Raw genomic sequence first — 57,671 nt, 5'->3', positions numbered from 1 at the left:
GAGGAGCTGCTGCGCCAGCACGCCGTGCTCGCCCCGCCGCCGCTGCGCGAGCTGGCGCCCCGCTGCTCGCCCGCGTTCGCGGCCGTGGTCGCCCGCCTGCTGGCCAAGGACCCCGACGACCGGTTCCAGTCGGGCCAGGAGACCGCGCGCGCGCTGCTCGCGATCGACGAGTCCATTGCGACAGGTCCTTTTGGACATATCTCCAAGGACAGGCCGGACGCCCCGCTGGTCGGCCGCGAGCCCGAGCTGCGCCGGCTCGAGGAGGCCCACGCGCGCGCCCGCGAGGGCCTCGGCGGCGGCGTGTTGGTCACCGGCGAGGCGGGCAGCGGCAAGTCGCGGCTGCTGGCCGCGTTCGCGGCCGCGCGCGCCGGCGACGGCGTGCCTGTCCTCGCGGTCAGGTGCCAGGCCGAGGCGCGGCCGCTCGCCGGCCTGCGCGCGGCCGTCGACCCGCACCTGCGGCGGCTGCGGCCGGACGCGACGGCGCTGGCGGGCGGCGACGGCGGCGAGCTGGTGTCGGCCACCGTCGACGCGCTGGCGGTGATCGCCGAGGCCCACCCGGGCGCGGTGCTGTGGGTCGACGACGCCGAGGTCATCGACGAGGCCACCCTGGCCGCGCTGCGCCTTTTGGTCGGGCGGATCGCCGAGCTCCCGCTCCTGCTCGTCGCCGTCGGCCGGTTCGAGCGCTGGGCCGGCGAGCTCGACCGCGACGGCGCGTGCGAGTTCCTCGCCCTCGAGGCGCTGTCCGAGCCCGCGGTCGCCGGGCTGATGGCGTCGATGCTCGGCCAGCGGCGCGTCGAAGACGACCTCGTGCGCCTGGTCGCCACGCGTAGCGGCGGCCTCCCGCTCGGCGTCATCGAGTACGTCCGCGCCATGCTCGACGGCGGGGTGCTGCGGCCCTACTGGGACGTCTGGCAGGTCGAGGTCGCCGGCCTCGCCAACCTCCACCTGCCCGGCGACGTCCAGCAGCTCCTGCTGACCCGCGTCGCCGGCCTCGGCGAGCGCACGCGCGACGCCCTGCGCGCCGCCGCGGTCCTCGGCCCCGACGTGAAGCCGGCGCTGCTGGCCCGGGTGCTGGCCTGCGAGCCGCTCGCGGTGGCCCACGCGCTCGCCGAGGCCGCCGCCGCCCGCCTGCTCGAGCGCGGCCCGCACGGCGACTTCAGCTTCGTCCACAACCGCGTGCGCGAGGCCCTGCTGGCCGGCCTCGACGCCGCCGGCCTGGCCTCGTACCACCAGCGCGTCGCCGAGGCGCTCGACAGCGCCGACGTCGACGGCGACGGCCTGCACCGCCTGGCGCATCACTACCTCGCGGGCGACCACTCCAAGCCCAGGCGCGCGATCGAGGTCTGCCTGCGCGCCGGTCGCCTGGCCCAGGCCGAGTCGGCCGACGAGGACGCCTACCGCTACTTCCGCCGCGCCGACGAGCTGCGCGCCCGCGTCGGCCTGCCGCCCGACCCCCGCCTCGACGAGGGCCTCAGCGAGGTGTGCAGCCGCACCGGCCGCCACGACGAGGCCGACGTGCATGTCTCTCGGGCCATGTCCCAAGAGCAAGACCCGGAGCGGCGCGCCCAGCTGCTGCGCAGGCGCGCGCGCGTCGAGCTGTTCCGGCTCGAGCACCGGCGCGCGCTCGCCAGCCTGGCCGCCGCGTTCGCCGAGGTCGGCGCGGCCATGCCGTCGCGCAGCCCGCTGGCGCTGGCGCTCAGCGCCGTGATGGGGCTGCTCGCCCTGCTGATCGCCGCCACCGGGGTCGGCCGGGCCTCGCCGCGCCGGCGCGCCCGCGCCCGGCTGCTCGCCCAGCTCTACGACGACGCCGTGCGCATCGCCTACTTCGACATCCGCCCGGCCACCCTGCTGCAGGCCGTGGTCCGCCAGCGCTACTACGGCGAGCGGCTCGGCCCGTCGTCCGAGCTGGCGCGGGCCAAGACCGCGCTCGGCATCGTCTACGCCGCCGTCGGCCGCGCGCCGGCGGCCCGCCGCTGCGCCGCCGACGCGGTGGCGATGGCCGCCGCCGTCGGCGACCGCCGCACCCTCGCCCGCGTCAGCTTCTACGCCGCCGCGATCCACGAGTCGTGCGGCGACGTCCTCGCCGCCGAGCAGATGCTCGCGCGCACCCTCGCCGACCACCACCGCTGGCTCGAGAACTGGGGCCTGGCGTTCGCCCACCAGCTGCTCGCGCTCAACCTGTGGGCGCGCGGTCACGACGCGCGCGCGCTCGCGGTCCTGCGCCGCCTGTCCGCCGAGCTCGAGCTCGAGGGCGACCGCACCACCCGCCAGGCGACGGTCTTCACCCACGGTCTGCACGCCGTCGTCCTGGCCGGCGCCGGCCGCCGCGACGAGGCCCTGCGCCACCTCCATCAGGCCCGCAGCGGCGCCGCCGGCTTCCCCGAGGACCGCGGTCAGCTCGCCAACCTGCTCGGCCTCGAGGCCGTCACCCTCATCCTGCTGCAGGAGCCGTTCGCCGCCGTCGACGACGCCATCGCCCGCTTCGACGCCCTGCCGCTGCGCCCGCGCCAGGTCCCCTACCACGTCCGCTTCGCCTACGCCTTCGTCGTCCACGCCCGCCTCTACCAGGCCCTCGCCGCCCCGCCGGCCCAGCGCGGGCCGCACCTGGTCCGCCTGCGCGCCGCCGTCGACACCCTCGCCCTGCTGCCGAACCACCCGGTCCTGCGCGGCTTCCTCTTGCTTGGCCGATCGGGCATGTCCTGGATGACAGGTCTCTTCGACCATGCCCTTACGGACCTGTCCGAAGCGGAGCAGATCGCGTTCGCCAGCGAGAACCGCTGGCTGCGCTGCGAGGCGCTGCACCAGCGGGCGCACGCGCTGTGCGGGGCCGGGCGGGTCGACGCCGGCCGCCGCGAGGCGCGGGCCGCCGCGGCGCTGGCCGAGGAGCTCGGCTGGCGCCCGCGGGCCGAGGCGATCCGCAAGGCCTTCGACCTCGGCGCCGGCGACGAGCAGCGCGGCGCCGGCGACGGTCACCTCGGCGACGTCCAGGCCGCGCGCCTGCGCCGGCACCTCGACGCCCTGCTCGAGCTCAGCCTCGCCTCCGCCACCGCGCGCGCCTTCGAGGAGCAGGCGCGGATCGCCATCGACGAGCTCGCGCGGCTCTTGGCCGCCGAGCGCTGCGCCCTGTTCTTGTGCGACGACGCCGGCAAGCTCGAGTTCAAGGTCGGCCGCGACGCCCGCGGCGGCGAGCTCGCGGCCGACTTCGGCGTCGTCCGCGACGTCGTCGAGCAGGTCCAGAGCACGCGCGAGCCGGTCGTCGTGTCCGGCGAGGACCGCGGCAGCCGCGGCCGTCACAGCGCCATGGCGGCCCCGCTGATCCTCAAGGACCGCATGATCGGCATCGTCTACCTCGACAACCGCCTGGTCCGCGGCGCCTTCACCGGCGGCGACGTCGAGATCCTCTGCGCCATCGCCGGTCACATCGCCATCGCCCTCGAGACCGCCCGCGCCGCCCAGCTCGAGGCCCAGGTCGTCGCCGCCGCGCAGGAGAAGTCGGCCCTGCTCGAGCACGCCACCAGCGCCGTCGGCATCGGCATCGCCGTGCTGCAGCCCGACGGCGAGCTCGCCCGCCACAGCCCGATCCTCGCCGACATGACCGGCCGCTGGCCCTCCGTCGCCGACTGGTGGGCCGGCGCCGCCCGCCAGCTGCTCCTGCCCGAGCCGCGCCCGTGCCCGCTCTGCGGCGAGATGCAGTCGATCGGCCGCAGCGTCGCCGACCTCGTCCAGGGCGGCGAGCGCCAGGTGTTCGAGATCACCTTCACCGGCCACTTCCACGAGCTCAACCTCAGCACCCCGGGACATGTCCTTCTGGTCAGCGACATCACCTCCCGCAAGATCTCGGAGGAGAACCTGCTGCGGCTCAACGAGGAGCTGACCCTCGCGCGCGACCAGGCGCTGGCGGCCAGCCGGGCCAAGAGCACGTTCCTGGCCAACATGAGCCACGAGCTGCGGACCCCGCTCAACGCGATCATCGGCTTCAGCGAGATGCTGGTCGAGGACGCCGAGCGCGCCGGCAGCCGGCAGATGGTCACGGACCTCAACAAGATCCGCATGTCGGGCGCCCACCTGCTCGACCTCATCAGCACGATCCTCGACCTCTCCAAGGTCGAGACCGGCAAGATGCAGCTCGAGATCGTCGAGTTCTCGCTGCCGGCGCTGCTCGCCCGGGTCGCCGGCATGATCACGCCGATGATCGCCAAGAACCGCAACATGCTGGCGCAGGCGGTCCAGGCCGACATCGACACCATGGTCGGCGACGAGACCAAGGTGAAGCAGATCCTCTTCAACCTGCTGTCGAACGCCGCCAAGTTCACCAAGGACGGCGTGATCACGCTCGGGGTCGAGCGCGACGTCGACGAGGCCGAGGGGCGCGACGACATCCTCTTCACCGTCAGCGACACCGGCATCGGCTTCCGCCCCGACCAGATCGACAAGCTGTTCCAGGACTTCTACCAGGCCGACATGTCGACCACCCGCAAGTACGGCGGCACCGGCCTGGGGCTGGCCATCGTCCATCGGTTCTGCCGCCTGATGGGCGGCGAGATCGGCGTCGCCAGCGAGCCCGGGATCGGCTCGACCTTCCGCGTCCGCCTGCCGCGTCACCTGGTCGCCGAGCCGCACAACGAGGTTCCTGCCGCCTGACGCCCGGCCGGCGCGGGCCTGCCCCTGCGGGTTGCGCCAGGTCCGAGGCCCCGGTGGAGAAGCATGCGCGGACTCCCCTGCGGCCTCACGGGCGGACGCTGGCCCTCATGGGGTGCTTTTGGCGACAATGGCGGCGCGAAATGACGGAGGCGCCCAGCTCGCGGCGGTGGCTCTCGTGGGTGGAGGGGCTCGTCCCGGCGCAGCTCCGGCGCGACCCCGTCACGCGTCGTCGCTCGCTGCTCGCGCTCGGCATCCTCGGCGCCAACCTCCTCGTCGGCAGCGCCCTGCTGATCCCGCTGGCGATGATCCGCGAGCACGACCTCCGCGCGATCGCCATCGTCAACACCTGCGTCTGCCTGCTGCTGATGCTGCTCGGCGTGCTGTTCCTGCGCCGCGGCTCGCTGTGGCTGACCGGCAACTGGATCTGCGCGATCCTCTACGCCGGCTTCGTGTTCGCCACCTGGACCGGCGGCGGCGTGCGGGCCCCGTTCACGATCTGCCTCGCGCTGCTGCCGATGCTCGCCGGCATCATCGCCGGCCGCCGCAGCGGCCTCGCGTGGGGCTGCATCAGCGTCGCCACGCTCGCCGCCGTCTACGTCGCCCAGGCCAGCGGCGTCGAGCTGCCCGACCTCGACGACGCCGAGACGACCGTGCTGCTGGCCTTCGGCGCGCTCGCCGGCACCACGATCCTCGTCACCTGGATGACCTCGTTCTCGGAGGCGACGAAGGAGGCCGCGATCGTGCAGATCGAGCAAGCCTCGGCGCAGCTGGCGGCGGCGATCCAGGAGGAGGAGAAGGCGCGCCACGCGGCCGACCAGGCGATCGCCGCCAACGCCGCCAAGTCCGCGTTCCTGGCGACGATGAGCCACGAGCTGCGGACCCCGCTCAACGCGATCCTCGGCTACAGCGAGCTGGTCGTCGACGAGCTGCGCGACCGCGGCGGCAACGAGGACCTGATCGACGACATCCGCAAGGTCCACGCCTCCGGCCGGCACCTGCTCGGGCTCATCACCGACGTCCTCGACCTCACGCGCATCGAGGCCTCGCGGCTCGAGCTGAGCCCGATCGACTTCGAGCCGGCCAAGCTGCTGCGCGAGGTCGCCGAGATCTTCATCCCTCTGGCCCTGCGCAACAACGACGTCCTGACCCTCGACCTCGCCGACGACACAGGCCCGGTCCACCACGACGCCACGCGCGTGCGCCAGGTCGTGATCAACCTGGTCGGCAACGCGATCAAGTTCACGCGGGACGGCACCGTGACCGTGCGCCTGCGCGGCGACCCCGACACGTTCGAGGTGTTCGTCGAGGACACCGGGATCGGCATCCCGATCGACAAGATCGAGCGGATCTTCGAGCCCTTCACCCAGGTCGACGCCTCGAGCACGCGCCGCTACGAGGGCACCGGGCTCGGCCTGGCGGTGTGCCGGCGCCTCGTCTCGTTGATGGGCGGGGCGATCGAGGTCCGCTCTTCGGTCGGGCGCGGCAGCGCCTTCACGGTCCGGTTGCCGCGGCGTTACACGATCCCCGAGCGCACCGTCTCCGTGACCACCAGCGCCTTCTGAGGCGCCGTTCGCACCGCTTTTCTCGGGTTGCGCCCGGCTCGCCGCCCGCCGGTCTCGCGCCGTGTGCTGGGGCACGAGTTCGCGCGTGACCCCACCCGCGACGCCTGGTAGATTCCGCGCGCCATGACGAAGGGCACCACGTCGCTGCTCCTCCTCGCTTGCTTCGCCGCCGCCGCCGGAGCCGTGGCCTGCAAGCGCCCCAATGCCGGCTACGCGCTGTCGCCGTGGGACGCCACCGCGATGTCGAGCTGCGACCAGCACGGCCCGCTCGCTCGCACCTGCACCGAGTGCAACGGCGGCGACGTCAAGGCCTGCCTCGCCGTCGCGCACGAGTACGAGTCGCGCCACGACCTGTCCCGCGGTTATCGCGACCTCAACACCGCGGCCTCCTTCTTCGGCCGCGCCTGCGAGCTCAACTACATCCCGGCCTGCGTGCTGCTCGGCAATCACTACTCGGTGGTGCGCCCCGAGCCGCCGGCCCGCCAGGACGCGATCAAGGTGCGCGACGCCTCGTGCGCCGAGGCGGCCGTCGCGTGCAGCAAGAAGGACGCGCTCGCCTGCCGGATCGAGGGCATGTGTCTGAGCGACGAGTGGCTGACGCGCAAGGGCCCGCCCGATTACCCGAAGGCGATCACCGCGCTGACCTCGGCCTGCGACCTCGGCGACGCGATCGGCTGCGCCCGCCTCGGCTGGCTGCACGCCGCCAGCGGCAAGGACGAGTCGGCGCTGACGCAGGCGTTCGCCGCCTACCAGAAGGCCTGCGACCTCGAGCTCGCCGAGGGCTGCGTCGGCGTCGCGGCCTACCTTCAGCACGGCCTCGGCACCCCCGCCGACCCCGACAAGGCCCGCGCGCTCGCCAGCGAGTGGTGCGCCCGCGGCTCGCTCGACGCGTGCCACGCCGAGACCGGCCACTACACCGCCCTGTGGGCCCTGCTGGCCGACGACGCCGCCACCAAGACCTGGACCCCGCCCGACGCCAAGCGCCTGGCCGCGCTCGACCTCCAGGTCGCATGGTCGCAGGGCATCGGCCGCACCGGCTTCTGCGTCGAGCCGACCGGCGCCGTCGACAAGATCACCACCCTCGACTCGGTCGGTGACCCCGCCGTCGACCAGGTCCTGCGCGACACCATCAAGGCCTGGAAATTCCCGCGCCGCCCGAGCACCCCGATCTGCGTCACCCACGAGCACAACTTCGTGTTCGCCGTGCGCCCGTGGCTGTTCCGCTCGTACTACATCGTCACGAACCAGTGGGTCACCGCCCGCGGCGGCGTGACCATGCTCGACCACGACTGGCAGCGCCCCGCCCGCAACCGCTGAGCGAGGCCCGCCGCGCCGTTCGTGCCGCTCTCCCGCCCGGCTGCGCCAGGCGGGAGGCCCATGGCGTGCTACGACGCAGCGAGCGATGAGGCGCTCCAGCGCTGGCACGACGCCGGCGAGGTCGATCTCGCCGCCGCGAAGATCGAGGACCGGCCGCTCGAGGGGCTCGATCCGCGTGCACGAGGCGTGATGCGTCGGCGCGCACGCAGTACGAACGACCGCAACGGCCTATCCGCTGAGTTCGACGCGCCCTCGCAGTCGCGCCAGCTTCGAGGTCGACCTCGACCGTCCGGACGCTCCGGCGCGTCGTTCAAGGCCTGTCCGCTGAATTCGACGCGTCCTGGTGGTCGCCCTGGACACGCGAGGAGCTCGCGTGCTCCCATCGCCGCCCATGCCCGAGCTCGCGCAGCGACTGGCCGAGTTCGCGGCCCACGTCGACACGCTCGCGGGCGACGAGCACCGGGCCTTCTGCGATCGCCTCTTCCACGCCTTCGGCTGGCCCGATCTTCGCACCGCCGGCGCCGCGTTCGAGGCGCCGAACCGGCTCCTCTGGGGGCAGACGCTGCTGCTCGAGCTCCACCCGCGCGGCACCGGGCTCGCGGGGCAAGCACGTCGGCTCTTCGAGCACTGGCAGTATCACACCCCGCACCCGCGCTACGTCGCCCTGTGCGACTTCGCCGAGCTCGTCCTCCACGACTTTGCGGGCCAGCTGTGGGAACCGATCGATCGCCTCCCCATTTCCACCCTGCCGCGCGAGCACGCCGCCCTGAGCTTCCTGCGCCGCGACCCGCGGCCGCCCGTGTTCCGCAACGACCGCGTCGCCGTCACGCGCGACGCCGCCGGGCGCCTCGCCGACCTGTCCGATCTGCTCGTCGCGCGCGGCATCGACCGCGACGTCGCCCGGCGTATCGCCCTGGGTTGCGTCCACACTTTGTTCGCCGCGGGCCTCGGGCTGACGCCGGCGGAGCGACTCGAGGAGTTCCTGCTCGCCGAACTTCGGCACCGCAGATCGATCCCCGGCAGCGCATTCGCGTCGCTCCGCCCGCTCGAGCTCACCGCCGAGGAGCGCGACCTTGTGACGAAAGCCGCCGGCCTCGACTGGTCCCGCGTGCAGCTCCCCGTGTTCGGCGATCTTTTTCAAAGGGCCATGGACCCCGAGCGCCGGCACGCTCTCGGCGCGCACTTCACCAGCGAGGCCGACATCCAGCGGATCGTCCTGCCCAGCCTCGTCCGCCCGTGGCGCGAGCGCATCGCCGCCGCGGCCACGCACGAAGCGCTGCGCAACCTTCATCACGAGCTCGCCCGCCTGCGCGTCCTCGATCCCGCCTGCGGCAGCGGCAACATCCTCTGCGTCGCCTACCGCGAGCTCCTCCGCCTCGAGGTCGACCTGCTCGCGCGCCTCCACCCCGGGACCTCGCACCTCTCCAGCGCTTGCGTCTCGCTCGCCAACCTCTCCGGCATCGACCGCGATCCCTTCGCCGTCGAGCTCGCGCGCATCACCCTGCAGCTCGCCGACGCGCAGGCGCGACGCGAGCTCCGCCTGGCCCCCTCGCCTCCGAACTCTCTTCCCGACCTCCGCGTCGCCGACGCCCTCTTCACCGACTGGCCAGCCGCCGACGTCATCCTCGGCAACCCGCCGTTTCAGGCCAAGAACAACATGCAGCGCGAGTTCGGCCCCGAGTACCTCCGCCGGCTGCGCCACGCCTACCCGGACGTCTCGGGCCGCGCCGACTACTGCGTCTACTGGTTCCGCCGGGCCCACGACCACCTCCCGCCCGGCGGCCGCGCCGGCCTCGTCGGCACCAACACCATCCGCCAGAACCAGTCGCGCGACAGCGGCCTCGGCCACATCACCGCCGGCGGCACGATCACCGAGGCCGTCGCCGCCAAGGTCTGGTCCGGCGACGCCGCCGTCAACGTCTCGATCGTCAATTGGCTCAAAGAGCCCGACCTCCCCGGCAAAAAATTCCTCTCGTGGCAGGCCGGCGACGCCGCGCACAGCCCGTGGCACACCGTCACCCTCGATCGGATCGGCCCCGCGCTCAGCCCCGACACCGACGTCAGCGGCGCCCGGACTCTCCGCGTCAACCTCGCCGCCGCGTGTTGCTATCAGGGCCAGACCGTCGGCCACGATGGTTTTCTCCTCGCGTCCGCCGACGCCCGCCGCATGCTCGCCGACGCCGGCGACAACGCGGCCGTGCTGTTCCCCTACCTCGGCGGCGACGACCTCCTCGGCCGCCGCGACGGCGCTCCCAGCCGCCACGTCATCGACTTCGGCGAGCGCGACCTGCGAGCCGCCGAGGCCTTCGCCGCCCCCTTCGCCCGCGTCGCCACCACCGTCCTCCCCGCCCGCCGCGACGCCGCCGCCGAGGAGCAGCGGCGCAACGCCGACCTCCTGCGCGCCGACCCCGAGGCTCGCATCAACCGCCACCACGCCGCCTTCCTCGACCGGTGGTGGCGCCTGTCATGGCGGCGCGGCGAGATGCTCGCGGCCATCGCCGCGCTCGCGCGCTACGTCGCCTGCGTGCGCGTCACCCGGCGCCCGATCTTCGAGTTCGTGAGCCCGCAGATCCGCCCGAGCGACGCGCTCGTGGTGTTCGCCCTCGACGACGACTACTCGTTCGGCGTCCTGCAGTCGGCCCTCCACTGGCAGTGGTTCACCGCCCGCTGTTCGACCCTCAAGCGCGACTATCGCTACACCTCGAGCACGGTGTGGGGCGCCTTCCCGTGGCCGCAGGCGCCGAGCGCCCGCCAGATCTCTCGGATCGCCGAGGCCGCGCGCACCCTACGACAGGTCCGCGCCGCGGCGCTGGAGCGCCACGATCTCTCGCGCCGCGAGCTCTACCGGACCCTCGACCCACCCGGTCCGAGCCCGTTGCGCGACGCTCACGAGGCGCTCGACGAGGCCGTGCGCGCCGCCTACGGCCTGCGCGGCGATCCGCTGCGCTTCCTCCTCGACCTCAACGTCGAGCTCGCCGAGCGCGAGCGCTCCGGCCAGGCCATCATCGGCCCCGGCCTCGCCGCCCTGGCCCCTGACGCCGCGCTGCGAGCCGCCTGCAGCTCGACCGACTGTATCGCTCCCCCCTGACTTCAGCCGCGGGGCCACATCTTCGTGCCCTTGCGGCCCCACACGAACGACACGCCGAACGTGAACTCGCCGTGGTGCGCGTAGCTGAGCTCGCCGCCGGCCGCCTTCGCGTAGGACGGCGTCATGATGTCGCGACCGTCGATGCGGATCGCCACCCACTTGCTGACGTAGATCTTCACGCCGCCGCCGACGTGGAGCGCCCCGTCGATCTTCTTGCCGACCAGCTCGTCCTTCGACGAGCCGCCGAACATGCCGCCGCCGGCGACGATGAACGGCGTGATGCGGGTCGGCAGCTGCAGGATGACGTGGCCGCGCAGGCCGAACAGCACCGCGCGCTTGCCGTCCTCGACGTCGACTTTGGTCGGCGACACGTTGCCCTCGACCTCGACGCCGACGAAGCGGACCGGCAGGTATGCGAAGCGGAGGCCGATGTCGAACCCGGTCTTGAACGGGCGCGGCGGGTTCGGCGGCTCGACGCCGTAGAGCCCGTGGTCCTTGGCCCCGAACATCGCGCCCATCAGCCAGCCGACCTCGATCATGTGCAGCTCTTTGCGCCACGGCGGCACCGGCTTCTCGGGCTTGGCCTCGGCCTCTTCGGCCGCCGGGGCCGGCTCGTCGGCGCGGGCGAGCGACGGCGGAAGCAACGCGAGGGCGGAGGCCAGGACGGGGGCCAAGGCGAGGAGGGTCGGGGTACGCGGCATGCGAGCTCCGGGCGAGGCGGACCATCATGTACCGCGAAGCCGGGCAAAAGACGAGCCCCCACGCGCCCGCGGGGCCGCGCTGCGCCCTTTTATGCGCCTGCGAACCGGAACTTGACCTCGGCGATCGCCGGGTGAGGCCCCGGCACCGTCGCCTGCTCGCGGCACAGCGCCCATCCGTCGGCCCCGAGCAGCAGCGCCGTCGACACGCGCGTGCCGTAGCCCGGCATGGCGATGCACAGCGGCGACAGGGCCCGCTCGAGCTCGAGCCCGACGCCCGTGTCCGGCAACTCCGCGTCGGCCGCCGGCGTCGCGTCGGCGAGCATCGCCATGATCGCCCTCGGCTCGATCGCCTCGCCCGTCAAGAGCCGCGCCAGCCCCGACTTGCCGCGCACCACCTTCGGCCACGGCGTGTCGAGGGCCGCGTTGCTGATCCCGTACAGCCCCGGCGCCAGGCGCAGCCGCTCGCCTGTCTTGTTGTTCATGTACCAAACGCCATGCGGATCGCCGCACACCAGGTTGAAGCCGGCGTAGCGCTCGCCCGCGATCGCCGCCACGTACGCCCCGGGGTCGTCCGTCCCGCGCAGGTAGTCGGCCACCAACGCGCCGCGCGAGCGGACGTCGAGGCGGATGTCCGCAGGGTCACGTACGTTCGTCAGCGCCGCCCAGCGGCCGCGGCGGGTCACCCCGAACCACGTCCCGCCGGCCTGCAGGTCGCGCCCGGCGAACAGCTGCGGCGCCTCGCGCCACCAGCCGGCCGGCGCCGTCTTGCGGGCGTAGAACTCGTCGCGGTTGGCGGCGAGCACCAGCGGGTAACCGGGATGGACCCCCAGCGCGAACAGCAGCGTACACACTCAGCCCTCCTCCTTCTGCCCGCGGAGCCGCCGGCCCAGCCGGGAGAGCGCGTTGCCGGCGTCGTCGAACAGCGAGTAGGCGACCGGCACGATCAGCAGCGTGATCAGCAGCGACAGCGCCTGCCCGCCGATGATGACCTTGGCCATCGACGCCCGCGAGGCCGCGCCGGGGCCCTTGCCGAGCGCGATCGGGATCATGCCGGCGATCAGCGTGATCGTCGTCATCAAGATCGGCCGCAGGCGGGTCTTGTTGGCCTCGACGATCGCCACGTCGCGGGCCTCGCCGCGGTCGCGCAGGGTGTTGGTGTAGTCGACCTGCAGGATGCCGTTCTTCTTGATGATCCCGAACAGCATGAACACGCCGAACGTCGAGTAGATGTTGAGCGTGTCGCCGAGCAGCATCAGCGACAGCAGCGCGAACGGCAGCGACAGCGGCAGCGACAGCATGATCGTCACCGGGTGCAGCAGGCTCTCGAACTGGGCCGCCAGGACCATGTACATGAACAGGAACGACAGCGCGAGCGCGCCGAGGAAGCTCGTGATCGTGTCGCCGAGGATCTTGGCCCGCCCGCTGAACACCACCTCGTACTCGGGCGGCAGGTCGAGCTCCGCGACCATCGCCCTGACCTTGTCGACCGCGTCGCCGAGCGGCAGCCCGTCGAGGTTGGCCCCGATCTCGACCTGGCGGATCCGCCCCAGCCGATCGATCTGCGCCGGCCCGCGCTCGCGCTCGAATTCCGCCAGCGCCTCGAGGCGGATCAGCCCCCCGCGCGCCTGCATCGGCAGGCCGCGCAGCGAGTCGAGGTCGCGCCGGTCCTCGGGCCGCAGGCGCAGCCACAGGTCGTACTGCTCGGCGCCCTCGCGGATCTTCGAGATCGGCTCGCCGCCGACCATCGTCCGCAGCGCCGCCGCGATCTCGCCCGCGCGCACCCCGAGGTCGGCCGCGCGGTCGCGGTCGATCTTGACCCGGATCTCCGGCTTGCGCACCGCCGCCGACGAGTCGATGTCGACGAGGCCGGGGATCTCCCGCATCTTCGCCATGATCGTCGCGGTGTACTCGCCGAGTTGGTCGAGGTCGGGCCCGCGCAGCGAGAACGCCAGCTGCGTGTTGCGCCCCCCGCCGCCCATGCCGCCGAGGTCCTGCACGCTCGGGCGCAGGTCGGGGTACGGGCGCAGCGCCTCGCGGGCCTGCTTCTGCACCGCCGCCAGCGGGTAGTCGCGCTGCTCGATGTCGACGACCTGCACGTAGATCTGCACCTCCGTGACGTCGTCGCCGCCGCGGGCCGCGCCGATGCTCGTGAACAGCCGCTCGACCCCGCGGAGCTCGCGGAGGTGGCCCTCGATGCGCGCGGCCATCGCCGAGCTCGCGGCGAGGCTCGACCCCTCGGGCATCGTCAGCACCACCATGAACTCGCTGGTGTCGTCCTTGGGGATGAAGTCCTTGCCGATGCGCTGGCCCAGCGGCACCACCATCGCCACCGTCGCCAGCGACGCCGCGACCACCAGCCAGCGCCACCGCAGCGACCAGCGGACCAGCCACGCGTAGCCGCGGTCGAGCCCGTCGTTGAGGCGCGCCACCAGGCCCGGCCGGTCGTGCGCCTTCGGCTTCGGCGGCTTCAGCAGGCGCGAGCACAGCATCGGCGTCAGCGTCAGCGACACGAACAGCGACACCGCGATCGAGAACGCCGTCGTGATGCCGAAGCTGCGCCAGAACCGGCCGACGCGGCCCTCCATGAACGCCGTCGGCAGGAAGATGACGATCAGCGACAGCGTGGTGGCGAACACCGCCAGGGTGATCTCGCGCGTCCCGGCGATCGCCGCCGGCAGCGGCGGCTCGCCGTGCTCGACTCGGCGGTACACGTTCTCGAGCACCACGATCGCGTCGTCGATGACGATGCCGACCGCCAGCGTCAGCGCCAGCAGCGTGAAGTTGTTGAGCGTGTAGTCGAGCGCGCTGAGGACCGCGAAGGTCGTGATGATCGAGCACGGGATCGCCAGCGCCGCGATCAGGGTCGAGCGGATCGAGCCCATGAACAGCAGCACCGACACGCTGGCGAGCAGGGCGCCGAGGACCAGGTGGAGCTCGACCTCGTGGATCGACCGGCGGATGAAGCGGGAGGCGTCGCGGATCGGCGTGACCGCGATGTCGGCCGGCAGGCTGCGCTGCAGCGTGCCGATCCGCTTGAGGATCGAGTCGACCACCTCGACGGTGTTGGTGCCGGCCTGCTTCTGCACCACCAGCGCGACCGCGTTCTCGCCGTCGAGCCGCGACAGCGAGCGCGGGTCCTCGGTGCCGTCCTCGACCTCGGCGATCTGCCCGAGCAGCACCGGCGCGCCCTGGCGCTCGGCCACCACCAGCCGCCGCAGCTCGCGCGCGTCCTGCACGCGGGCCATCGTCCGCAGCACCTCCTCGCGCCCCGAGCTCTCGAGCCGCCCGCCCGGCAGCTCGAGGTTCTGCTGCTCGATCGCCTGCCGGACCTGCTGGATCGACAGCCCCTGAGCCGCCAGCGCGTCGGCGTCGAGCAGCACGTTGAAGGCCCGCCGCTGGCCGCCGACCAGCTGGATCTGCCCGACCCCGGCGACCCCCTGCAGCGGCTCCAGCACCTGCTTGCGCGCCAGCTCGGTGACCTCGCGCAGGTCGCGGCGGTCCGACGAGACCACCAGCGTGACCACCGGGATCGCCGTCGTGTCGAAGCGGGTGACCACCGGCGGGTCTGTCCCTTCGGGCAGGTTCTTGATCGCCGCCGCGACCTTGTCGCGCACGTCCTGGGTCGCCTGGTCGCGGTCGCGGTCGAGCAGGAAGTTGATCGTGACCACCGACACGCCCTCGAGCGACGTCGAGCGCAGCTCGTCGATGCCCTCGGCGGTGCTGACCGCGTCCTCGACGATCTTCGAGACCTGGGTCTCGATCTCCTCCGGGCTGGCCCCGCGCAGGGTTGTCGTCACCGTGACCACCGGGATCTCGACGTCCGGGAACTGGTCGACCCCGAGCGTGCGGAACGACAGCACGCCGAAGGTCACGCACGCGAGGATCAGCATCAGGGTGAAGACCGGCCGGCGGACGCAGATCTCCGACAGCGTCACGGCGCCTTCCCCTTCTCGCCTGCCCCTCCGGGCATGTCCTTTCCCGCAGGCGCCCCCGCGGCCCCCGCGGCCTTCGTCTCCGCGCCGTTCTCACCTGTCCCGGCGGGCATGCCCTTCGCGCCCTGTCCCTCGGGTCCTGTCCCCGGGGGCATGTCCTTCGCCGCGCTCGGCGCCACCGGCGTGCCCGGGGCGATCAGCGCCGCCCCGCGGACGATCACCTGCGAGCCCGGCTCGAGCCCGAGCACGATCGCGTCGCCGCCGTCCTCGGCGATCAGGTCGACGTCGTGGGCGACCGCCACCCCGCCCTCGACGCGCATCACCCGGTCGCGGCCGAGCACGTGGAACACGGCGGCCCGCGGCACGCGGACGCTGCCCGCCTCGTGGCCGAGCGACAGCGTGGCGACGGTGAACATGCCGGGGCGGAGCACGCTGCCGGCCGGCGAGAACACCGCCTCGACGGTGAACGTGCGCGTCGTCGGCGACACCACCGGCGACACCCGGGTCACCGCGGCCTGGACCGCGCCGGCGCCCTCGGCGATCTTCGCCCCCGCCTCGCCGGGCTCGCCGACCAGCGAGTCCTTGAGCGTGATCGTCGCCGGCGTGCCGACCTGGACCAGCGCCGCGTAGCGCTCGGGCACCTCGACCGTGAGCCGCAGCTTGTCGTCGGCGACCAGGTCGAACAGCGGCGTGCCCGGCTTCACGTAGGTGCCCGGGGCCACGTGGCGGGCCGCGATCGCCCCGGCGAACGGCGCCCGCACCGTCGTGTCGCCGAGCTGGCGCGACGCCTGCGAGCGCTGCGCCCGGGCCCCCGCGAGCCGCGTCCGCGCCTTCTCGAGCTCCTCCTGCGTCGCCACCCCGCCGAGGCTCTCGAGCCGCTTCACGTCGAGCTCCGCCTGCGCCAGCGAGGCCTCGACCTCCGACACCCGCGCGCGGTAGTCGATCGGCCGGATCGCCGCCAGCTCTTGCTCGCGGGTCACGCGGTCGCCGAGGTCGACCTTCACCTCCGTGATCGGCCCCTCGACCCGCGCCGCCACCTGCACCTTCTCGAGCGCCGCCAGCGTGCCCGAGAGCGTCAGAATTCGCGGATGGGGCGCCGCCCGAGCCTCCGCCACCTCGACCGCCCGCGGCTGCGGCCCCGCGGCCGCCTTGCCGGCGTCGACCGGTGCGTTCGTACACGCGGCCGCCAGCACGGCTGCGAGCAGGACGACGCGCGCGGGGGCGAGCGGCACGGCCGACACACTGTCCCGCGGCGCCGCCGCGGTCAAGCCGGGACCGCCCCCGCGACTGCACGTACCGCCCCGGCCGCTGCGGGCTCGCTTCGCGCGCACCTCGAGGGCCGCGCGACGCCGTCGCCTGCGCCGCGGTCGCCGTCGGCCGCGACGCGCAGCCGATCTCCCTCGCGCCGTGATCGACGAACCTTCTTTCGCCGCGCTCGACTCGAGTCCATCCCGCGTTCGCGAACACGGGGCCCGCCCCACCTCTCGTCACGCGCTCAGGGTGTGGCCCGCGTCGGCCACAGCACGGCCCCGATCGTCGCCCTCGTTCTCGAGCACCCGCGCGCCGATCGATCGCGTGACGTCGTGACCGTTGGGGCGTGCGTCGCACCGCCGGGGTCCCTGGCCCTCGGGACATCCGACCCCTCGCCGCGTCACAGCCCCGTGAACGCGCGCCCCTGTGGCCTTGACACGATCTTCGTCGCCGCCGCAAACATGAAAGCTGCAGGGGACGCGGAGGTGAGGATGCAGCGGCGATCGATCAGCGCATCATTGTGGTTGTGCACGGCCGCGGCCGGCTGTTACAGCGGCGCCGCCAGCACGAGCGACGGGCCCGACACCGGCGCCACCGCGGCGACCGACGGCACCACCGACGCGGCGCCGACCACCGGCGAGCCGACCACCGGCGAGGCCCCGCCGGCGGAGGAGTGTCAGACCATCGACCTCTCGCCGACCCCGCTGCGCCGCCTCACCCGCGCCCAGTACGACTACACGATCCAGGACCTGCTCGGCGTCGCCGACGTCCCGTCGAGCGCGCTCGACGGCCTCGACGCCAAGGTCGGCACCTTCGACAGCAACGTCGTCGTCCCGCTCGACACCATCGGCGTCACCTCGCTGGCCGACATCGCCGAGCAGGTCGCCGGCGCCGCCGACCTCGTCGGCCTGGTCCCGTGCGACGTGCAGAACCTCGCCCCCGACGCGCCCGAGCTCGGCGCCTGCGTCCGCGACTTCATCCGCGACTTCGGCGCCCGCGCGCTGCGCAAGCCGCTGACCGCCGAGGAGGTCGACCGCTACGTCGGCGTCTACGACCTCACCCGCGCGCTCGCGGGCGAGACCCCGGCCACGGCCGTGCGGCAGGTGATCGCCACCATGCTGCAGTCGCCCTACTTCCTCTACCAGGTCGAGCTCGGCACCGGCGCGCCGGACGAGCGCGGCTGGACCCCGCTCGGCGACCACGAGCTGGCCGCGCGGCTGTCCTACTTCCTGTGGAACAGCATGCCCGACGACGCCCTGCGGGCCGCCGCCGACGCCGGCCAGCTGCAGGACGACGCCCAGCTCCTCGCGCAGCTCGAGCGCATGCTCGCCGACGAGAAAGCGCGGCGCGGCCTCGGGGCGTTCGCGGTCCAGTGGCTCGAGCTCGACCACCTCGACTGGGTCGAGAAGGCGCCGCACCCGCTGGTGCCGGAGTTCGGCGACGACCTGCGCGAGGCGATGAAGCGCGAGGCCGCCGACTTCATGGCGATGGTGATCCGCGACGACGACGCCCGCCTCTCGACCCTGCTCACCGCCCCTTATTCGCCGGTCCCCGACGAGCTGCTGCCGCTCTACGGCCTGGCCCAGCCGGCCGAGCCCGGGGCCTACGTCCAGCTCGACCCGGCCCGCCGCGCCGGCCTGCTGACGCAGGTCGGCTGGCTCGCCACCCACGCCAACCCCGGCCAGTCGTCGCCGGTGCTGCGCGGCGTCGTCGTGCTCGAGAGCCTGCTCTGCACCTTCTTGCCGGCCCCGCCGAACAACATCTTCCCGCCGCCGCCCGACCCCAACGCCACCACCCGCGAGCGCTTCGAGAAGCACTCGAGCGAGCCGAGCTGCGCCGGCTGCCACACCTTCATCGACGGCATCGGCTTCGGCTTCGAGGGCTACGACGCGTTCGGCGTCGTGCGCGAGCTCGAGAACGGCCTGCCGGTCGACGAGAGCGGCACGCTGCGCGGCTACGGCATCACCGAGAAGGACTTCGACGGCCCCGTCGAGCTGGCCCACCTCCTGGCCGACGACCCCGTCGTGCGCGACTGCGTCGCCTTCCAGTGGACCACCTACGCGCTCGGGCGGATCCTCGCCACCGCCGACACCTGCCAGGTCGCCGACCTGCAGGACCGCTTCGCCGCGCACGAAGGCGACATGCGCGCCCTGCTCGGCGACATCGTCACGAGCCCCGCCTTCCGCACCCTGGTGTTCGCCGCCAAGTGAAGGAGCCGCCCGCCATGACCGCAACGAATCATCGCAAGAGCGGCCGCTGGGGCCGTCGCAAGCTGCTGCAGGCGCTCGGGCTCGGGGCCGCGTGCGCCCCCTTCATTCCGCTGCTCGACGCCCGCGGCGAGACCGACCCCGCGCCGCGCCGCCTGATCCTCGTCTACACGCCGCACGGCACCCTCCACAAGTTCTGGAACCCGACCGGCACCGAGACCGACTTCGTCCTGCCCGAGCTGCTGGCCCCGCTCGCGCCGTATCAGCACGACAACCTGATCGTGCTCAAGGGCATGCGCCTCAACGGCCAGGGCGGCGCCGGCCCGCACACCCGCGGCATGCCGCTGCTCTTCACCGGCTCGGAGCAGCTCCCCGGCGACAAGTACAAGCACGGCGGCGCCCCGCCCGACGACCCGCTCGGCTGGGGCGGCAACGTCAACGCCTCGATCGATCAAGTCATCGCCCAGGGCCTCGCCGGCACCACCCCGCTGCACTCGCTGCACCTCGGCTACCAGGTCGGCGGCGTCCACGTCGCCAACCGCATGTCGTTCACCGCGCCCGACACCCCGACCGAGCTGTACGAGAACCCGCAGCACGCCTACGACCAGCTGTTCGGCCTGGCCGCGCTCGACAAGGAGGCCTACGAGCGGCTCAAGGCCAAGCGGATCAGCTCGATGGACGTCGTGCGCGCCGAGCTCGAGGGCCTGCGGTTCAAGGTCGGCAGCGACGAGCGGCCGAAGATCGAGTCGCACCTGGCGGCGCTCGACGACATCGAGACCGCGCTGGTCAACGGCTACCAGTGCGAGGTCCCGCCGCTCGGCGAGCCGATCGATCACGTCGCCAACGAGTCGAGCGCCGAGGTGCTGTCGCGGCACATCCAGCTGATCGCCGCCGCGCTGCGCTGCGACCTCACCCGCGTCGTCACCCTGCAGGTCGCGCGCGGCGAGTGGGACGCCAACACGTACCCGTGGATCCCGGCGCCCATGACCGACTTCCACCACGCGCACACCCACAACGCGCCCGAGGGCAGCGAGGCCGAGGCCTATCTGCGGGGGATCCGCCGCTACTACGCCGAGAAGATCCGCGAGCTCGCCGACGCCCTCGCCGCCGTCCCCGAGGGCGACGGCACCATGCTCGACAACACGATGATCGTGTGGGGCACCGAGGTCGGCCACGGCCAGACCCACCAGTTCACCGAGATGCCGTTCGTCGTCGTCGGCGGCAAGACGTTTTTAAACTCGGGCCGCTTCGTCACCCACCAGGACGTCGCCCACCACCGCCTGCTCGTCGGCATCCTCCACGCGATGGGCCAGACCTCGATCGACAACTACGGCGAGAACGACGTCGACGTCGGCTCCGGCCCGCTCCCCGGCCTGCTGCTGTAGCGGTTATCCTGGGCGGCGATGCCTCGCCTCCTCGTCGTCCCGCGCTGGGCCGGGACCCCGCGCTCCGACTACTACCCGTGGCTGGTCGACGCCCTCGCGGCCGCGCCCGGGCGGCCGCTCGACCCGGTCGTCGTCGCCGACCTGCCGAACCCGGGCACCCCGCGCCTCGACACCTGGCCGCCGGCGATCGCCCGCCTCCTCGGCGACGACCCGGCTGTCCTTCAGGACACCTTCGTCCTCGGCCACAGCGTCGGCTGCCAGGCCGCGCTGCACGCCCTCGCCGCCCTGCCCGCGGGCGCCCGGGTCGCCGGCATGCTCGCCGTCGCCGGCTGGTGGACCGTCGACGAGCCGTGGCCGACGATCCTCCCCTGGCAAGACAACCTCCCCGACCTCGAGCGGGTGCGCGCGGCCGTGCCCCGGCTCACCGTCCTCCTGACCGACGGCGACCCGTTCACCCGCGATTACCACGCCAACGCGGCGCTGTGGCGGGGTCGGCTCGGCGCCGAGGTCGAGGTCGTCCCGGGCGCCCGCCACTTCAACGCCGCCCAGGAGCCGGCCGTCCTGGCCGCCCTGCTCCGCCTCGCCTCCGCGTGACCCGCCTTCTTTATCAAGATGACCCCGAGGGCATGTCTTCATGAACATGCCTCCCTGGACATCTTGTCATACCTGGGAGAGCCCGCCGTCGACCACCAGGTCGATGCCCGTGCTGAAGCTGCTGTCGTCCGAGGCGAGGAACAGCACCGCCGCGGCGAGCTCCTCCGGACGGGCGAACCGACCCAGCGGCGCGGCCGCCCGCATCGCCGCCCGCGCCGCGTCGGCCTGCTCCTTGCTCGAGAACTGGCCGTCGATGATCGGCGTGTCGACCGGACCGGGGCTGAGGTTGTTGACCCGGATCTTGCGGTCCTTCAGCTCGGCCGCCCAGGTGCGCGCGAACGACCGCATCGCCGCCTTGCTCGCCGCGTAGGTCCCGTACTCGGGCAGCCCCATGAGGTGGGCCGCCGACGACACCAGCACGATCGACCCGCCCTGCGTCATCAGCGGCAGCGCCTTCTGCACCGTGAAGAACGTCCCGCGCGCGTTGATGGCGAAGGTCCGGTCGAAGTGCTCCGGCGTGGCGTCCGCGAGCGTGCGGCGCTCGACGAACCCGGCGTTGGCGACGACGACGTGGACGACGCCCTTGTCCGCCGCGACCCTCGCGTACAACCGATCGAGATCCGCCGGTTCGGCGACATCACCCCGCACCGCGGTGACGTTCCTGCCGATCGCGGCGACCGCGGCGTCGAGCTCGTCGCCCCGGCGCCCGCTGATGAACACGTGCGCGCCCGCGTCGACGAATTTCTTGGCAGTCGCCAGGCCGATGCCGCTGCTGCCGCCGGTGATGACCGCGACCTTCCCGCTCAACTCTCCCATGACCGATCCTTTCCTGTCTCGAGCCGCGCCCGTGACGGGCGCGGCCCGGAACATGAGCCACGAGGTGCGGCGGCAGAACTGCCGGCCGCGGAATACGAGCTATTCCGGCCCGCGCAGGCGCAAGCTCGGGTGCTCGGCGAACACCTGCGCCAGGAAGTCGACCAACACCTTGACCTTGCGAGGCACGCGTCGTCCCCCTGCCGCCACGGCGTGGATCGGGTAGAACGCCGGCGTGTCGTCCGCGAGCACTCGCACGACCGCGCCGGACGCGACCTCGGCCGCGAACAACCAGCTGGCGGTCTGAGCCAGACCGAGCCCGGCGAGCACCGCGGCGCGGATGTACTCGGCGTCATTGGTTCGCATCGGCCCGCGCGGCAAGAACCTCAGCGCTCGTTCGCCGCGGCGGAACTCCCACGGGCGCGGCTTGCCGTCGAACACGAAGGCGACACACGCATGGTGGGCCAGCTCCTCGGGGTGCTTCGGCTCGCCGTGGCGCTCGAGGTAGCCGGGTGTGGCCACCGTCACCGCCTCGATGCTGCCGATCCGGCGCGCCGACAGCGACGAATCGGCGAGGCGCCCGATTTGGATCGCGACGTCGATCCCGTCCTCCACCAGGTTGACGTGCCGCTCTGCCACGGCGAAGTCGAGCGCGACACCGGGATAGCGGGCGAAGAACTCGGGCAGGCGCGGCACCACGTACATGGCCCCGAACCCGGCCGGGATCGCCACGCGCACCGAACCTTCAGGCGCGCTCTGGTGACGGCTCACGCGCGACTCCGCGGCCTGCAGCTCGCCGAGCAGGCGCACCGCCGAATCGTAGTAGTCGCGCCCGGCCGCGGTGACGCTGAGCCCGCGGGTGGTCCGGCGCAGCAGATGGGCGCCCAGGCGCCGCTCGAGCGCCGCGATCTGCTTGCTCACCGCCGGCTGCCCGACGCCCGCCGCCTGGGCCGCCTTCGAGAAGCTGCCGGTCTCGACGACCCACGCGAACAATTGCATGACGGCGAATCGGTCCATGCGACGCGCGAGTCTGCCCCGGGCCGCCCGCGCGTGTCCACGCTCGCGGGCGGTTCTGCGGCGCCTCGCGGCCCCGCCCGCCCGCGGCCCCGGACGCCACCACATGTCTTATGCGACATGTCTTCGAGAACACGTCGATTCCCCGACCTTGACGGCGCGCCGGCGTTTGCGGGATACCCGGCCCATGGCTCCCCCGCCTCCTGCCCCTGCTCCTCGTCGTCGCCGCCGCCTGCGGTGACGACGGCACCACCCACCCGGCCGACGCCGAGGCGCTGTTCGCCGCCTGGGCCGCGCCGACCGGCGAGGTGTTCGCGGGGGGCAAGGCCGGCACCGTGCTGATCGGCCAATGATCGGTGCGGCGATTCGCTCCCTAACCTCGAATGAGAGGCGTGAATGCCGGCAGCGCGCGCATCCTGCGATTCCGCGCCGTCGACTCGCCGGGCCCCGTGCACAAACCACGCCCGCGAAGCAGTCCGGCGATCTACGGCGCATGCGGTGAGCCTCCCCGGCCAGGCCGCCCGGCGCTGATGCACGTCCTGCTCGCGCGCAAGCCCGGACGATCCGCCGCACGCTGTCGCCGCGAACGCCGACCCATCGGTTCGCTTCCGCGACAGCCGTCACCGCGGGGCAGGGGCCTGCCGCGCCGCCCCGTTGCCTCACATCTGCCCGCGCGGGCCTGCCTGAATCCGCCCCATCAATCGCGCGTTTCCTCCCATGAATGATCGCCGGCACCCTCCTCGCGGCCGCAGTCCTGTTGTTCACAGCCACACCTGGGTCCGCGCCGGGGCTCGCCTGCCTCCTCTTCGCGGCCGCAGCGTTGTCGTTGTTCGTGACGCCTCGGCCCGCGCGGACGATCGCACGCACCTTCCTCGCGGCCGCAGCGCTGTTGTTGCTCGCCATCCCGCGGTCAGCGCAGGCCTGCAGCAGGCCCTACCGGACTCAGTTCGATCTGTTCGATCAGGCCACGCGCGTGGCCGAGGTCCGCGTCGAGCAGACGCCCGGGCGCCGCGAAGCCGGCATGGCCAGGCTCCGCGTGCTGCGGACGCTCAAGGGCTCTTCGCGCGCGACCCTCGAGGGGAAAGAGACCAACACCAGCTGTCACGTCGGCTATCGTACCGGGCGGCGCGCCGTCGTGTTCCTCGGCCCGCACGGCGAGACGCTCGCCTATCACGAGCGTCGCGCCAGCGACCCGCTGGTCCTCGCGCTGCGGGCCTTCGTCGCCGCGAAAGATCCCGACGCCCGCGTGCGCGCCCTCGTCGACGCGATCGCCACGGGGCCCGCAGGGGTGAAGGACGAGGCCGCATGGTATTTGGCGAACCGGCCGGAGCTGCTCGCGCGCATCGACCTGTCCGCGCGCGAGCGCCTGCTCGCCGCGGCCGAGCCGCGCGACCAGCCGCTGCTGGTGGTCCTCGCGCGGCTCGAGCTCGACTTCCCCGCGCCCCCGCCGAGCCACTACCGCAACTACTACGCCGACCTGGCGGCCCTCCTGCGGCCGCGCGACGAGCTCGACGACCTCGGCGTCGAGGCCCTCGCCGGGCAGGTCGAGCGTGGCCGGGAGGGCTACGATCCGCAGCGGATCCGCGCGATGGACCGCTGCGAGCGGCAGACCGGGCGCATGCTCTATCCGGTGCTGCGTTACGGCCAAGGCCCGTCCGGCCACTTCTGGACCGAGCTCGCCAGGTCCTGCCGCACCGGGGAGCCGGTGAAGCGCTGACGGGCTTGCCTTTCGGACATGCCTCGGAGGCCTGTCCTGAAGTACTAGCCGTCGGCCGGCCCCATGTCCTCGACGCCGCCGGGGTAGACGAACGAGTCGCGCGGCGAGTAGAAGCTGGCGGCCGGGATGATCTGCAGCGGCGACGCCGGGCGCAGCGCGTAGACCGGGTGGCCGGCGTCGAGGAACTCGATCGACTGCACATCGAACTCGTCGACCAGCTCGCCGATGTAGGGGTAGTTGCCGCCGACCAGGCGGTCGCCGACGCGGGTGACGTACTTGAGGTGCCCCGAGACGGTCACGCCGATCTTCTTGCTCACCTTGACGGTGGTGCGGATCAGCGGCTTGCCGTCGACCGAGGTCGTGGCCGTCAGCGTGTGCGCGTGCAGCTCGAGCTCGGTGGTGCCCGCGCTGGCCGGCACGCCGCGCTCGGCAACGTAGGCGCGCACGACCGGCGACGAGTTGAAGTAGTGGGTGAAGAACCGGGCCGGCGTCGCGCCGTCGGGCGCGAACGAGTCGAGGTCCAGCCCGATGTACGTCAGCGAGTAGGCGCCGAAGCCGACGGTCTGCTCGGCGGAGTCGACGACGTACTGATTCATGTAGATGGCGCCGTTCGGAGCGGGACGCAGGGCGGGCGGCAAGAACTTGCGGCACGCGGCCGGATCGGCGGGGATCCAGCTTGTATAGAGCATCCGGCTGTTGACGACGAGCTGAGGCGCGGCGAGCTGCGAAAGGTCCGTCATGGTGTCTCTTCCCTTCTTTTGAAAGGACGTGGGCTAGGAGCGTCGCCAGCTTAGGCAGTCCCCGTCACGAAGAGAAGCACCGGGCCCGCGCGCGGCCTCGCCCGCGATCGCCGATTCGAGCAAGCTCGCGCGTTCGCGACGGCTGCACTCGCCTGGCGTTCGCGTCCGCGCGCTCCCGCGATTACGGGCGCGCGCCCTGGTGATCGCGGCCGGGCCGCAAACGCCTCACTTGTCGGCGGCGGCCAGCGCCTCGATCGCCCGGCGCGTGTACACGCGGATCATGTCGCGGCGATAGGCCGCCTCGTAGGGCACGTTCTCGAGCGGCTTGCACTGCGCGTAGGCGGCGTCGGCGACCATGCGCGCCAGAACCGGGTCGCCGAACTTCTTGCCGACGACGTCGTCGAGCTTGCCGAGCGTGCGCGGCTTGGAGCCGAGCACCCCGACGACCACCTTGACCGTGGCGACGGTCGCCTCGTCTTCCCCGAGGTCGAAGCGCAGCGCCACGCTGACCAGCGGGAAGTCGATGCTCTTGCGCACCGACCATTTGACATACGTCGACCGCCGCGGGCCCTTCGGCAGCGGCACGCGCAGCTCGGTGGTCACCTCGCCGGGCTTGGCGTTCGTGTGGGCCAGGCCGTCGGCCTTGTAGTACTCCTCGATCGGCAGCTCGCGGACGCCCTCCGGGCCCGCCTGCACGATCGTCGCGTCGAGCGAGATCAGCACCGGCACGTTGTCGGAGCTCATCGCCGCCACGCAGTTGCGGCCGCCGGGGACCACGTGGCACACGTTGCCCTCCGACTTCAGGCAGCCGCCGCCGAGCGCCTCGCGCCAGAAGTGGGTCTGGTTGACGTAGCGGCAGCGGGTGTCGAGGTTGACGTTGCCGCCGATGGTCCCCATGTTGCGGATCGGCGGGCTCGCCACCAGACCTGCGCTTTGAGACAGGCTGGGGAGATGCCGCTGCACCTCGGGGTGCTCGCTCAACTGCGACAGCGTCACCCCGGCGCCGATCCGCAGCACCCCGGCCGCCTCGTCGAGCGCGATCCCCCGCAGCGCCGTCACCCGGGACAGGCTGACCAGGACCGGCGGCAGCTCGGCGGGGTGCTGCGGCGTCCCGAGGTGGTGTTTGAGGTTCGGAAGGATGTCGGTGCCGCCGGCGATGATGCGGGCGCCGGGCCGCTGCAGGGCGGACACGACGTCGGCGACGCTCTCGGGGGCGACGACCTCGAATTGCGGCAGGCGCAGCATCAGGCGCTCCTCCGGGGCTGCAGGTCCGCGCGCTTGTGCGGGGCGAGCTGCCCGGCCCGCTCCTGCTCCTCGCGCTGGCGCAGGGCCGCGAGCACGCTCTGCGGCGTGAACGGCAGGCGGTCGAGGCGGATGCCGACGGCGTCGTAGATCGCGTTGGCGATCGCCGGGATGCTCGAGTGCAGCGGCCCCTCGCCGGCCTCCTTGGCGCCGTAGGGCCCGTTCGCGTCGGGCGCCTCGACGATCATCGCCTCGAGGTCGGGCGTGTCGAGGAAGGTCGGCATGCGGTAGTCGAGGAAGCTCGGGCCGACGTGGACCCCGCGGTGGGCCGGGTCGACCGCGTGGCGCTCCATCAGCGCCTCGCCGAAGCCCATGTAGGTCGAGCCCTCGATCTGGCCCTCGACGATCTTGCGCGACAGCGCCTTGCCGCAGTCGTGGGCGATCCAGATCGTCTTGACCTCGACGAGGCCGGTCTCGGCGTCGACCTCGACCTCGGCGACGTGGGCGGTGAACGAGTACGCCGGCGAGGCGCCGATCGTGCCGCCGCGGTACTCGCCGTGGCGGTCCTTCGGCGTGTTGTAGCTGCCGGTCTCGCCGAGCAGGCCGTGGTCGGCCTCGGCCCACTGGAACGCCTGCGCGCTGTCGACGTGGCGCGCCGGGTCCTCGCGGTCGATCGCCATGCGCCCCGCGAGCGTGACCCGCTGGCGCGGCACGCCCCAGCGCTTGGCCACGCTCTCGCACACCTTGCGCCGCAGCCGCTGCGCCGCCTCGAGGCAGGCGTTGCCGACCATCAGCGTGATGCGCGACGAGTAGGCCCCGAGGTCGACCGGGCACAGGTCGGTGTCGGCCGACAGCACGCGGATGTCCTCGAGGGGGATCCCCAGCTCCTCCGACACGATCACCGCCAGCATCGTGTTGCTGCCCTGGCCGATGTCGTTGGCCCCGCTGAACACGCGCGCGCGGCCGCTGCGGTCGAGGCAGATCTGGACCGCCGCCTGCGGCATCTCGTTGGGGTAGATCGGGTAGTTCGTGCCGCTGATGTAGGTCGAGCCGGCGATGCCGATCCCGCGGCCGTAGGGCAGGCTGCGCCGCTTCTCGACCCACCCCGACGAGCGCTCGACCTTCTCGAGGCACTCGAGGAAGCCGGACGAGCCGACGGTGAACTCGTTGACGGTCTTCTCGCCGGCCTTGATCGCGTTGCGGCGGCGCAGCTCGATCGGGTCGAGGCCGAGGGCCGCCGCCGCCTTGTCGAGCTGGATCTCCATGGCGAAGCGCGGCTGCACCGAGCCGTGGCCGCGCTTCGGCCCGCACGCCGGCTTGTTGGTGTAGGCGCGCGTGCTGTCGAACCGGTAGGCCGGGAAGATGTACGGCGAGCACATCAGCTGGCCCGAGTAGTAGGTCGTGACCAGGCCGAAGCTCGAGTAGGCGCCGCCGTCGAGGATCGTGCGCGCGTCGACGCCGAGCAGGCCGCCGTCCTTGGTGAAGCCCGTGCGGTGCTTCATCTTCATCGGGTGGCGGCCGCGGTGGGCGTAGAACACCTCCTCGCGGGTGTACAGCAGCTTGACCGGGCGACCTGTCTTCATGGCCAGCTTGGCGACCACGAACTCGAGGTCGAACGGCTCGCTCTTGCCGCCGAAGGCCCCGCCGAGCGGCGGCTGGATCACGCGGATCTTGTGCGGCGGCAGCTCGAGCACCTTGGCCAGCTCGCGGTGGAGGTAGTGCGACACCTGCGTCGCCGACCACACCGTCAGCACCCCGCCGCCGTCGACGTGGGCGAGCGCGCAGTGGGGCTCGATCGCGCCGTGGGTCGTGCCCTCGAAGAAGTACTCGCCCTCGATCACCAGGTCGGCGCGCTTCAGCTCGGCCTCGATGTCGCCGAACTCGAGCAGCACGTGCTTCGACACGTTGCCCTTGCGCGAGTACGGGTTGATCGTGCCCTCGCGGTCGCGGACCTTGAGCGCCTCCTCGGGGTCGAAGTACGGCTTCAGGACGTCGTACTCGACCTTGATCGCGCGCAGGGCCGCGTTGGCGGTGTCCTCGTCGACCGCCGCGACCGCGGCCAGGCCGTCGCCGACGTGGCACACCTTGTCGACCGCGAGCGCGTTCTCGTCGGGCGTCCACGGGATGATGCCGTAGGGGATCTTGAAGTCCTGGCCGGTGACGACCGCGAACACCCCGGGCATCGCCAGCGCGGCGGAGCTGTCGATCGACTTGATGCGGGCGTGCGCGTGCGGGCTGCGCAGGATCTTCGCGTGCAGCATGCCCGGCAGCTTGAGGTCGTCGGTGTAGCGGGTGACGCCCCGCATGCGCTCCATCGCGTCGACCTTGCGGTGGGCCTTGCCGAGCTGCCACGCCGCCCGGTCGCGCTCGACCTGCTCGCTCGCCCCGTCCGCACCGACGACAGGCGCCTCGCCGATGCCGTCGCCCGTCGCCTCGCGCTCTGCGTCGTCACTCGCCACGGCCAGCCTCCTCGGTGTGCGCGCCGGCCATCACGCGGCTGGCGTCGACCACCGCGTCGATGATCTTGGTGTAACCGGTGCAGCGGCACAGGTTGCCCGCGAGCGCCTCGCACACCTCGGCGCGCGTGACCTCGCGGTTGCGCCTCCGCAGCAGCGCCTCGGCGCTCAGCAGGATGCCCGGCGTACAGAACCCGCACTGCGCCGCGGTGTGGCGGTCGAACGCGTCCTGCAGCGGGTGGACCCCGCCGGCCAGGAGCCCGAGCCCCTCGACGGTGGTGACCGCGCGGCCCTCGGCGTGGATCGCCAGGGTCAGGCACGCGAGCTGCGGCACGCCGTCGATCTGCACGGTGCAGGCCCCGCAGTCGCCCTTGTCGCAGCCCTGCTTGCTGCCGATCAGGTCGAGCCGGTAGCGCAGGACCTCCAAGAGCGTCCAGTGCGGCGGCGCGGCCACATGCACCGGCTCGCCGTTGACGGTCATCGACAGCATGATCGCCGCGGGCGACATGCGTCGACTTTTGCCCGAGCCCCTGGGGCCGCGCAAGCGCGCCTCCGGCCCCACACCGTGCGTAACCTCGCCGCTGCGGCCCGCAGAGGTCGGTCCGCCCGCGAGGCCGAGTGCGCGACGCGCCGCACGCCCCACGCCACGGCCCCTGCGACCCCCGCGAGGCCGGCCGCGCGAGCCGCCGCCGTGTGCAGGTCGCCCGCGTGTTATGCTCGCGCGCCCATGACGGCTGCGCAGGCTCGCGGATCTCGCCGGCATCGCCGTCGCGGCTGCTCCCCACGGAGCGCGCCGGCCTTGCTCCTCGCGGGCCTCCTCACCACGACGGCGCTGGGCGCCTGCGCGATCGAGCGCGGCAAGCAGTGGGGCCCGCCGGTGGTGCCGCCGCTGCCGGCTGTCCCCGAGGTCAGCCTGGTCCTGCTCGGCGACGTCGGCGCGAAGGGCCGCTCCGGCCCGGCGACGGCCGTCGAGCTCGAGCGCGTGCTGGCCGAGCACAAGCGCCGCGGCCGGCCCGCGGTGGTGCTCTGGCTCGGCGACAACATCGGCCCGGTCGGCCCCGGCGACCTCGGCCGCTGCACCGCGCCGGCGGCGGCCTGGCGCGCCAAGGGCCCGGCCGCCCTCTCGCGGGTGGTCCGCGCCCACGCGGCCGCCGGCGGCGCCGTGCTGGCCGCCCTCGGCGAGCAGGACTGGCGCTGCGGCCAGCCCGAGCTCGAGCTGCAGCCGGGGCCCGGGCATGGCCCGCACCCGTGGGCCATGCCCGGGCACAACTACGCGTTCGCCGTCTATCCCGACGGGCATGTCCGGGTCACCATGTCCTGCGCGACAGGTCTCTGCGCACCGGGCCCGAAGGACATGTCCCCGGAGACATCTCCACTGGTCGAGCTGGTGGTGGTCGACAGCGCCGCCTGGCTGGTCCCGCCGGCGGTGAACACCCCCGCGGCCGCGCGCGCCGACCAGAGCGTGGCCGAGCAGGAGGCGCTGCTGAAGGCGCTGGCCGCCGCGCCGTCGCCGTGGCCGCGGCTGCTCGTCAGCCACCACCCGCTCGAGAGCGCCGGCCCGCACGGGGTCGGCGGCCTGTACAGCGACAGCGGCTACTACCTCCACGCCGCGCCGGTGCGCCGGGCGGTCGACGCCGGCCTGTTCGCCGGGGCGCTGTCGGCCCACGACCGCATGCTGCTGGCGACCGCCGACATCGGCCCGGCGACCAAGCGCTCGAGCCGCTACTGGCTGAGGCACCCTGTCTTTCAGGTCATCTCGGGCTCGGCCTCGGCGCCCGACAGCCGCGGCGGGGCGCGCGGCCTGTGGTACTTCCAGGGCACCGCGCTCAAGGCCGAGCTGCAGACCAACCGCGCCGGCTTCGCCGAGCTGTACGTGCGCGAGGACAGCGTCTCCGCGGTGCTCCGCCGCCGCCGCGCCGGCCGCTGGGGCGCAGGGACGGTGACGATCCCGCTCGGCCGCCCGCCCCACCCGGCCGAGTCCCCCTCGCCGGTGATGGACCCCTGCCTCTACTGCGACCCGGTCCCGCCGCGTCAGTGAGGGCCGGCTGTCCCGAAGGTCAGCTCAGCTCCGAGCCACCTCGCCGGGATCGACGCTGCCCCGACACGGCTCTCGCCGAACCCGCGGGCGCGGCCGGTGGCTGTCCATTGGGACAGCTCACCGTGGGGCCCTCGCCGGTGATAAACCCCTGCCCCCGACCCGGTCCCCCGCGCCAGCGAGGGCGGCGGGCGAGCTGTCCCGAACGCCCGCTCAGGGCAGCATCTCGCAGTCCTTCTCCGGCATGGCGGCGATCCAGTCGTGGATCAGCTGCACGCCGCGCTGGTCGATGACCCGGTTCGGCAGCTCGGGCATCTTGATCTCCGGGTCGAGCGAGTTCATGCGGAAGATGACGATGCTGTCGTCCGGCTTGCCGGGGACGATGTCGTAGTGGTGACCGCCGGTGCCCGGGCCGGCGGCCGCCGGCACCTTGCACACGCCGAGCTTGGCCTCGGTCTCCTCCCAGGCGAGGAACACCAGCCCGCTCTTGCCCGCGCCGCCGCCGAGGCGGTGGCAGTGCGAGCAGTTGGCGTGCAGGTACGAGCGCGCGCGGGTGTCGAGCGGCTCGCCGCCGAACGGGTCGACCAGGCGCGGCAGCGCCTGCACGTCGGGCAATGTCCCGGAGAACATGTCCTGAGCGGCGAGCCACTCGAGCTGGTTGACGGTCTGACCGTCGACGACGATCTCGGTGTTGAGCTGGTGGGTGATCGTCCCCAGCAGCTCGGTGGCGTCGTCGCGCTCGTGGCAGCTGCCGCACTGGTCGAGGTTGGGCACGATGTACTCCTCGACCCTGGCCTGACCGTCCTCGTCGATGAACGCGACGTCGACGCGCTCGCCGATCTTGTGCAGCGTCGCCTCGGTCTGCGCGTCGTCCCACAGGTACGTCACCGACTCCCAGGCGCCGGCCTCGCGGTAGAGCAGCCGCGTCTCGATCATCCGCCGGCCCGCCGCCGGGTCGCGGCGGTCGTGGTCGAACCAGAAGTTCTTGATGATCACCGCGCCGTCGGGGAAGCTCCAGCCCTCGCCCTCGGTGAAGCCGATCTTCTCGCCCTCCGGCAGGACGATGAACCGGCCCTTGCCGGCCGCGTCCGACCACAGCGGCGCCGCCACGGTGTACGGCACCACCCCGTCCTTCGGCGCCAGCTCGACCATCGGCTGGACGAAGAAGTCGTAGTCGCTGAGCTTCGGCAGCGGCCACGGGCCCTCGGCCGGGCAACGCGTGGTCCCGGCGCACGGGTCGCCGGTGGTCGGCGCGGTGGTGTCGCCGGTGCTCGCGTCGGTGCCCGGGCCGCCGGTGCCGGTCGTCGTGTCCGTCCCGCTGGCCGCCTCGGTCGCCGCGCCGCCGGCGTCGCCGCAGCCGGCGGCCGCGACGACGAGGAGGGCCGTCAGTACATGGCCTCGCATACATGTCCTCCGGGGCATGTCGTGCGCCCGCTCAGCCGGCCGGCAGCTCGGGCAGCGTCTGGTGCTGGCAGGTGACCGGCTCGAGGTCAGTGCTCTTGTTGGCGAGGCCGCCGCACAGGTCGAAGTTCAGGTAGTCGGCGTCGCCGTTCTGCCACAGGCAGTTGACCAGCGCCGGGTCCATCGCCATCGCGTCGGGGTCGAGGCAGCCGTCGAACAGGACGTCGGCCGCCGGCACGCCGGCGACGCCGTCGACCGGCGAGGCCGGCATCATCCCGTTGTCCTCGAAGCTGTTGTCGTGGACGTAGTTGCCCTCGGCGTACTGGTCGAAGTTGGGGTCGTCGGCCGGCTCGAGCCCGATCGCCTCGTTGTAGCTGACGATGATCACGCCGGTGGTGCGGTTGCCGCGGATGATGTTGTCGCGCAGCTCGTTCTCGTCGGCGGCCAGGATCATGAAGCCGACGCCCGGCGGGACCGCGGCGACCGCGGTGCCGGGGATGCCGAAGTTGTTGCCGTTGTTGTTCTCGACGATGTTCTCGTAGCAGAGCGTGCGCTTGCCGTCCTGCACCGGCAGGCCCGGGAGGTTGAAGATCAGGATGCCGGCGGTGTTGTTGTACGTGTGGTTGCGGCGCACCGTCGCCCCGGTCGAGTTCTCGATCTCGATGCCGGCGACGTTGTCGTAGGCCTCGTTGTCCTCGACCAAAATGTTGGTCGACTGGCCGACGTAGATGCCGGCGTCGCGGGCGCCGATGACCCGCGAGTTGCGGATCACCACGCCGGTGCTGCCGACCGGGTAAAAGCCGTAGGCGCCGCTGTCCATCGACTCCTTGGCCGCCCACTCGACCGAGATGTCGTCGAAGGTGATGTCGGCCACGTCGTCGCCGCGGATGCCGTCGCCGGGGGTCTCCTTGACGGTGAACGACTGCACCGTGACGCCGTCGCCGCTGATCTTGATCCCGTTGGCGCCGAGGTCCTGGTCGCTGAAGTCGAGGATCGTCAGGTCGCGGCCGGCGCCGCGCAGGGTCAGGTTGTTGGCGGAGATCGAGATCTCGGTGTTGAGCGAGAAGGTGCCCTCGGCCATGCAGACCACGTCGCCGTCGGCCGCGTCGAGCAGCGCGCCCTGCAGCGCGGCCACGTCGTCGTCGCTCGGGCTGACGAAGGCGTCGCAGTCGGCCGGGATCTCGGCGCCGGTGGTCGGCGCGGTGCTGCCGTCGGTGTCGGTCGAGGCGTCGGTGTCGGTGCCGGTCGGCTCGGTGCCCGCCGTGCCGTCCGTGCCGTCGCTGCCCTGGGTGCCGACGGTCGAGTCGCCGGTGGCGTCGGTGTCGCCCTTGTCGTCGCCGCCACATGCCCCGAGGGACAGGCTGAGCGCGAGGCCGGTGGCGCCGGCGCGCACGGAGGAGAAGAAGCGACGAGGACCAGGAGACTTCATGCCAGACATCGCACCCTTCATACCCGATGCGAGCGGCACGTCGCCAGATCGACAATCGCGTGACAACTTCTTCACGCACCGCTCGGTCGTCGCTCCCGTGAGCGCTTCTCTGGCGCTCGCGCGCCGCATCGCGTCATGCGCCGCTTCGATGAGCCGCGGCAAAACGCACGGGGCGCGGACCCGCGAGCGTCTGCGCGGACTGCGATACAGTCGCTCGCCGGAGCCACCGACTCATGACTCAACGATTCTCTCGCCGCCAATTCCTGCGCGCGACGCTCGTCAGCGTCGTCTCCGCCGGCCTGTCCGCCTGCAAGGGCGACGGCGACGGAACCACCGACAGCGACGGCTCGACGGGGACGGACGGCACCGAACCGACCGGCAGCACCGCGCCGACCACCGGCGCCGAGGAGCCGCTGCTCGACGGTGCGGCGTACTTCCCTCAATCGGTGGCGTCCGGCGACCCGCGGCCCGACAGCGTCATTCTGTGGACCCGGGTCGACGACGCGGCGGCGGGCGACGGTGATCTCGAGCTCACCGTCGAGCTGGCGACCGACCCCGAATTCACGACGCGCGTCGAGCTCGACGCCGCCAGCGCGACCATCCCCGCCCGGGTGATGTTCGACCGCTGCGCCAAGGCCAAGGTCAAGGGCCTCGAACCGGCGACCGTCTATTATTATAGATTCGTTCACAATCGCGAAGACGGTCGGTACGCCAGCCAGGTCGGCCGAACCCGCACGGCGCCGGCTCCTGACGCGGACGTCGCCGTCCGCTTCGCCTACGCCTCGTGCCAGGATTACAACGGTCGCTATTATAATAGCTACCGCGGCCTGCTCGCGCAGCCGGACCTCGACTTCTTCGTCCACCTCGGTGATTACGTCTACGAAACTACCGGCGACCCGACCTTTCAGGCGGCCGGCCGCGGGATCGCGTTCTCCGACACGGCGGGCGCGATCGTGTTCAACGAGGGCAGCGAGTCGGAGTACTTCGCCGCCAGCAGCCTCAGCAACTACCGCGAGCTGTACCGCGGCTACCGCTCGGACCCGGCGCTGCGGCGCGTCCACGAGAGCCTGCCGATGATCGCGGTGTGGGACGACCACGAGTTCAGCGACGACTGCTTCGGCGCCACCGCGACCTACTTCGACGGCCGCGTCGACGAGCGCGACGAGGACCGCCGCAAGCACGCCAACCAGGCGTGGTTCGAGTACATGCCGGTCGACTTCGGCGACGACGCCTTCGTGTACGACCCGAGCAAGCCGCACCCGCAGGACATCACGATCTACCGCGACTTCCGCTTCGGCAAGCACCTCCACCTGGTGATGACCGACCTCCGCAGCTACCGCCCCGACCACCTGATCCCCGAGGACGGGTTCCCCGGCGCGGTGGTGCTCGACGAGGCCGCGCTGGTCGAGCAGCTCGGATCGATCCCCGAATTCGCCACGCCCTACGTCGAGGACATCGACGCCTATCAGGGCGGCATCTACAAGGACGCGCTGGCGGCCGCCGCCGACGGCCTCGGCTTCGACCCAGCGCTCGTCACCGGCAAGATCGACGCCGGCTTCATCAACAGCACCCTGGCGAGCGTCGAGGACCCGACCCCGCCGATCGACGAGGCCGAGCTGGCGACGCTGCCGCGCGGCCTGTCGTTCCTCGGCCTCGGCAAGCGCAGCTTCAACGGCTCGATCGGCGCCCGCTACTTCGTCGTCAAGCCGGCCTTCGACGCCTGGGCGGCCGCCCGCGCGGCCGCCCAGCCGACCTCGGTCGACGTCATGGGCCAGGCCCAGCGCGAGTGGTTCCTGTCGACGATGAAGGGCTCGACGGCGACGTGGAAGGTGTGGGGCACCGAGATCACGCTGATGCCGCTGGTGATCGACCTGACCGCGTTCCCGATCGAGCCGTTCAACCAGCTCTACTACATGAACGTCGACCAGTGGGACGGCTTCGGCCCGGCCCGCGACGCGCTGCTCGGCGAGCTGGCCGCGGTCGACAACGTCGTCGCCATCACCGGCGACATCCACGCCTTCTACGCCGGCACGCCGATGGTCGCCGGCGCGCCCGAGCAGAAGATCGTCGAGCTGGTCGGCGCCGGCATCAGCTCGACGCCGTTCCAGTCGCTGCTGGTCCTGCAGGTCGCGGCCGACCCGACCCTCAGCAGCCTGCCCGGCGCCGGCATGCTGGCGTCGGCGATCGACGCCCTGTTCACCGGCACGACCACCAACCCGCACCTCGGCTTCGCCGACTCGAGCCGCAACGGCTTCGTCAGCGTGGTCGTCGACGGCGCCGAGCTCAACGCGACCTTCCACATGCTGAGCGAGGACGTGTCGCTGACCGACTACGAGGGCATGGACGACGCCCTCGCCGGCAAGTTCAAGCGCGAGAAGTTCCAGGTCAAGGCCGGCCAGCGCGACCTCTGGCGCGACTTCTCCGGCACCTTCAAGCGCTGGGACCCGACCACCAACATGTGGGTCTGACCTTTGGGACCTGCTCTCGGGAGCATGTCCTCCAGGACATGCCCTTAAGGCGAATAAAACGCGGCCACCGCCGATGCGGTGGCCGCGGTGGGCCGCCCCGGGCTCCCTCCCCGGGACGCGCTCACGGAAGGCTCAGGGGGCGTTGAAGATCAGGGCGAAGACGGCCATCTTGGCGCTGCCGGCGGTGCCCGTCAGGCCGGTCGCGTTGCCGCCGATCTCGACGGTGAACTTCTCGGCGATCGACGGGTTGAGCAGGACGAACACGCCGTTGCTGCTGGTGCCGTCGGTGTTGAAGCCCATCCCGTCCTCGTTGAGGTAGCGGATCGCCGCGGTCGAGGAGTCGTTCTCGGGCACGACCACCGCGCCGGCGACCGGGGCGCCGCCCTGGCGCACGAGGCCGACCACGCCGCCGCTCTCGCCGAGCGGCAGGGCGTCGACGACCGCCTGGTCGGCGTCGGTCATGAGGTAACCTGACCATTCGGTCAGCTTGGCCGTGGGCACGCCCCAGATGTCGTGGATGCCGTTGAGCGGCGGGTACAGCGTCGAGCCCTCGTACGGCTGGGCCAGGCCGGTGGCGGTGAGGTAGTAGTCGCCGCCGCCGACCACACCGATCACGCCGATGCCGGTGTTGACGGGGGTCTCGGAGGTGGCGTCGATGCGACCGTCGGCGCCCGAGGTGACCTTGACGATGTCGACCGCGCTCTCGATCCCCTGGATCGCGGCGAGGGCGCCGACGACCCGCAACTCGGTGTTGGCGATCGGCTCCCCGGTGGCGAAGTCGGTCAGGGTGCCGATGAAGCGGGTGTTGCCGCACTCGGCCCGCGCGCCGCAGACGGCGTCGGTCTGGCTGTCTGTCCACTTGATGCACGACTCCGACTCGCAGTCGGCGTTGGCCGTGCACGCCGTGCCCTCGGCGCCCGCGCCCGGCATCTGCATGCCCTCTTCGCACACGCCGCCGGTCGTGGTCGGCGCGGTGGTCCCCTCGGTGTCGTCGGTCGTCGTCGTGCCCGCCGTCGCGTCGTCGGTGGTGCCGGTCGGCGTCGTGCCCGCGGTCGGCTCCTCGGTGTCGCCCGCGGTGCCCGTCGACCCGTCGGTCGCGGTGGTGCCTTTGTCGTCGCCGCAGCCGACCGTCGCGACGAGCGCGGTCAGCAAGCCCAGGGTAACCAGTGAAGTGCGCTGCATGGTCGTAGTCGGCGCCACGGTACACAGCCGAGACGCGCCGCGCAACCAACGCCGCGCGCCGCGATCGCTTCCGCAAACGCGAGCGGGCCCGCACGCCGCGCGCGCGGGCCCGGGCCCTCACCGCGGACACGAAGCCGCGCTCACTGCCTCGTCTCGACGTAGCCCTTCGGCACCGCGTACTTGAAGTCCTTGGCCGCCAGGTTCTGGTTGCTGGCGACGTCGGTCAGCACGAAGTGGTTGGTGCTGTTGTCCTGGGCCCGGACCACGAACGAGTCGACCCGGCCCGTGAGATCGTCGACCACCAGCAGGAGCGACTTGTAATGCGGGTTCTGCTCCTTCGGCTTGAGCTCGATGACCTTGTGGCCCGGCATGCCGTAGCTCTTGGCCTGCTGCTCCGGCGCCATCCGCACCTTGAACTCCTTGATCAGCTTCTGCCCGCCGAACAGAAACTTCATCGCCCCGGCGAGGTTCGAGTTGCCCTCGACCTTCTGGCTGACGACCTGCCGCGTGTCGTGCTCGACCACCCAGAGCTTCTGGCCGTCGACGTAGAAGTCGGGGTCGGCCTTGCCCTCGTAGTCCCACACCATCATGCCGGGCTTCTTCAGCCGGAGGTCGCCGCTGCTGACCGTGCGCGTGCCGTAGACCGGATGCACGTAGGTCTGCTTGAACTTGCAGGTGAGGTCGGTGGTGCCGTCGTAAAACGCCTGGACCGAGGCGAGCACGGCCGAGGCGGAGGGCTTGACGTCGGGCGCCGCAACCGGCGCAGCGGCCGCTCGCGCGGCGGCCCCCTGGGTCACGCTCAGGGGCAGCAGCGGAGCGTCGATCGCGTCGGCGAGAGCAACATCGCTGCAGAAGAGGCCGAGAGAGAGCGCGCAGATCGTGAAGGCTTCCATGGTTTGAGCTCCTGGGGCGGGCGCCCCGTGGCCAAGGAGACGGGCGGAGGTTGGGGGCGATTCACCGCCGCGCCGTCGCCGCGCTCGCGGCCGCGCAGGGCCACGCCGCGAGAGTCCTAGCACACTTCCGGCCGCGCGAGCCCGGACGGCGGAGATCTCGCCGCCTCACGCGGCCTGGACGAAGACCTCGCGCGGCGCCGTGCCGCGGGCCGGGCCGATCACGCCCTCGGCCTCCATCATCTCCACGATCTTGGCCGCCCGGTTGTAGCCGATGTTGAGCCGGCGCTGGATCATGCTGGTGCTGACCTTGCGCGTCTCGGCGACGATCTGCACCGCCTTGTCGTAGAGCGGATCGGCGCGCCGCTCGCTGGGCGCCTCCTCCTCCTCCTCGTCGCGCTTGGCGGTGATCGCCAGGTTGTACATCGGCCGCGCCTGCTTGCGGATGAACGCCACGACCTTGAGGATCTCGTCCTCGGACACGTAGCAGCCGTGGACGCGCTGCGGCTGGCCGCCGCGGTCCATGTGCAGCATGTCGCCCATGCCGAGCAGCTGCTTGGCGCCCTTGGCGTCGAGGATCGTGCGGCTGTCGATGTCGCTCGTCACCTGGAAGGCGATGCGCGAGGGGAAGTTGTTCTTGATCGTGCCGGTGATGACGTCGACGCTCGGCCGCTGGGTCGCCAGGATCAGGTGGATGCCGCAGGCGCGCGCCTTGGCGGCGATCCGCGCGACGCTGGTCTCGACCTCCTTGCTGGCGACCATCATCAGGTCGGCGAACTCGTCGATGATGACGACGATGTACGGCATCTTCTCCGGCTTGTCGCCGACCTTGGCCCCGCTCGGCAGGCCGCCCATCGACTCGACCGGGCCGTCCTCGTCGAAGCCGACGCCGCCGAGGAACTCGGCCGGGATCGCGTCCTCGCCCTCCTCGCGCGCGGCGGCGCTGGCGTCGGCCGCGGCCTCCTCGAGCGCCCGCTTCTCCGCCTCCCACTCGTCGAGCAGCTGCGGCAGCTTCTTGTTGTAGCCGGCGATGTCGCGCACCTGCGCGTCGCTCAGCACGGCGTAGCGCCGCTCCATCTCGTCGACCGCCCAGCGCAGCGCCATGCTGGCCTGCTCGGCGTCGGTGATGACCGGCAACAGCAGGTGCGGGATGTCCTTGTAGATGCTCAGCTCGAGCATCTTCGGGTCGATCATGATCATGCGCACGTCCTCGGGCGTGCACGCGAACAGGAGCGAGCAGATCATCGCGTTGACGCCGACCGACTTGCCGGAGCCGGTCGCGCCGGCGACCAAAAGGTGCGGCGCCTTGGCCAGGTCGATCGCCACCGGCTTGCCGGTGATGTTCTTGCCGAGCACCATCGGCAGCTTGCCGGCCCGCGCGGCCTCGAACGCCTCGCTCTCGAGGATCTCCTTGATCGAGACGGTCTCGCGGGTGGCGTTCGGGACCTCGAAGCCGACGGTCGCCTTGCCGGGGATCGGCGCGAGGATGCGGATGGCGATCGCCTCGAGCGCCATGGCGAGGTCGTTCTCGAGGCTCTCGATGCGCGACAGCTTGACGCCCGGGTCGGGCTTGAACTCGTAGCGCGTGATCACCGGCCCCGGGTGGATCTTGGTCACCTTGCCGTTGACCTTGAACTGCGCCAGCGCGTGCTCGATGCGCTCGGCCTGCTCGAGCACGAAGTTCTTGTCGACCTCGACCGCCGGGGTGTCGGCGGCCTCGAACAGCTTCGACGGCGGCAGGTTGTACGGGCCCGAGGTCAGGCGGACGATGCCGGGGATCGACGGCACCCGCTCGACCGGCTTGACGGCCGCGGCGGCGGGCGCCAGCGGCAGCTGCTCGGGGGCGCGCGCGGGCGCCGGCGCCGGCGCGATCGGAGCCCTGGCGGCGATCGCCGGCGGGGCGCTCTCCTCCTCGTCGAGCTCGGTCGTGACCTCGACCGTCGCCGCCAGCTCCTGCGGCCGCGGCGGCGCCTTCTTGCCGGCCTTGGCCGCGGCCCTGGCGGGCGCCGGCGCGGGCGCCTCGACGGCTGCCTCTTCGGCCCTGTCTTCGGCGACATGTCCAGAAGTTTCATCGAGGTCGGTCGACACCTCGGGCTCGACCTTGGCCGGCTTGCGGCGGCGCTTCGGCGCGACGTCCTCGGCGGGCTCGGCCTTGTCGGCCTCGCTCTTGTCGGCCTTCGCCTTCTCGGCCTTCGCCTCGGCCTTGCTCGCCTCGGCCTCCGGGCGGCCGCCGGTCAGCACGATCTCCGGCATGTCCTCCGGGCGGCGTGCGACCTTCCGGTTCTTGCGCGGCGCCTCGGCCACGGTCGCGGCGGGCGCCGTCGGGGCCGGCGGCTCCTCGTCCTCGTCCTCGGCGGGCGCGGCCTTCGCCTTGCTACGGCGGCGCCGCTTCGGCTTCGGCTCCTCCTCGACCTCCTCCTCCTCTTCTTCTTCTTCCTCCTCGGCCTCTTCCTCTTCCGCCGCTTCCTCCTCGTCGACCTCTTCCTCCTCTTCCTCCTCTTCCTCGGCCTCGTCGGCGCGGCCGCGCAGCGACTCCCCGATGCCGACGAGCCCGCCCCACAGGTACTGGCCGATGGCGATGAAGGCGCGGCCGACCATGCGGACCGCGGCGACCAGGTGCGCGGTCGACAGCGGCGTCGAGGCGAACAGGCCGACGCACAGCAGGGCCCCCGCGATCAGGTAGGTACCTGCTCGATCGAACATGCCGAGGCCGATCTCCCCGAGCACCTCGCCGGCCAGGCCACCGGCCGTGAAGCCGTAGATCCGGTAGCTCGGGAACATCACGTGCAGCAGCACGCATCCGGCCACCGTCGCCAGCGAGAACCCGAGGCCCTCGCCGGATCGCAGCTCCATCGCGTCGCCGAGCAAGGCCTTGACCCCGAGCCCGAGCACGCCGAGCACCAGCAGGTACGAACCCATGCCGAGCGAGGCGTACAGGGCCCCCGCGACCAGGCGGCCGACCGGGCCCATCAGCGTGCCGGTGCCGAACTGGTATGAGAACAGTCCGCCGAGCATCAGCACGCCGATCGCGAGCAGCACCACGCCGAGGAACTCGCCCCACGGCCGCGGCAGCCCGGAAGAACTTTCGCGCACTCGCGCATCTCGCGCAGAAGGAGAGTTGGCTCGTGGCTTGGCCATTTTCTCTGTGATCTCGCTGCGTTATGGCCCAGATCCCGGGCCCGGACCCCGAGGGTACGCCGCGAGTACGAGATGCGTCAAAAATTTGGCCGGCATGGGATAGCCTTGCGCCATGCGCAAGCTCGCCGTCTTCATGCTCCTGTCCACGCTGGCCCTGTCCGGCTGCAAACGCAAAGAACTCGAGGCAGCCCTCGCGGAGACGCAGGCCAAGCTCGCGAAGACCGAGGGCGAGCTGCGCGACGAGCAGGGCAAGAACAAGAAGCTGAACGAGGAGAACACCTCGTTGAAGGACAAGATCGCGCAGCTCGAGAAGGACGTGGCGCGGCTCGGCAACGAGATCAAGGTGCTCGAGGAGCAGAACGCCGACCTCGCGCGCAAGGCCGGCGCGACCGCCGACGAGCTCAAGAAGCTGCGCGACGAGAAGGCCAAGCGCCTGGCCGAGCTGCAGGTCTACAAGGACCTGTTCGCCAAGCTGAAGTCGCTCATCGACGCCGGCACGATCCAGGTCGAGGTCCGCAAGGGCCGCTTCGTCGTCAAGCTGGCCAGCAGCATCCTGTTCGACTCCGGCAAGACCGACCTCAAGCCCGAGGGTCAGGCCGCGCTCTCGAACCTCGCCGGCGCGCTCAAGAGCCTCAACGACCGCGAGTGGCTGGTCGCCGGCCACACCGACAACGTCCCGATCAAGACCGCCAAGTTCAAGAACAACTGGGAGCTGTCGACCGCCCGCGCGGTCGAGGTCGTGCAGTTCCTCGTCACCCAGGGCATGCCGCAGGGCACCCTCGGCGCCGCCGGCTACGGCGACGTCGACCCGGTCGCCGACAACACCACCGAGGACGGCAAGGCCAAGAACCGCCGCATCGAGATCGTCCTGATGCCGCTGCTCGGCGAGATCCCCGGCCTCAAGGAGATGCTCACCGGCGGCGGCCAGAGCTGAGCCCGCTGCGTTCGCGCCGACGCGGCCGCCTGCGGGCGGCCGTTTTTTCGTCGGGTCGCGGAGCACGCTCGTTGCGGGCAGGTCTTGCGCGCGCGCGAGTCACTCCGCGACGACGCGACCGCTCGCGCCGGTCGGTCTGCGATCGCGCGAGCGGCTCGCGATTCACGGGAGCCGCTCGCGCGAGCCGCCCGCGAATCACTCGCCGCAGACGCCAGCCGCGCACAGATCACTCGGCGCTCGCACGAGCCGCTCGCGAACCGCTCGCGCTGCGCTCACGCGAGCACGCGCAGGCGCTTGCGCTCGATCAGCTCGAGCTGGACGCGCAGGTTGGCCTGTCCGGCCACGTGCCAGCGGTCGCCGGGGGTCGATGGTTGCACCTGCAAGAGCGGCGTCCCGGGCAGCTCGGTGAGCTCGGCGTCGTCGTCGCGCACGTGGTAGAGCGCGGCGTAGGGCGCGTTGGCGATCGAGCCGTGGATGATGAGCTGGACGTCGAGCAGGCCGCGGCGCGAGGCCACGCGCAGCACCTCGGCGCAGCGGCTCTTCGGCACGCGGTACAGCCGGGGGGTCGGCTCGAGCTCGCGGCGGTAGGCGATCGTCGGGCCGAGCACCGGGTTGCGGTTGAGCTGCAGTTCGACGCGGATCCCCTGCGACGGCGGCGCCTCCGGCGACGGCGGCCGCTCGAGCGACACCCAGCGCAGCCAGACCACGAACGCGTCGCGGTCGAGGTCGAAGGACAGGCGCGGGTAGACGACCTCCACGGCGCGGGGAACATACCTCAGCTCGCGCGCGAGCGGGGGCGCGGGGGCGCGGCGCACGGCCCACCGTGAGGCCTCGCACCCGCCCGCCGCTGCCCGCGGGCGCGGGCATTGTGGGATTTTGCCCGCGACCCATGCCCGCTCCGATCGTCGTCCCCGATCGCCTCAACATGGCCGAGTGGTTCCTCGACGCCCGCGTCGCCGAGGGCCTCGGCGACAAGACCGCGATCTACTGCGGCGACGTCCAGGTGACCTACCGCGAGCTGGTGGCCGCGTCGTGCCGCGTCACCAACTTGCTGCGCTCGCTCGGCCTGCGCATCGAGGACCGCGTGCAGCTCTTGCTGCTCGACACCCCCGAGTTCGCGGCGGCGTACTTCGGGGTCCTCCGCGCCGGCTGCGTCGCGGTGCCGACCAACACGTGGCTCTTGCCGGCCGACTACGCCTACTACCTCGAGTACGCGCGGCCGCGGGCGGTGATCGTCGACGCCGAGGTCTACCCGCAGCTCGAGCCCGTGTGGCGCGACGCTCCCTACCCGCCGATCGTCATCGTCGTCGACCGCGGCGGCGCACCTGTCCCGAAGGACACCCTCGACTGGCACGCCGAGCTGGCCCGCCAGCCCGACACCGCGCGGACCGAGCCGACCTACCGCGACGACTTCGCCACCTGGCTGTCTTCGTCGGGCTCGACCGGCAAGCCGAAGTGCGTCGTGCACATGCACCACGACTTCGTGTGGAACACGATCGCCTACGCCCAGCGCACCCTCGGCATCAAGCGCGACGACATCACGATTTCCGCGCCCAAGCTGTTCTTCGGCTACGCCCTGGCCAGCAACATGCTGTTCCCGTTCAGCGTCGGCGGCAGCTGCGTGCTGGTGCCCGAGCGGGTCGCGCCCGAGCGGTGGTACGGCCTCGTCGAGCGCTACCGCGCGACCCAGTTCGTCACGGTGCCGACGACGATCGCCAAGATGCTCGACCACCTCGACGAGGCCGGGCGGCGCGACCTGTCGTCGCTGCACTCGCTGGTCAGCGCCGGCGAGGCGCTGCCGTCGCGGCTGTACCGCCTGTGGAAGCAGTCGACGGGGGTCGAGATCTACGACGGCATCGGCTCGGCCGAGATGTTCCACGTCTACATCACCAACCGCCCGGGCGACGTCAAGGACGGCAGCCTCGGCAAGATCGTCGAGGGCTACACCTACCGCCTGATCGACGACGACGGCCGCGACGTCCCGCCCGGCGAGATCGGCACCCTCGTGATCACCGGGCCCTCGGCCGGCCAGGGCTACTGGCGCATGCGCGACCAGAGCCGCGCGACCTTCTGGGGCGACTCGGTCAAGGGCGCCGACAAGTTCCACGTCGACGCCGACGGCTACTTCTGGTTCTGCGGCCGGGGCGACGACATGCTCAAGTGCTCGGGCGTGTACGTCTCGCCGGTCGAGGTCGAGAACTGTCTCTTGGGACACCCCGCGGTGCACGAGGCCGGGGTGGTCGGCTACCGCGACGCCGACGGGCTCGAGCGCGCGGTCGCCTACGTCGAGCTGGCCGCCGGTCACGCCGCCGGCGAGGCGCTGGCCGCCGACATCCTGGCCCACGCCCGCGCCAACATCGCCGCCTTCAAGGCGCCGCGGCGGATCGAGTTCGTGGCCGCGCTGCCGCGCACCGAGACCGGCAAGATCAAGCGCGGCGAGCTGCGCAAGCTGGCCGCCTCGCTGACCTGAACGTCACGACATGTCTCCTCGCACCTGGTCGATTCGCCATGGCTGAACAGACACCCGGCCTCTACGTCCGCTTCGCCGAGCTGAGCTACCCCGAGGTCGAGCGGCTGCTCGCGCTGCCGCTGCCGAAGGTCGCGCTGCTGCCGGTCGGCAGCACCGAGGCGCACGGGCCCCACCTGCCGCTCTCGACCGACAGCCTGATCGGCGAGGCGGTGGTCGGGCTGGCCGCCGGCGAGCTGGCGGCGCGCGGGCACTTCGCGGCCGCGCTGCCGCCGATCCACTACGCCGTGACCGAGTGGGCCCGGGACTTCGCCGGCTCGACGTCGATCGGCGCCGAGCCGGCGATCGGCCTGGTCCTCGGGACATGTCGCGCGATGCGGGCGATGGGCTTCGACCGCGTGGTGGTGTTCACGGCCCACCTCGAGCCGGACCACATCGCCTCGCTGCGGGAGGTCGCGCGCCGCTACCAGGCCGAGACCGGCGACGCGCTGCTGTTCGTCGACACCACCCGGCGCGCGCTCGCGGCCCGGCTGACGCCCGAGTTCCAGAGCGGCTCGTGCCACGCCGGGCGCTACGAGACCAGCCTGGTGCTGGCGATCCGCCCCGACCTGGTGCGCATGGACCTCGCGGCCGCGCTGCCCGAGCACACCGTGCCGCTCGCCGAGCACATCCGCGCCGGCAAGCGCGGCTTCCTCGAGTGCGGCATGCCGCGGGCCTACTGCGGCGCGCCGGCGGAGGCCACCGCCGAGGAGGGGCGGGAGATCCTCAGCACCCTCGCGACCCTCGTCGTCGAGGCCGTGGTCGCCTCGCTCGCCTGAGCCTCGGCGCCGCGGAAGGCAGCGAATCTCGCCGTCCTCGCGCCCCTCGTCGTCGAGGCCGTGGTCGCCTCGCTCGCCTGAGCCTCAGCGCTCGACGCTGCGGTAGCGGGCGAACCGCGGCGCCTCGCGCAGCAGCGGCGTCAGGCGGGCCAGCGCGGCCTTCACGTGCGGGCTGCGCATGTGGGCGTCGGCGGAGGCGTCGCCGTCCCAGCGCTCGACCGTGACGAGCTGGGTCGGGTCGGCCGCCTGTTGCAGCACCTCGAAGCGCGAGCAGCCGCGCTCGGACCGGCTGCGCTCGGCGAGCTCCTGCAGGAGCGTGAGCGCGGCGTCGAGGCCGGCGCGCTCGACCGACAGCTTGACCACGGCGAGGATCGACGGATTGAACATGGCTGCTTTCTCTTCTCTCTGTAAGAAATTTCAGCGGAGGGCCGCGCGCATGCGCGGGATGGCGTCGGGGAGCACCACGCTGACCATGATCCCGAGCTGGGCCCGGGTGCAGTCGAGCGCCATGCCCATGCGGTACTTGTCCGACAGGTCGACGACGATGATCATCACCTGGCCGTCCTCGCCGAGCCGCAGCATGGTCTGATGCACGTACTCGGGCACCGGCAGGCCGGTCTTCTTGAGGGTGTCGCTGATCCGGTCGAACAGGATGTTGAACAGCGCGCACGCCCGCGGCGACGTTCGCAGGCCGGCGACCGACATGCCCGACGTCTTGGCGAACACGTCGATCGCGGCCAGGCCGCCGAGCATCGAGTCTTCCATCTGCGCGAGGGTGCTGTGGACTTCCTGGATGTTCATGGCGCTCCTTTCGCCGCTCAGGCGACGCGGACGTGGCGGACGATCGCCGACGGCACCGCGAGCAGCGGGCCGATCGCGGCGAAGGTCTGCTCGGTGTGGTCCGCGCTCAGGTGCGCGTCCGCGGCCTCGTCGCTGTCCCACACCTCGATCACCACGAACTCGCGCGGGTCGGAGGTGCCCTGGTAGGCCTCGAAGCGGCGGTTGCCGGGCAGCCCGCGGCCGGCCTGGACGAGCTCGCGCATGGCCCCGGCGAACGCCTCCGGCGCCTGCGGCCTGGTCGACAGGGTCGTGACGACGTGGACCGATCGATCTTCCATGCCGGCAGGGTGCAGGCCGCTCGCAGGGCTGTCGATTGCTGATTTCGTCGCCCGGACGTCGCGGTCGGCGAGGCGCACTCGCGAATTTTCGCGAGCGCCCGGGCCGGCCGCGGACACCGACCGCAGCGGCCGCAGACGGGGCCCTGCGGGCCGCACGCCGGTCGTTCCTGTCCTCGCGGACAGGCCGGGCCGACCGCCGCCGCTTGTCGATATCCACCACCCGCGCGATCCGGGTCGCGGGAGCGTCGCCGGCGACCGGCCTCGGCCGCGGGTACGAGCGAGTGGCCGCCGCTCGCACGTGCGGGCCCGTGGGGTGTATCCTGGCCGCGATGACGCGCGCTGTCCTGTCCTGCCTCGTCCTCCTGCTGGCCGCCTGCGACGGCGGCGCTGCCAAGCCCGGCGACCCGCCCGCGGAGCCGGCCAAGAAGGTCGAGGCGCCGCCGCCCGCCAGGGCCGAGGCCGAGGCTCCGCCGGCGCCGAAGTACCCCCAGGGCGAGGCCGACGAGGCGTGCGCGAAGATCGTCGTGGTCGCCTGGCAGGGGGCCGAGGGGGCCGAGCCGACGGTCACGCGCGACAAGGCCGCGGCCCAGGCGCGCGCCGAGGAGCTGCGCAGCAAGCTGTCCTCGGGGACAGCCTTTGCCGAGCTCGCCGCCGAGTCCGACGAGCCGAAGACGAAGGCCAAGGGCGGGGCGATGGGCACCTACGCGAAGGACAAGTGGCCCGAGAAGTACGCGCCGCTGAAGGACGTCGTGTTCGCCCTCGGCATCGGCGAGACCTCGGCGGTGGTCGAGCACCCGCACGGCTTCGTGGTCGCGCAGCGCTGCAAGGTCGAGAAGGTGCACACGCGGCACATCCTGGTCCGCTACGCCGGGGCCAAGAACGCCGAGGCCAAGATCAAGCGCAGCAAGGAGGAGGCGCAGAAGCTGGCGACGGAGCTCCACGCCGAGGCCAGCAAGACCGGGGCCGACTTCGAGGCGCTGGCGAAGAAGCGCAGCGAGGACAGCTCGGCCGAGCGCGGCGGCGACCTCGGCGCGGTCGGCCGCGGGATGTTCGCGCCGGCGTTCGAGGCCGCCGCGTTCGCGCTGAAGCCCGGCGAGGTCAGCGCGGTGGTCGAGACCGACTTCGGCTTCCACGTGATCCAGCGCGTCGATTGAGCCGCCCGGCGGCCGGGGCCGGCGCCCGCCGGTGCCGCGACGCCTCACGCGCCGAAGGCTCCCGCACCGACGGGGTCGCCGGCGCGCTGTTGCTCGCGCCGCGACGGAACATGTCCGGCCGGACATGCTCGCAGGCCCATGCGCGAAAAGGCATGCCCTTTCGAACATGCCCCTGTGGGCATGTCACTGCAGGCAGGTGCAGTCGATCAGCCCGAGGTCGGTCGCCAGCGCGTGGACGCCGACGTCGTGCGGCTCCTCGGGCAGCGCCTCGACGAGCTCGTCGCTGAAGCACAGGCCCATGCGGACCGGGCGCGGGTGGTCGCGCAGCGGGGCCATCGCGCCGTCGTAGTGGCCCTTGCCGTAGCCGAGGCGGACGCCGGTGCGGGTGAACGCCAGGCCGGGCATCAGCACCAGGTCGACGTCGGTCTCGGCCAGGGCGACGCCGGTGCCGCCCTGCGGCTCGAGCAGGCCGAACGGGGCCGGGGCGAGCGTCACGAGGTCGGCGACGGCCACGAATTCGAGGTTCTGTCGGCGCGGGCCGCCCATGCGCGGCAGCCACAGCTGTTTCCCGGCCGCCAGCGCGGCGATCAGCAGCGGGCGGGTGTCGGGCTCGCCCTTGACGCCGACGAACGCGGCCACCGAGGTCGCCGCGCGCCAGCGGGGCTCCGCCAGCACGTGCGCGCACAGCTCGGCCGAGCGGCTCGCCGCGTCCTCGGGACCGCGTTCCCGTCGCCTGGCTGCGTGCTGCGCTCGGATGTCCGCCTTCGAAAGCATCCTCCGCGCACTTACCGCGGGCCGGCGCGTCCGGCAAGAAAAGCGCGGCGCGGAGGGCGTCGGGCCCCGGGGGGCGCCGCCCAGGTCGCTCGCCGGCAGGGAGGCGTGGCGGATGCGCACCGGACTTGCGGCCCGGCGCGCACCCTGGTAGACATACCGCCCCCGCGGGAGTAACTCAGTTGGTAGAGTGTCAGCTTCCCAAGCTGAATGTCGCGGGTTCGATCCCCGTCTCCCGCTCTCTCACGCAAGGCCCCGATTCGGGGCCTTGTTCGCTTTCGGGGCCCGCTGCGGCGAGGGCCGGCCGGCGCGCTCGCCTCCGTTGACGCTCGCGGTCCGCGTGTGAAACGCTGCCGGCGATGCTGCTGGCGTGGCTGCTCGTGCTGTCGTCGCCCGCCGCGCAGCGCCCCGATTGCCGTCAGGCCGCTCCGAGCTGCCCGCCGGGCGTGACGGGGCCGGCCTGCGACCTGCCCTGCGCGGCCGCGGCCTGCGATTTCGCCCGCTACTGCCACGACGGCGGCGACACCTACGGCCTCGCGGCGTTCGGCGCCCGGCTGTTCGCGCTCGCGCCGGACGCCCCCGACTGGCTGGTGCGGCTGCAGCTGCTGCGGTTCATCGTCGACCACCCGCACGACCTCGGGCTGGCGCCGGACCTGCGCGCGCGCGACCTCGTCCTGCCTTCGGGGCCGATCGACCGCGTCGAGGCCGGGGCGCTGCGCCTCTTGCGATTGCCGCAGCGCTACCGCGAATGGCCGGTGTTCGGCGCCGACGCGACGCTGACGCTGATCGCCGACCGCACCGGGGTGATCGGGCTCCGCGGCGCGGTGGTCGACGGCCGCGAGGACTACGCCTTCGTCGCCGCGCCGGCCGGTCGCGAGGTCGCCGCCGCCAGCGTGCGGAGCCACGCGGCCGCGCGCACGGGGCTCGCCGCGGAGGCGCTGCGGCCCGTCCGATTGCGGCTGGTCGCGTTCCCGCGGGCGCGCGCGCTCGCATGGGCGGCGGCGGTGTTCCACGGCGCGGCGCGGGTCGCCGACGTGGTCGTCGCCGCCGACCCGCGGGCGGAGATCTTGCCGCTGCTGGCGTTCACCGAGCCGTCCGCCGCCGGCCTCGGCGACGCGCTGGCGTTCGAGGTGCGGGCCGAAGATCTGGACGGCGACATCTTCACCGCGCCGATTCAGACGGTGCGGCTGCCGACCACGGGTTCGCTGGCCGACGGCAGCGTGCGGCTGGCCGACGAGCAGGTCGTGCTAATCGACGCCGCCGGCGCCGCCACGCGCGCGGAGGCGCTGGCGAGCCCGATCTACGGCGAGCTCGGCGGCGAGTTCGACGCCTACCCCGACTCCCGCGAGTACGGCCTGCAGAACTCCTATTATTTGCTGCGCAGCTACTATGCACATACCGACGCGGTGATGCACGGGCGGTGGGACAGCGCCCTGCCGACGCTCGGGCTGGACAGCGTCACGCCCGCGGGGCAATTCGCGCCGCGGCTGGTGGTGGCGGCCGATCCCGCGGCCTCGCTGTGCGGGGCCGAGGCCAGCTGGTGCGTGTCGTCGGCCTGGGCCGGCGCCACCGACGATCCGCCGGAGGCGCTGCAGCACCCCCTCGGCGCCGGGCCGCACGAGATCGTCGGCGCGATGTACCTCGCCGGCGCGAACTTCTCGCCGTCGGTGCTGCCGCACGAGTTCGGCCACTTCGTCGATCTGTTCGCGGCCCCCGGCCTGATGTTCGAGCCGTTCGTGTGCATGGCGTGCGGGCTCGACTGCCACCCCGGCACCACCGACGACGCCCTGCCGCTGTCGGAGACCTACGCCAGCCTGATGGCGCTGTGGTTCTACCGCTCGCTCTACCCGGCGGCCGGCCAGGCCGACTCGTGCGCGACGCTCACCCGGCTCAGCCTCGGCGAGAACCGGAACCCGCACAGCGCGGCCTGTCGGCCCGGCGGCGCCGAGTTCTCGCGCTTCGTCGCCGACGACGACCCGGCCTGCCCCGACAGCGACGGCAACTACCCGGACCGCTGCGACCTGCCGTCGCAGATCGACATCGACTTCGAGGAGGGCACCGGCCTGTGCGACCGCGAGGTCGGCTACGGCATCGACAGCTGGTTTCAGGCCTTCTGGGAGCTGCTGCACGGCGAGCGCTGCGCGACCGCGCCGCCTTACGAGTGCACGCCGCTGCCGGCCCTGGCCGCCGCGCCGGCCGCGGACGCGATCGGCGGCGCGCTGCTCTACGCGGCCCAGGTCAGCAGCGGCACCTACCGCGGGTTCGCCGACGACGTCGCCACCTACGTCGCCTGCAACCACGGCGAGGCCGCTTATCTCGAGCTCAACGAGGTGCTGTGTCACCACCACATCCGCCCGTGCGAGGCGCCGATGCCCGCGCGGTGCGAGTTCTGCGGCGACGGGCTGCGCAGCGGCGGCGAGGCCTGCGACGGCGGCGACCTCGGCGGCCAGACGTGCGAAGGCCTCGGCCTCGGGCCCGGGGCGCTGAGCTGCGACGCGAGCTGCGGGCTGGTGAGCGACGGCTGCATGTCCCCGGAGACAGGTGAGAGCCCGACCACCGGCGGCGACGAGGCGCCGACCACCGGCGCGACCGGGGAGGCCTCGGGGACCTCGGGGACCTCGGGCGACGGCGCCGCGTTCATCGCCCCGCCGGCGACCGGCGGCGAGCAGAGCGAGGACGGCTGTAGCTGTACATCAGGGCCGGCTGCGTCGTGGTGGCTGGCCGCGCTGGCGCTGGCGCGGCGGCGCCGGCGGGCGGATGGATAGGGGGATGCCCTTCAGAGCATGTCGATGACGACATGCCTCGTGCGACATGCTCTTTCGAACATGCCGTCGAAGACATGCGCGCGCGCGCCGTGCCGGACCCATCGAGCCTCGCTCGCAGGCCCACCAGGCCCCGCGCGCCAGGCCCGATCGTCCCGTCCCTGGGATTGGTCTCCGCCGCGAGTCGCCGCGGGCACGCGCGGGTGTCGGCCGGCGAGCGGGTCGACGCCGAGTGAAGCGCGCGTCGCTCGCTCGCCGGGTCGTGCAGCCGCAACCGCTCCACACCGCCCTCGTCGACGACCGCGGCCAGGCGCGAGCGATCGTGGCTGACGGGCAGGCCGAGCGAGCAGCCCGCGCGCTACGGCCGGTCCCTCACCGCCGGCGGCGGCGCAGGCCGAGCAGCGCGAGCAGGCCCCACGCGGCGCCGGCCGGGGCGCCGTCCGACTTGCACGCGCACGCGTCGTCGGCGTCGCTCGCCGGGGCGCCCTCGCTGCCCTCGCCCTCGCTCGCGTCGCCGGCCGTCGCCCCGTCCTCGCTCGGGTCGCCGGTCTCGCTGCCGGTGCTCGCCTCGCTGTCGCCCTCGCTCTCGCCGGCGCTGGTGGTCGGGGCGGCGGTGCCCTCGACGGTGATCGAGATCGTGTGCTCGTCGGTCTGGTCGGCCTGGTCCATCACCAGCGCGGTCAGCTCGTAGTCGCCGGGGGGCATGTTGCTGAGCGTGAACTCGAGGGTGGCGTTGTAGTCGACCACGTCGGCCACCAGCTCGCCGTCGCGCTTGACCATCAGCTTCCAGCCGTAACCACCGTAGTCGTCCCACGGGTCGAACGCGACGGTCACGTCGTCACCCTCCTGGAACACGGCGCCGTCGGCGGGCGTGGTGATCGAGATCTCCGGCGGCACGACGTCGGGCCCGGGCGGGGCGTAGACCGCCGACAGCGTCAGCGTGTCGTCCTGCAGCTCGCCGTCGTTGCAGTGGCACTTGTTGACGCCCACGCAGGCGCCCGACTGGCCCTGGACGGTGATGATCGGCGTACACTCGGCGCCGAAGCCCATGTCGATCGGCGCGTACGTGTCGTAGCCGAACGCCATCACCCGGTCGTCGCCCTCCGTGTGGCCGAGCCCCATCGTGTGCCCGACCTCCTGGCTCGCCACGTTGGCCTGGTTGCTGGTCGACTCGTCGTTGACGAACGCGTAGCAGACGTTGCGCAGCCCGAGGTCCTCGCAGTCGGAGCCCGGGGCCACGCCGCCCGACGGGCCGGCGACGGTGTCGCTGTAGTGGCCGCCCATCATGATCATCACGTAGGGCAGCACCTTCGGCGGGCGCTCGAGGTAGACCACGCGCAGGGCCCAGGCGGCGAAGTCGGCCTGGACCGCCTGGGCGACGGCGATCGCCCGCTCCTCGCCGCCCGTGTACACCGGGTACGTCGAGCCGGTCTTGGCGAGGGCCGACCAGTTCTCGGCCGAGTTGTCGCCCATGCCGTTGAGGAGCACGCCGCCGGTGTAGTTCATGTAGATCGTGCCGCGCCGGGGGTACTCGGTGCCGCGGCGGAACTGGCCGGTGTAGATGCCGGCGGGCACGGCGTCGGGGTAGGCGCACAGGTCCTCGACGCCGGGGCCCTCGACCTTGTCGGCCGCGACCTCGGGGCGCGCGGCGAACGGCGAGATCACGGGCGCGCCCTGAGCGACGGCCTCGGGCACGACCATGCCGCCGAGCTGCACCCACCCGGACGGCAGCGTCCCCGGCTCCTTCTCGACCACCGGCCGGCCCTCGTGCGCAGCCAGATCGGAGAACCTCGCGCCGCCGTCGGGCCCGGGCAGGAGCGGCACCGCGTTGACGGCCCCGGGGCGGAAGTCGAGCACCACGGGCCGCGCCTCGGGGGCGTACGGATTCGCCACCGCGGCCGCGGCGAGCGTGAGGACCAAGGTGGAGCTCGACATCCGGCGATCGTAGTCGCGGATTGACCCGGCACCGCGGACCGCTACGATCGCTCGCCGTGCGCGACCTCTCCCCCTCGCCGCGACTGCGGGCCTTCGTTTCGCGGGTCGCGTCGCGTGGCTCCGCCTCCGCGGAGCACGATGCGCCGACGCGACTGCGGGCCCTCGGTTGGTGTGGCTCGGGGAAGCGACGCTCGCGGACCGGGGGTCGGCTCGTGCAGGTCGGCCTCGCGTTCGCGGTCGCGGGCGCGGCGGTCGAGGTCCAGGCAACCGAGCCCGCGCCGGTCCCGGCGGCGCCGTTTCGCCGCCGCGGCGGCGAGCTGGGGCTCTTCGCCGACAGCAGCATCGCCAGTCAGTTGACGCTCGTCGGGGTCGGCCTGCGCGGCGGGTACTTCCTGCGCGAGAGCGTGGAGATCGGCGGCGAGCTGCAGGTGACGGTGCTGCTCGCCTCGCCCACCGATCCGTCGCAGCGGCCGCGCGCCGGCGATCCGGGCGCGGCGTTCCGGATCGCGCCGATGGTGCAGTGGATCCCCCTGCGCACCGAGACCTTCGCCGCCTATCTGCTCGCCGCCGTCGGCCCGCAAGTGCTGGGCATCCGCGGCGGCGTGCTCGGCCACGCCGTCGCCGCCCCCGGGGCGACGATCCACCTCGGCGGCCGCGTCTGGCTCGACCTGGCGATCCGCTTCTCGCTCAGCTTCCCCGGGGGCCGCTGCCGCGCCGCGTTCTCGGCCCCGGCCGCGCCCGGCTTCTGCGAGCTGCAATTCGGCCCGCAGGTCGGGCTCCTCGCCGCATTTTGAAAGGTCGAAGGAGCATGTTCGGAGAGACATGCTTTTTTCGACATGTCTATTCAGACATGCCCTTGTAAGCATGTTTTTTGAACCTGCCCTGGCACGATCCCCGATGAGCTCGCTCGCGCGGGGCCTGCGAGCGGCCGGCGCAGGTGAGCTCACGGCGCTCACGGATCGCGGGTCGGCTCACCACGCTGTCGACCGCCCGGCGCGTCGCGGCGTCGAGGATGCGAGCGACGCGGCCGGTTCGGCGTCTTTCGACGGCGCGCGGCGGCCGGTCCGTACGCTTCGTGCCGCGCGGCCGCGATACCGGGCGCGGCGGGTCGTTCGGCCCGCCGCGCGCCGGGCAGCGGCTACGCCCAGGCCGGGCTGGTGAGCAGCGCCAGGCTGGCGCCGTAGCCGACGCTCCACACCAGCGAGCGCGCGTGGTGGATGTCGGCGAGGTAGAGGACGGGGTACACCAGGCGAGCGGCGATGTAGGCCAGCGCCAGGCAGTCGACCGCCGCGACCTTCGGGGCGGCGACCGTGGCCACCAGCACGCCGGCGGCGAACAGCGGGAAGCTCTCGATCTGGTTGGCGTGGACCGCCCGGGCGCGCGCGCCCCAGCCGGTCAGGCGCTCCTGCTGGGCGCGGGGGTTGCGGTTGTCGTAGCCGCTGCCCTCGCGGGCCTGAGCGGCAGCCATGGGGAACTTGCTGAGCGGGTGGAGCAGCGCGGCGGCGAACAGACACCAGAGGGCGACGGTCATGGCGGCGACGCTAGCACGAAGGCCGCGTCGCGACCTGCGGGCGAGCCGGTGTCGCGCGGTGCGGGCGAGCCGGGCCACGAAGGCTCGCAGCGGACTCGACAGCACCGCGCCTCACCGACGCCCCTGCACCGCCGGCCGCTCTGCCGGCGTGCAGCCGCAGCCGGGTCACATCCGCTTGGGCACGGAGATCCCGAGCACCGCCAGCGTCTCGCGCAGCGCGTGGACGAAGGCGTGGACTAGCAGCAGGCGCGCCTGCAGCAGCGGGCCCTCGCTCGGCTTCACGCGGCAGTTGTCGGCGTTGTAGAAGCGGTTGAAGGTGCGGCACAGCTCGAACGCGTAGGTGCAGACGATCGAGGGCCGCAGCTGCTCGGCGGCGGCGAGCAGGGTCTGCGGCAGGCGGTCGAGGGCGAGCAGCAGCTCGCGCTCCTGCGGCTCCTGGAGGGTGGCGGTGACCGCCTGCACGGCGGCGTCGCTCTCGAGCAGCGTGGGGTCGAGAGCCTTGCCGACCTCGCCGCACTCGCGGAGGATCGAGCCGGCGCGGGCGCCGGTGTACTGCAGGTACGGGCCGGTGTTGCCGTCGAGGTTGAGCCAGGCCGCGAGGTCGAACACGATCTTCTGGTTCACGTCGCGGTTCAGCATCCCGTACTTGATCGCGCCGAGCGCCACGGTGCGCTCGGCCGCGTCGATCTCCTCCGGCGACCACTGACCTTCGAACTGCTGGAACCAAGTCTTGCGCAGGTGCGACGTCATCTGCTGGCGCAGGCTGCGGAACAGCACCACGTTGCCCTTGCGCCCGGCCATCGGCCCGTCGGGCAGCTCGACCATCTCGTAGGGCACGTGCTGGCAGCGCTCGGCCTGATGAAAGCCCATCTTCTTGAGGGTGAGGAAGACGTGGCGGAAGTGGTCGCTCTGGCGCACGTCGACGACGTAGATCGAGCGGTCGATGCGGTACTCCTCGAACTTGAGGCGGGCGAGCGCGAGGTCCTTGGTCGAGTACAGGCTGGTGCCGTCCTGCTTGCGCAGCATGAAGAACGGCATGTGCTTGACCTCGTCGTTGACGACCCCGACGGCGCCGTTGGAGACGACGAACACGCCCTTGTCGAGGAACTCGGCGACCAGCTTGAGGCCGGGCTCGTCGACCTCGCTCTCGTAGAACACGCGGTCGAAGCCGACGTCGCACCACTTGTAGATCTCGGCGAACTCCTCGAGCGACCACTCGCGGGTCTCCTGCCACACCGCCATGATCTCCGGCTCGCGCGCCTCGAGGCGGTGCAGGATCTCCGACGTGCGCGCCTTGGCCTGCTGCAGCTCGGCCGCCGCCGCCGCGTCGCCGGCCTGCGCCTGGTCCTCCCACGCGTCGAGCTGGTTGCTGGCGGCCGCGTACAGCTCGCCCAGCCACTCGCCGCGGCGGTCGGCCGGCGGGGTGCGATCCTGCAGGCGGTCGAGGTACCACCACAGGCACTTGGCGATGTGCGCCCCGACGTCGCCGAGGTAGTTGGCGGCCACGACCTCGTCGCCGGCTACGCGCAGCAGGCGGACCAGCGAGTCGCCGAGGCACAGGTTGCGCATGTGGCCGACGTGGAACGCCTTGTGCGTGTTGGGCTGCGAGAACTCGACCATCACGCGCACGCCCGTGGCCGGGCGCGAGACCGGCTCGCCGCGGGCCAGGCGCGGCAGCACCAGCGCGGCGGCGCGGCCGAGGTCGAGGGTGAGGTTGACGTACGGGCCGGTCGCGACGGCCCGCGAGAACAGGCCCGCCGGTTCGGCGAGGCCGGCGGCGATCTCGGCGGCGATCTGCGGCGGGCCCTTGCGCAGGGCCTTGGCCAGCTTGAAGCACGGGAACGCGAAGTCGCCGAGCGCCGGGTCCGGCGGGGCCGCGAGGCTGGCGGCGACCTCGTCCTCGGTGAGGCCGGCGGCGGCGGGGAGGACCGGGTGCAAGGCGCGGGCGACCGCGGCGACGAGCGAGCCAGTGTGCATGGCGGGCGAGGGTAATCGCGCGCCGGAGCCCCTGCAACCGGGGCGCGCGCCGCGTCCGCCGGGACGTGGTAGAAGCAGCCCGTGGGCAACATCTACGCGCTCGTCGCCTTCGGGCTCCTGTGGCTGGTGCTGGCCGCGTTCTTCGTGCTGCTGATCCGCACCCTCGTGATCCAGGCCCGCCGCCGCCGCGAGGGCGACCCCCGCGTGTGGGAACACGGGCTGTGAGCCGGCGTTCGGCCGCTCACTCCCAGTGGATCTCGACGAGCTGCAGCGTGCCCCCCTCGGGCCCGTTCTCCGAGGGATAGGCCTCGTAGAAGGTGAGGTAGTCGACGGCGCCGCCGTCGCGCGCGAGCTCGGGGTGCAGCAGGGCGTCGCGGACCATCAGCGCCCGCTGCGGGTCGCGCGGCCGCACCAGCTCGGCCGCGTCGGACCAGGGACCTTCGAGCTGCGACGCCGTGCGCAGCACCACCGCCGGCTCCTCGCGGTCGGCGTAGACCGCCACGTAGGCGCCGGCGTGCGCGCTGAAGTGGACGCTCATCGCTCCGGCGCCCTCGAACAGCTCGTCGGGGCGGCGCGGCGACGGCGACCACCCGCCGTCGGCGTAGAAGCGCCAGGCGTCGCGCTCGAGCGCGTGCGCCAGCGGGGCGCGCAGCAGCGTGCAGGCGCTCCCGCGGCCGCCGCAGGCGAACGCGAACACGTGCTCGTCCTCGACGAGCGCGGCGGAGATCCGCGGACCCTCGGGGCCGAACAGCAGCGTCGTCTCGGCGCTGCCCTCGGCGACCTCGGGCCGGATCGGACGGCCGCCGAGGTCGTCGCGCCACACGGCGATCGAGCTGCCGACGTGCTGGTTCTCGGCGTTGTCCGGGAGCTGGATGACCTTGCGGTAGAAGATCAGCACGCGCTGCCGCTCGGGGTCGTGGACCATCGGACCTGGCCAAAGGGACACCTTGGGGCAATCTTCGTCGGGCGTGCAGTCGCCGCCGTGATCGTGCCGGTAGCTG

The 57,671-nt window shown here is 72.4% G+C and carries 41 protein-coding genes and 1 tRNA gene (2 of these 42 running past the window's edge); 18 read left to right on the top strand and 24 right to left on the bottom strand.

Annotated features, from left to right (window positions below; genetic code table 11):
• From NAEX_RS26620 to NAEX_RS26605, 4 genes are all read left to right on the top strand, one after another.
• Positions 1 to 4,641, top strand: partial view of an ATP-binding protein gene (locus NAEX_RS26620; protein WP_143140311.1) — the 3' portion only. It extends 636 nt beyond the left edge of the window; only the last 4,641 of its 5,277 coding nucleotides appear in the window; the start codon falls outside the window, past its left edge; its stop codon occupies positions 4,639 to 4,641.
• A 140-nt stretch (positions 4,642 to 4,781) separates the two neighbouring features.
• On the top strand, positions 4,782 to 6,203 hold the full coding sequence (locus NAEX_RS26615) for a sensor histidine kinase (RefSeq protein ID WP_096330290.1): 1,422 nt from the start codon (positions 4,782 to 4,784) through the stop codon (positions 6,201 to 6,203).
• A gap of 123 nt (positions 6,204 to 6,326) precedes the next feature.
• Positions 6,327 to 7,520 (top strand): hypothetical protein, encoded by a 1,194-nt coding sequence (locus NAEX_RS26610; RefSeq protein WP_096330289.1) that lies wholly within the window; start codon positions 6,327 to 6,329, stop codon positions 7,518 to 7,520.
• Between the two features lie 391 nt (positions 7,521 to 7,911).
• Positions 7,912 to 10,608 carry a DNA methyltransferase gene (locus tag NAEX_RS26605; RefSeq protein WP_143140310.1) on the top strand — a complete coding sequence of 899 codons (2,697 nt, stop codon included), beginning with the start codon at positions 7,912 to 7,914 and terminating at the stop codon, positions 10,606 to 10,608.
• A 2-nt stretch (positions 10,609 to 10,610) separates the two neighbouring features.
• Here the strand turns inward: NAEX_RS26605 and NAEX_RS26600 are convergent, their stop codons facing one another.
• The 4 genes from NAEX_RS26600 to NAEX_RS26585 form a co-directional block, all read right to left on the bottom strand.
• The gene (locus NAEX_RS26600) at positions 10,611 to 11,282 is read right to left on the bottom strand and encodes a porin family protein (protein ID WP_143140309.1); all 672 of its coding nucleotides are present in this window, start codon (positions 11,280 to 11,282) and stop codon (positions 10,611 to 10,613) included.
• Between the two features lie 116 nt (positions 11,283 to 11,398).
• The gene (locus NAEX_RS26595) at positions 11,399 to 12,160 is read right to left on the bottom strand and encodes an NRDE family protein (protein WP_096330287.1); all 762 of its coding nucleotides are present in this window, start codon (positions 12,158 to 12,160) and stop codon (positions 11,399 to 11,401) included.
• A complete protein-coding gene (locus tag NAEX_RS26590; protein WP_096330286.1) occupies positions 12,161 to 15,244 on the bottom strand; it encodes an efflux RND transporter permease subunit in 3,084 nt (1,027 codons plus the stop codon). It lies immediately after the preceding gene.
• On the bottom strand, positions 15,241 to 16,473 hold the full coding sequence (locus NAEX_RS26585) for an efflux RND transporter periplasmic adaptor subunit (RefSeq protein WP_170136027.1): 1,233 nt from the start codon (positions 16,471 to 16,473) through the stop codon (positions 15,241 to 15,243). Before NAEX_RS26585 ends, NAEX_RS26590 begins: the two co-directional genes overlap by 4 nt.
• 510 nt (positions 16,474 to 16,983) lie before the next feature.
• On the opposite strand from NAEX_RS26585, the gene NAEX_RS26580 reads away from it, so the two are divergent.
• From NAEX_RS26580 to NAEX_RS26570, 3 genes are read left to right on the top strand one after another with little or no spacing between them, the layout of a single operon-like run.
• Positions 16,984 to 18,702 carry a DUF1592 domain-containing protein gene (locus NAEX_RS26580; RefSeq protein WP_170136026.1) on the top strand — a complete coding sequence of 573 codons (1,719 nt, stop codon included), beginning with the start codon at positions 16,984 to 16,986 and terminating at the stop codon, positions 18,700 to 18,702.
• Between the two features lie 14 nt (positions 18,703 to 18,716).
• Positions 18,717 to 20,084, top strand: a complete 1,368-nt coding sequence (locus tag NAEX_RS26575; protein ID WP_143140307.1) for a DUF1552 domain-containing protein — start codon at positions 18,717 to 18,719, stop codon at positions 20,082 to 20,084.
• Between the two features lie 18 nt (positions 20,085 to 20,102).
• Entirely contained in the window at positions 20,103 to 20,678 is a 576-nt protein-coding gene (locus NAEX_RS26570; RefSeq protein WP_096330282.1) for an alpha/beta hydrolase, read from the top strand.
• 66 nt (positions 20,679 to 20,744) lie between these two features.
• Here NAEX_RS26570 and NAEX_RS26565 read toward each other — a convergent pair whose 3' ends face one another.
• Both NAEX_RS26565 and NAEX_RS26560 read right to left on the bottom strand, forming a co-directional pair.
• Positions 20,745 to 21,494 carry an SDR family NAD(P)-dependent oxidoreductase gene (locus NAEX_RS26565; protein ID WP_096330281.1) on the bottom strand — a complete coding sequence of 250 codons (750 nt, stop codon included), beginning with the start codon at positions 21,492 to 21,494 and terminating at the stop codon, positions 20,745 to 20,747.
• 99 nt (positions 21,495 to 21,593) lie between these two features.
• A complete protein-coding gene (locus tag NAEX_RS26560) occupies positions 21,594 to 22,508 on the bottom strand; it encodes a LysR family transcriptional regulator (RefSeq protein ID WP_096330280.1) in 915 nt (304 codons plus the stop codon).
• 829 nt (positions 22,509 to 23,337) lie between these two features.
• Between NAEX_RS26560 and NAEX_RS26555 the strand changes: the two genes are divergently transcribed.
• Entirely contained in the window at positions 23,338 to 24,222 is an 885-nt protein-coding gene (locus NAEX_RS26555; RefSeq protein WP_143140306.1) for a hypothetical protein, read from the top strand.
• A gap of 44 nt (positions 24,223 to 24,266) precedes the next feature.
• Here NAEX_RS26555 and NAEX_RS26550 read toward each other — a convergent pair whose 3' ends face one another.
• The 4 genes from NAEX_RS26550 to NAEX_RS26535 form a co-directional block, all read right to left on the bottom strand.
• The gene (locus NAEX_RS26550) at positions 24,267 to 24,962 is read right to left on the bottom strand and encodes an acetoacetate decarboxylase family protein (RefSeq protein ID WP_096330278.1); all 696 of its coding nucleotides are present in this window, start codon (positions 24,960 to 24,962) and stop codon (positions 24,267 to 24,269) included.
• Positions 24,963 to 25,187: 225 nt separating this feature from the next.
• Complete coding sequence (locus NAEX_RS26545) at positions 25,188 to 26,207, bottom strand: FAD binding domain-containing protein (protein ID WP_096330277.1); 1,020 nt, start codon at positions 26,205 to 26,207, stop codon at positions 25,188 to 25,190.
• Entirely contained in the window at positions 26,207 to 28,663 is a 2,457-nt protein-coding gene (locus NAEX_RS26540) for a xanthine dehydrogenase family protein molybdopterin-binding subunit (protein WP_096330276.1), read from the bottom strand. Before NAEX_RS26540 ends, NAEX_RS26545 begins: the two co-directional genes overlap by 1 nt.
• Positions 28,653 to 29,168, bottom strand: coding sequence for a (2Fe-2S)-binding protein (locus NAEX_RS26535; protein ID WP_170136025.1), 516 nt, complete (start codon positions 29,166 to 29,168; stop codon positions 28,653 to 28,655). The genes NAEX_RS26540 and NAEX_RS26535 overlap by 11 nt, the downstream gene beginning before the upstream one ends.
• A 291-nt stretch (positions 29,169 to 29,459) precedes the next feature.
• Here NAEX_RS26535 and NAEX_RS26530 point away from each other — a divergent pair, with 291 nt between their 5' ends.
• Entirely contained in the window at positions 29,460 to 30,698 is a 1,239-nt protein-coding gene (locus NAEX_RS26530; protein ID WP_096330275.1) for a hypothetical protein, read from the top strand.
• A gap of 210 nt (positions 30,699 to 30,908) precedes the next feature.
• Here NAEX_RS26530 and NAEX_RS26525 read toward each other — a convergent pair whose 3' ends face one another.
• Positions 30,909 to 32,099, bottom strand: a complete 1,191-nt coding sequence (locus NAEX_RS26525) for an SO2930 family diheme c-type cytochrome (RefSeq protein WP_170136024.1) — start codon at positions 32,097 to 32,099, stop codon at positions 30,909 to 30,911.
• 31 nt (positions 32,100 to 32,130) lie between these two features.
• Complete coding sequence (locus tag NAEX_RS26520; RefSeq protein WP_143140305.1) at positions 32,131 to 33,525, bottom strand: parallel beta-helix domain-containing protein; 1,395 nt, start codon at positions 33,523 to 33,525, stop codon at positions 32,131 to 32,133.
• 233 nt (positions 33,526 to 33,758) lie between these two features.
• Here NAEX_RS26520 and NAEX_RS26515 point away from each other — a divergent pair, with 233 nt between their 5' ends.
• On the top strand, positions 33,759 to 35,993 hold the full coding sequence (locus NAEX_RS26515; RefSeq protein ID WP_096330272.1) for an alkaline phosphatase D family protein: 2,235 nt from the start codon (positions 33,759 to 33,761) through the stop codon (positions 35,991 to 35,993).
• Between the two features lie 132 nt (positions 35,994 to 36,125).
• On the opposite strand, the gene NAEX_RS26510 is transcribed toward NAEX_RS26515, so the two are convergent.
• The 3 genes from NAEX_RS26510 to NAEX_RS26500 form a co-directional block, all read right to left on the bottom strand.
• Entirely contained in the window at positions 36,126 to 37,145 is a 1,020-nt protein-coding gene (locus NAEX_RS26510) for a hypothetical protein (protein WP_096330271.1), read from the bottom strand.
• 170 nt (positions 37,146 to 37,315) lie between these two features.
• Entirely contained in the window at positions 37,316 to 38,068 is a 753-nt protein-coding gene (locus NAEX_RS26505) for a LolA family protein (RefSeq protein WP_096330270.1), read from the bottom strand.
• Between the two features lie 165 nt (positions 38,069 to 38,233).
• A complete protein-coding gene (locus tag NAEX_RS26500) occupies positions 38,234 to 41,158 on the bottom strand; it encodes an FtsK/SpoIIIE family DNA translocase (protein WP_170136023.1) in 2,925 nt (974 codons plus the stop codon).
• Positions 41,159 to 41,315: 157 nt separating this feature from the next.
• Here NAEX_RS26500 and NAEX_RS26495 point away from each other — a divergent pair, with 157 nt between their 5' ends.
• Positions 41,316 to 42,137 carry an OmpA family protein gene (locus tag NAEX_RS26495; RefSeq protein ID WP_096330268.1) on the top strand — a complete coding sequence of 274 codons (822 nt, stop codon included), beginning with the start codon at positions 41,316 to 41,318 and terminating at the stop codon, positions 42,135 to 42,137.
• A 272-nt stretch (positions 42,138 to 42,409) separates the two neighbouring features.
• Here NAEX_RS26495 and NAEX_RS26490 read toward each other — a convergent pair whose 3' ends face one another.
• Positions 42,410 to 42,895, bottom strand: coding sequence for a hypothetical protein (locus NAEX_RS26490; RefSeq protein WP_096330267.1), 486 nt, complete (start codon positions 42,893 to 42,895; stop codon positions 42,410 to 42,412).
• A gap of 131 nt (positions 42,896 to 43,026) precedes the next feature.
• Here NAEX_RS26490 and NAEX_RS26485 point away from each other — a divergent pair, with 131 nt between their 5' ends.
• The gene (locus tag NAEX_RS26485) at positions 43,027 to 44,607 is read left to right on the top strand and encodes a benzoate-CoA ligase family protein (protein WP_096330266.1); all 1,581 of its coding nucleotides are present in this window, start codon (positions 43,027 to 43,029) and stop codon (positions 44,605 to 44,607) included.
• Between the two features lie 38 nt (positions 44,608 to 44,645).
• On the top strand, positions 44,646 to 45,422 hold the full coding sequence (locus NAEX_RS26480) for a creatininase family protein (RefSeq protein WP_096330265.1): 777 nt from the start codon (positions 44,646 to 44,648) through the stop codon (positions 45,420 to 45,422).
• 84 nt (positions 45,423 to 45,506) lie between these two features.
• Here the strand turns inward: NAEX_RS26480 and NAEX_RS26475 are convergent, their stop codons facing one another.
• Genes NAEX_RS26475 through NAEX_RS26465 form a run of 3 tightly spaced genes read right to left on the bottom strand, consistent with a single transcriptional unit; the run spans position 45,507 to position 46,540 of the window.
• Positions 45,507 to 45,809 carry a putative quinol monooxygenase gene (locus NAEX_RS26475; protein WP_096330264.1) on the bottom strand — a complete coding sequence of 101 codons (303 nt, stop codon included), beginning with the start codon at positions 45,807 to 45,809 and terminating at the stop codon, positions 45,507 to 45,509.
• Between the two features lie 30 nt (positions 45,810 to 45,839).
• On the bottom strand, positions 45,840 to 46,223 hold the full coding sequence (locus NAEX_RS26470; RefSeq protein ID WP_096330263.1) for a hypothetical protein: 384 nt from the start codon (positions 46,221 to 46,223) through the stop codon (positions 45,840 to 45,842).
• 17 nt (positions 46,224 to 46,240) lie between these two features.
• Positions 46,241 to 46,540, bottom strand: coding sequence for a putative quinol monooxygenase (locus NAEX_RS26465; RefSeq protein ID WP_096330262.1), 300 nt, complete (start codon positions 46,538 to 46,540; stop codon positions 46,241 to 46,243).
• A gap of 329 nt (positions 46,541 to 46,869) precedes the next feature.
• On the opposite strand from NAEX_RS26465, the gene NAEX_RS26460 reads away from it, so the two are divergent.
• Positions 46,870 to 47,694 carry a peptidylprolyl isomerase gene (locus NAEX_RS26460; protein ID WP_096330261.1) on the top strand — a complete coding sequence of 275 codons (825 nt, stop codon included), beginning with the start codon at positions 46,870 to 46,872 and terminating at the stop codon, positions 47,692 to 47,694.
• A 183-nt stretch (positions 47,695 to 47,877) separates the two neighbouring features.
• Here the strand turns inward: NAEX_RS26460 and NAEX_RS26455 are convergent, their stop codons facing one another.
• Entirely contained in the window at positions 47,878 to 48,468 is a 591-nt protein-coding gene (locus tag NAEX_RS26455) for a 5-formyltetrahydrofolate cyclo-ligase (RefSeq protein ID WP_096330260.1), read from the bottom strand.
• Between the two features lie 164 nt (positions 48,469 to 48,632).
• On the opposite strand from NAEX_RS26455, the gene NAEX_RS26450 reads away from it, so the two are divergent.
• Positions 48,633 to 48,705 (top strand) — tRNA-Gly (locus tag NAEX_RS26450).
• Positions 48,706 to 48,824: 119 nt separating this feature from the next.
• A complete protein-coding gene (locus tag NAEX_RS26445; protein ID WP_096330259.1) occupies positions 48,825 to 51,230 on the top strand; it encodes a hypothetical protein in 2,406 nt (801 codons plus the stop codon).
• Between the two features lie 369 nt (positions 51,231 to 51,599).
• Here the strand turns inward: NAEX_RS26445 and NAEX_RS26440 are convergent, their stop codons facing one another.
• Positions 51,600 to 53,162, bottom strand: coding sequence for an Ig-like domain-containing protein (locus NAEX_RS26440; protein WP_096330258.1), 1,563 nt, complete (start codon positions 53,160 to 53,162; stop codon positions 51,600 to 51,602).
• Positions 53,163 to 53,374: 212 nt separating this feature from the next.
• On the opposite strand from NAEX_RS26440, the gene NAEX_RS26435 reads away from it, so the two are divergent.
• Positions 53,375 to 53,956: a hypothetical protein gene (locus NAEX_RS26435; protein ID WP_096330257.1), complete on the top strand. Its 582-nt coding sequence runs from the start codon at positions 53,375 to 53,377 to the stop codon at positions 53,954 to 53,956.
• A gap of 344 nt (positions 53,957 to 54,300) precedes the next feature.
• Here NAEX_RS26435 and NAEX_RS26430 read toward each other — a convergent pair whose 3' ends face one another.
• Both NAEX_RS26430 and argS read right to left on the bottom strand, forming a co-directional pair.
• Complete coding sequence (locus NAEX_RS26430) at positions 54,301 to 54,693, bottom strand: MAPEG family protein (RefSeq protein ID WP_096330256.1); 393 nt, start codon at positions 54,691 to 54,693, stop codon at positions 54,301 to 54,303.
• A 165-nt stretch (positions 54,694 to 54,858) separates the two neighbouring features.
• The gene (gene argS / locus NAEX_RS26425) at positions 54,859 to 56,670 is read right to left on the bottom strand and encodes an arginine--tRNA ligase (protein WP_096330255.1); all 1,812 of its coding nucleotides are present in this window, start codon (positions 56,668 to 56,670) and stop codon (positions 54,859 to 54,861) included.
• Positions 56,671 to 56,751: 81 nt separating this feature from the next.
• Here argS and NAEX_RS50735 point away from each other — a divergent pair, with 81 nt between their 5' ends.
• On the top strand, positions 56,752 to 56,895 hold the full coding sequence (locus NAEX_RS50735) for a hypothetical protein (protein ID WP_170136022.1): 144 nt from the start codon (positions 56,752 to 56,754) through the stop codon (positions 56,893 to 56,895).
• Between the two features lie 16 nt (positions 56,896 to 56,911).
• On the opposite strand, the gene NAEX_RS26420 is transcribed toward NAEX_RS50735, so the two are convergent.
• Positions 56,912 to 57,671: the end of a DUF4185 domain-containing protein gene (locus NAEX_RS26420; RefSeq protein ID WP_177325883.1), read on the bottom strand. The gene runs 1,562 nt beyond the window's last position; 760 of the gene's 2,322 nt are visible here — the last part of the coding sequence; the start codon falls outside the window, past its right edge — the gene reads right to left on this strand; its stop codon occupies positions 56,912 to 56,914.

Origin of the sequence: Nannocystis exedens (assembly GCF_002343915.1) — a bacterium.
Classification (GTDB): Bacteria; Myxococcota_A; Polyangia; order Nannocystales; family Nannocystaceae; genus Nannocystis; species Nannocystis exedens.
This window is presented reverse-complemented; position numbering and strand designations above follow the sequence as displayed.

Excerpts from the sequence above, each read along its gene's own strand:
- NAEX_RS26460 (WP_096330261.1), top strand. The coding sequence starts at position 46,870 with ATGACGCGCGCTGTCCTGTCCTGCCTCGTCCTCCTGCTGGCCGCCTGC.
- NAEX_RS26610 (WP_096330289.1), top strand. The coding sequence starts at position 6,327 with ATGACGAAGGGCACCACGTCGCTGCTCCTCCTCGCTTGCTTCGCCGCC.
- NAEX_RS26495 (WP_096330268.1), top strand. The coding sequence starts at position 41,316 with ATGCGCAAGCTCGCCGTCTTCATGCTCCTGTCCACGCTGGCCCTGTCC.
- NAEX_RS26445 (WP_096330259.1), top strand. The coding sequence starts at position 48,825 with ATGCTGCTGGCGTGGCTGCTCGTGCTGTCGTCGCCCGCCGCGCAGCGC.
- NAEX_RS26440 (WP_096330258.1), bottom strand. The coding sequence starts at position 53,162 with ATGTCGAGCTCCACCTTGGTCCTCACGCTCGCCGCGGCCGCGGTGGCG.
- NAEX_RS26615 (WP_096330290.1), top strand. The coding sequence starts at position 4,782 with ATGACGGAGGCGCCCAGCTCGCGGCGGTGGCTCTCGTGGGTGGAGGGG.
- NAEX_RS26430 (WP_096330256.1), bottom strand. The coding sequence starts at position 54,693 with ATGACCGTCGCCCTCTGGTGTCTGTTCGCCGCCGCGCTGCTCCACCCG.
- NAEX_RS26470 (WP_096330263.1), bottom strand. The coding sequence starts at position 46,223 with ATGAACATCCAGGAAGTCCACAGCACCCTCGCGCAGATGGAAGACTCG.
- NAEX_RS26485 (WP_096330266.1), top strand. The coding sequence starts at position 43,027 with ATGCCCGCTCCGATCGTCGTCCCCGATCGCCTCAACATGGCCGAGTGG.
- NAEX_RS26480 (WP_096330265.1), top strand. The coding sequence starts at position 44,646 with ATGGCTGAACAGACACCCGGCCTCTACGTCCGCTTCGCCGAGCTGAGC.
- NAEX_RS26505 (WP_096330270.1), bottom strand. The coding sequence starts at position 38,068 with ATGGAAGCCTTCACGATCTGCGCGCTCTCTCTCGGCCTCTTCTGCAGC.
- NAEX_RS26550 (WP_096330278.1), bottom strand. The coding sequence starts at position 24,962 with ATGACGGACCTTTCGCAGCTCGCCGCGCCTCAGCTCGTCGTCAACAGC.
- NAEX_RS26580 (WP_170136026.1), top strand. The coding sequence starts at position 16,984 with ATGCAGCGGCGATCGATCAGCGCATCATTGTGGTTGTGCACGGCCGCG.
- NAEX_RS26525 (WP_170136024.1), bottom strand. The coding sequence starts at position 32,099 with ATGCGAGGCCATGTACTGACGGCCCTCCTCGTCGTCGCGGCCGCCGGC.
- NAEX_RS26535 (WP_170136025.1), bottom strand. The coding sequence starts at position 29,168 with ATGTCGCCCGCGGCGATCATGCTGTCGATGACCGTCAACGGCGAGCCG.
- NAEX_RS26515 (WP_096330272.1), top strand. The coding sequence starts at position 33,759 with ATGACTCAACGATTCTCTCGCCGCCAATTCCTGCGCGCGACGCTCGTC.
- NAEX_RS26465 (WP_096330262.1), bottom strand. The coding sequence starts at position 46,540 with ATGGAAGATCGATCGGTCCACGTCGTCACGACCCTGTCGACCAGGCCG.
- NAEX_RS26520 (WP_143140305.1), bottom strand. The coding sequence starts at position 33,525 with ATGAAGTCTCCTGGTCCTCGTCGCTTCTTCTCCTCCGTGCGCGCCGGC.
- NAEX_RS26475 (WP_096330264.1), bottom strand. The coding sequence starts at position 45,809 with ATGTTCAATCCGTCGATCCTCGCCGTGGTCAAGCTGTCGGTCGAGCGC.
- NAEX_RS26605 (WP_143140310.1), top strand. The coding sequence starts at position 7,912 with ATGCCCGAGCTCGCGCAGCGACTGGCCGAGTTCGCGGCCCACGTCGAC.
- NAEX_RS26570 (WP_096330282.1), top strand. The coding sequence starts at position 20,103 with ATGCCTCGCCTCCTCGTCGTCCCGCGCTGGGCCGGGACCCCGCGCTCC.
- NAEX_RS26455 (WP_096330260.1), bottom strand. The coding sequence starts at position 48,468 with ATGCTTTCGAAGGCGGACATCCGAGCGCAGCACGCAGCCAGGCGACGG.
- NAEX_RS26545 (WP_096330277.1), bottom strand. The coding sequence starts at position 26,207 with ATGCTGCGCCTGCCGCAATTCGAGGTCGTCGCCCCCGAGAGCGTCGCC.
- argS (WP_096330255.1), bottom strand. The coding sequence starts at position 56,670 with ATGCACACTGGCTCGCTCGTCGCCGCGGTCGCCCGCGCCTTGCACCCG.
- NAEX_RS26575 (WP_143140307.1), top strand. The coding sequence starts at position 18,717 with ATGACCGCAACGAATCATCGCAAGAGCGGCCGCTGGGGCCGTCGCAAG.
- NAEX_RS26565 (WP_096330281.1), bottom strand. The coding sequence starts at position 21,494 with ATGGGAGAGTTGAGCGGGAAGGTCGCGGTCATCACCGGCGGCAGCAGC.
- NAEX_RS26560 (WP_096330280.1), bottom strand. The coding sequence starts at position 22,508 with ATGGACCGATTCGCCGTCATGCAATTGTTCGCGTGGGTCGTCGAGACC.